The 57,259-nt window shown below is 63.4% G+C and carries 47 protein-coding genes and 1 pseudogene (1 of these 48 cut by a window edge); 29 read left to right on the forward strand and 19 right to left on the reverse strand.

The features are described 5' to 3' along the window. From AC3WUT_RS03070 to AC3WUT_RS03090, 5 genes and pseudogenes are all read left to right on the forward strand, one after another. A pseudogene (locus AC3WUT_RS03070) lies at window positions 1–191 on the forward strand (terminase); the annotation flags it as partial. Beyond that, on the forward strand, window positions 191–1,603 hold the full coding sequence (locus AC3WUT_RS03075; RefSeq protein ID WP_492345608.1) for a phage terminase large subunit family protein: 1,413 nt from the start codon (window positions 191–193) through the stop codon (window positions 1,601–1,603). The pseudogene AC3WUT_RS03070 and the gene AC3WUT_RS03075, both read left to right, overlap by 1 nt. Beyond that, window positions 1,596–3,131 (forward strand): DUF935 domain-containing protein, encoded by a 1,536-nt coding sequence (locus tag AC3WUT_RS03080; RefSeq protein ID WP_492345609.1) that lies wholly within the window; start codon window positions 1,596–1,598, stop codon window positions 3,129–3,131. The genes AC3WUT_RS03075 and AC3WUT_RS03080 overlap by 8 nt, the downstream gene beginning before the upstream one ends. Then, window positions 3,128–4,450, forward strand: a complete 1,323-nt coding sequence (locus AC3WUT_RS03085) for a phage head morphogenesis protein (protein ID WP_492345610.1) — start codon at window positions 3,128–3,130, stop codon at window positions 4,448–4,450. The genes AC3WUT_RS03080 and AC3WUT_RS03085 overlap by 4 nt, the downstream gene beginning before the upstream one ends. A gap of 96 nt (window positions 4,451–4,546) precedes the next feature. After that, the gene (locus tag AC3WUT_RS03090) at window positions 4,547–4,996 is read left to right on the forward strand and encodes a phage virion morphogenesis protein (RefSeq protein ID WP_492345611.1); all 450 of its coding nucleotides are present in this window, start codon (window positions 4,547–4,549) and stop codon (window positions 4,994–4,996) included. A 172-nt stretch (window positions 4,997–5,168) separates the two neighbouring features. On the opposite strand, the gene AC3WUT_RS03095 is transcribed toward AC3WUT_RS03090, so the two are convergent. Continuing rightward, entirely contained in the window at window positions 5,169–6,773 is a 1,605-nt protein-coding gene (locus AC3WUT_RS03095) for an AMP-binding protein (RefSeq protein ID WP_492345612.1), read from the reverse strand. Window positions 6,774–6,969: 196 nt separating this feature from the next. Beyond that, on the reverse strand, window positions 6,970–7,974 hold the full coding sequence (locus tag AC3WUT_RS03100; RefSeq protein WP_492345613.1) for a LysR family transcriptional regulator: 1,005 nt from the start codon (window positions 7,972–7,974) through the stop codon (window positions 6,970–6,972). 337 nt (window positions 7,975–8,311) lie between these two features. On the opposite strand from AC3WUT_RS03100, the gene AC3WUT_RS03105 reads away from it, so the two are divergent. From AC3WUT_RS03105 to AC3WUT_RS03115, 3 genes are all read left to right on the forward strand, one after another. Continuing rightward, a complete protein-coding gene (locus AC3WUT_RS03105) occupies window positions 8,312–8,725 on the forward strand; it encodes a hypothetical protein (RefSeq protein WP_492345614.1) in 414 nt (137 codons plus the stop codon). A 2-nt stretch (window positions 8,726–8,727) separates the two neighbouring features. Beyond that, on the forward strand, window positions 8,728–8,988 hold the full coding sequence (locus AC3WUT_RS03110; RefSeq protein ID WP_492345615.1) for a hypothetical protein: 261 nt from the start codon (window positions 8,728–8,730) through the stop codon (window positions 8,986–8,988). Between the two features lie 356 nt (window positions 8,989–9,344). Then, window positions 9,345–9,968, forward strand: a complete 624-nt coding sequence (locus tag AC3WUT_RS03115) for a tyrosine-type recombinase/integrase (protein WP_492345616.1) — start codon at window positions 9,345–9,347, stop codon at window positions 9,966–9,968. Between the two features lie 585 nt (window positions 9,969–10,553). On the opposite strand, the gene AC3WUT_RS03120 is transcribed toward AC3WUT_RS03115, so the two are convergent. The 3 genes from AC3WUT_RS03120 to AC3WUT_RS03130 form a co-directional block, all read right to left on the reverse strand. Next, entirely contained in the window at window positions 10,554–10,988 is a 435-nt protein-coding gene (locus AC3WUT_RS03120; RefSeq protein ID WP_492345617.1) for a nuclear transport factor 2 family protein, read from the reverse strand. A 132-nt stretch (window positions 10,989–11,120) separates the two neighbouring features. Next, entirely contained in the window at window positions 11,121–11,639 is a 519-nt protein-coding gene (locus tag AC3WUT_RS03125) for an NmrA family NAD(P)-binding protein (RefSeq protein ID WP_492345618.1), read from the reverse strand. 16 nt (window positions 11,640–11,655) lie between these two features. Continuing rightward, window positions 11,656–11,970: an NAD-dependent epimerase/dehydratase family protein gene (locus tag AC3WUT_RS03130; protein WP_492345619.1), complete on the reverse strand. Its 315-nt coding sequence runs from the start codon at window positions 11,968–11,970 to the stop codon at window positions 11,656–11,658. Window positions 11,971–12,071: 101 nt separating this feature from the next. Here AC3WUT_RS03130 and AC3WUT_RS03135 point away from each other — a divergent pair, with 101 nt between their 5' ends. Then, a complete protein-coding gene (locus AC3WUT_RS03135) occupies window positions 12,072–12,998 on the forward strand; it encodes an AraC family transcriptional regulator (protein ID WP_492345620.1) in 927 nt (308 codons plus the stop codon). A 272-nt stretch (window positions 12,999–13,270) separates the two neighbouring features. Here AC3WUT_RS03135 and AC3WUT_RS03140 read toward each other — a convergent pair whose 3' ends face one another. Next, entirely contained in the window at window positions 13,271–13,729 is a 459-nt protein-coding gene (locus AC3WUT_RS03140) for a hypothetical protein (RefSeq protein ID WP_492345621.1), read from the reverse strand. A 417-nt stretch (window positions 13,730–14,146) separates the two neighbouring features. Here AC3WUT_RS03140 and AC3WUT_RS03145 point away from each other — a divergent pair, with 417 nt between their 5' ends. The 4 genes from AC3WUT_RS03145 to AC3WUT_RS03160 all read left to right on the forward strand — a co-directional run bounded on the left by AC3WUT_RS03145 (window position 14,147) and on the right by AC3WUT_RS03160 (window position 18,337). After that, complete coding sequence (locus AC3WUT_RS03145; RefSeq protein WP_492345622.1) at window positions 14,147–15,148, forward strand: phosphotransferase enzyme family protein; 1,002 nt, start codon at window positions 14,147–14,149, stop codon at window positions 15,146–15,148. 712 nt (window positions 15,149–15,860) lie between these two features. Continuing rightward, window positions 15,861–16,283 (forward strand): toll/interleukin-1 receptor domain-containing protein, encoded by a 423-nt coding sequence (locus tag AC3WUT_RS03150; protein WP_492345623.1) that lies wholly within the window; start codon window positions 15,861–15,863, stop codon window positions 16,281–16,283. Window positions 16,284–16,370: 87 nt separating this feature from the next. Then, a complete protein-coding gene (locus AC3WUT_RS03155; RefSeq protein ID WP_492345624.1) occupies window positions 16,371–18,146 on the forward strand; it encodes an anti-phage dCTP deaminase in 1,776 nt (591 codons plus the stop codon). Then, complete coding sequence (locus tag AC3WUT_RS03160; RefSeq protein WP_492345625.1) at window positions 18,143–18,337, forward strand: hypothetical protein; 195 nt, start codon at window positions 18,143–18,145, stop codon at window positions 18,335–18,337. Before AC3WUT_RS03155 ends, AC3WUT_RS03160 begins: the two co-directional genes overlap by 4 nt. Window positions 18,338–18,398: 61 nt before the next feature. On the opposite strand, the gene AC3WUT_RS03165 is transcribed toward AC3WUT_RS03160, so the two are convergent. The 4 genes from AC3WUT_RS03165 to AC3WUT_RS03180 form a co-directional block, all read right to left on the reverse strand. After that, window positions 18,399–19,559, reverse strand: coding sequence for an IS30 family transposase (locus tag AC3WUT_RS03165; RefSeq protein WP_492345626.1), 1,161 nt, complete (start codon window positions 19,557–19,559; stop codon window positions 18,399–18,401). 81 nt (window positions 19,560–19,640) lie between these two features. After that, the gene (locus AC3WUT_RS03170; RefSeq protein ID WP_492345627.1) at window positions 19,641–19,928 is read right to left on the reverse strand and encodes a hypothetical protein; all 288 of its coding nucleotides are present in this window, start codon (window positions 19,926–19,928) and stop codon (window positions 19,641–19,643) included. Between the two features lie 401 nt (window positions 19,929–20,329). After that, complete coding sequence (locus tag AC3WUT_RS03175; protein WP_492345628.1) at window positions 20,330–21,019, reverse strand: Crp/Fnr family transcriptional regulator; 690 nt, start codon at window positions 21,017–21,019, stop codon at window positions 20,330–20,332. 230 nt (window positions 21,020–21,249) lie between these two features. Continuing rightward, the gene (locus AC3WUT_RS03180; RefSeq protein ID WP_492345629.1) at window positions 21,250–21,954 is read right to left on the reverse strand and encodes a response regulator transcription factor; all 705 of its coding nucleotides are present in this window, start codon (window positions 21,952–21,954) and stop codon (window positions 21,250–21,252) included. A 94-nt stretch (window positions 21,955–22,048) separates the two neighbouring features. Here AC3WUT_RS03180 and AC3WUT_RS03185 point away from each other — a divergent pair, with 94 nt between their 5' ends. Together AC3WUT_RS03185 and panD are read left to right on the forward strand one after the other, a co-directional pair. Beyond that, window positions 22,049–24,037: a sensor histidine kinase gene (locus tag AC3WUT_RS03185; RefSeq protein WP_492345630.1), complete on the forward strand. Its 1,989-nt coding sequence runs from the start codon at window positions 22,049–22,051 to the stop codon at window positions 24,035–24,037. A 249-nt stretch (window positions 24,038–24,286) separates the two neighbouring features. Next, window positions 24,287–24,667, forward strand: coding sequence for an aspartate 1-decarboxylase (panD, locus tag AC3WUT_RS03190; protein WP_492345631.1), 381 nt, complete (start codon window positions 24,287–24,289; stop codon window positions 24,665–24,667). A gap of 129 nt (window positions 24,668–24,796) precedes the next feature. On the opposite strand, the gene AC3WUT_RS03195 is transcribed toward panD, so the two are convergent. Both AC3WUT_RS03195 and AC3WUT_RS03200 read right to left on the reverse strand, forming a co-directional pair. Then, a complete protein-coding gene (locus AC3WUT_RS03195; protein ID WP_492346154.1) occupies window positions 24,797–26,248 on the reverse strand; it encodes a SulP family inorganic anion transporter in 1,452 nt (483 codons plus the stop codon). Between the two features lie 508 nt (window positions 26,249–26,756). After that, window positions 26,757–28,088 (reverse strand): lactonase family protein, encoded by a 1,332-nt coding sequence (locus tag AC3WUT_RS03200; RefSeq protein ID WP_492345632.1) that lies wholly within the window; start codon window positions 28,086–28,088, stop codon window positions 26,757–26,759. 492 nt (window positions 28,089–28,580) lie between these two features. Between AC3WUT_RS03200 and AC3WUT_RS03205 the strand changes: the two genes are divergently transcribed. From AC3WUT_RS03205 to AC3WUT_RS03215, 3 genes are all read left to right on the forward strand, one after another. Then, complete coding sequence (locus AC3WUT_RS03205) at window positions 28,581–30,716, forward strand: secretin GspD/PilQ domain-containing protein (protein WP_492345633.1); 2,136 nt, start codon at window positions 28,581–28,583, stop codon at window positions 30,714–30,716. Between the two features lie 210 nt (window positions 30,717–30,926). After that, entirely contained in the window at window positions 30,927–32,201 is a 1,275-nt protein-coding gene (locus tag AC3WUT_RS03210) for a DUF4397 domain-containing protein (protein WP_492345634.1), read from the forward strand. 122 nt (window positions 32,202–32,323) lie between these two features. Continuing rightward, complete coding sequence (locus AC3WUT_RS03215) at window positions 32,324–33,448, forward strand: Fic family protein (RefSeq protein ID WP_492345635.1); 1,125 nt, start codon at window positions 32,324–32,326, stop codon at window positions 33,446–33,448. A 102-nt stretch (window positions 33,449–33,550) separates the two neighbouring features. On the opposite strand, the gene AC3WUT_RS03220 is transcribed toward AC3WUT_RS03215, so the two are convergent. Continuing rightward, a complete protein-coding gene (locus AC3WUT_RS03220) occupies window positions 33,551–34,186 on the reverse strand; it encodes a YdeI/OmpD-associated family protein (RefSeq protein WP_492345636.1) in 636 nt (211 codons plus the stop codon). A gap of 235 nt (window positions 34,187–34,421) precedes the next feature. On the opposite strand from AC3WUT_RS03220, the gene sbcD reads away from it, so the two are divergent. Both sbcD and AC3WUT_RS03230 read left to right on the forward strand, forming a co-directional pair. After that, entirely contained in the window at window positions 34,422–35,675 is a 1,254-nt protein-coding gene (sbcD, locus tag AC3WUT_RS03225; protein ID WP_492345637.1) for an exonuclease subunit SbcD, read from the forward strand. Beyond that, window positions 35,672–39,127 carry an AAA family ATPase gene (locus AC3WUT_RS03230; RefSeq protein ID WP_492345638.1) on the forward strand — a complete coding sequence of 1,152 codons (3,456 nt, stop codon included), beginning with the start codon at window positions 35,672–35,674 and terminating at the stop codon, window positions 39,125–39,127. The genes sbcD and AC3WUT_RS03230 overlap by 4 nt, the downstream gene beginning before the upstream one ends. Here the strand turns inward: AC3WUT_RS03230 and AC3WUT_RS03235 are convergent, their stop codons facing one another. Together AC3WUT_RS03235 and AC3WUT_RS03240 are read right to left on the reverse strand one after the other, a co-directional pair. Beyond that, window positions 39,128–39,844 carry a Crp/Fnr family transcriptional regulator gene (locus AC3WUT_RS03235; RefSeq protein WP_492345639.1) on the reverse strand — a complete coding sequence of 239 codons (717 nt, stop codon included), beginning with the start codon at window positions 39,842–39,844 and terminating at the stop codon, window positions 39,128–39,130. Between the two features lie 768 nt (window positions 39,845–40,612). Then, complete coding sequence (locus tag AC3WUT_RS03240; RefSeq protein WP_492345640.1) at window positions 40,613–41,314, reverse strand: Crp/Fnr family transcriptional regulator; 702 nt, start codon at window positions 41,312–41,314, stop codon at window positions 40,613–40,615. Window positions 41,315–41,634: 320 nt separating this feature from the next. Here AC3WUT_RS03240 and AC3WUT_RS03245 point away from each other — a divergent pair, with 320 nt between their 5' ends. The 3 genes from AC3WUT_RS03245 (at window position 41,635) to AC3WUT_RS03255 (ending at window position 44,776) form a co-directional block, all read left to right on the forward strand. After that, entirely contained in the window at window positions 41,635–41,985 is a 351-nt protein-coding gene (locus AC3WUT_RS03245) for a DUF1304 domain-containing protein (protein ID WP_492345641.1), read from the forward strand. A 291-nt stretch (window positions 41,986–42,276) separates the two neighbouring features. Further along, window positions 42,277–43,287, forward strand: a complete 1,011-nt coding sequence (locus AC3WUT_RS03250; protein ID WP_492346155.1) for a Bug family tripartite tricarboxylate transporter substrate binding protein — start codon at window positions 42,277–42,279, stop codon at window positions 43,285–43,287. 148 nt (window positions 43,288–43,435) lie between these two features. Beyond that, window positions 43,436–44,776, forward strand: coding sequence for a diguanylate cyclase domain-containing protein (locus tag AC3WUT_RS03255; RefSeq protein WP_492345642.1), 1,341 nt, complete (start codon window positions 43,436–43,438; stop codon window positions 44,774–44,776). 28 nt (window positions 44,777–44,804) lie between these two features. Here the strand turns inward: AC3WUT_RS03255 and AC3WUT_RS03260 are convergent, their stop codons facing one another. Next, a complete protein-coding gene (locus AC3WUT_RS03260; RefSeq protein ID WP_492345643.1) occupies window positions 44,805–45,671 on the reverse strand; it encodes a LysR substrate-binding domain-containing protein in 867 nt (288 codons plus the stop codon). Window positions 45,672–45,784: 113 nt separating this feature from the next. Here AC3WUT_RS03260 and AC3WUT_RS03265 point away from each other — a divergent pair, with 113 nt between their 5' ends. The 5 genes from AC3WUT_RS03265 (at window position 45,785) to AC3WUT_RS03285 (ending at window position 51,570) form a co-directional block, all read left to right on the forward strand. After that, window positions 45,785–46,387 (forward strand): cysteine dioxygenase family protein, encoded by a 603-nt coding sequence (locus AC3WUT_RS03265; RefSeq protein WP_492345644.1) that lies wholly within the window; start codon window positions 45,785–45,787, stop codon window positions 46,385–46,387. A gap of 116 nt (window positions 46,388–46,503) precedes the next feature. Next, complete coding sequence (locus AC3WUT_RS03270) at window positions 46,504–48,093, forward strand: rhodanese-like domain-containing protein (protein WP_492345645.1); 1,590 nt, start codon at window positions 46,504–46,506, stop codon at window positions 48,091–48,093. Window positions 48,094–48,222: 129 nt separating this feature from the next. Further along, window positions 48,223–49,212, forward strand: coding sequence for a Bug family tripartite tricarboxylate transporter substrate binding protein (locus AC3WUT_RS03275; protein ID WP_492346156.1), 990 nt, complete (start codon window positions 48,223–48,225; stop codon window positions 49,210–49,212). 56 nt (window positions 49,213–49,268) lie between these two features. After that, on the forward strand, window positions 49,269–50,489 hold the full coding sequence (metC, locus tag AC3WUT_RS03280) for a cystathionine beta-lyase (protein WP_492345646.1): 1,221 nt from the start codon (window positions 49,269–49,271) through the stop codon (window positions 50,487–50,489). Between the two features lie 22 nt (window positions 50,490–50,511). Continuing rightward, the gene (locus tag AC3WUT_RS03285) at window positions 50,512–51,570 is read left to right on the forward strand and encodes a YeiH family protein (protein ID WP_492345647.1); all 1,059 of its coding nucleotides are present in this window, start codon (window positions 50,512–50,514) and stop codon (window positions 51,568–51,570) included. A gap of 93 nt (window positions 51,571–51,663) precedes the next feature. Here the strand turns inward: AC3WUT_RS03285 and AC3WUT_RS03290 are convergent, their stop codons facing one another. After that, a complete protein-coding gene (locus AC3WUT_RS03290) occupies window positions 51,664–54,153 on the reverse strand; it encodes a penicillin-binding protein 1A (RefSeq protein ID WP_492345648.1) in 2,490 nt (829 codons plus the stop codon). 155 nt (window positions 54,154–54,308) lie between these two features. Between AC3WUT_RS03290 and AC3WUT_RS03295 the strand changes: the two genes are divergently transcribed. Continuing rightward, on the forward strand, window positions 54,309–55,658 hold the full coding sequence (locus AC3WUT_RS03295) for a chloride channel protein (RefSeq protein ID WP_492345649.1): 1,350 nt from the start codon (window positions 54,309–54,311) through the stop codon (window positions 55,656–55,658). 171 nt (window positions 55,659–55,829) lie between these two features. Here AC3WUT_RS03295 and AC3WUT_RS03300 read toward each other — a convergent pair whose 3' ends face one another. Further along, window positions 55,830–56,693, reverse strand: coding sequence for a nucleotidyl transferase AbiEii/AbiGii toxin family protein (locus tag AC3WUT_RS03300; RefSeq protein ID WP_492345650.1), 864 nt, complete (start codon window positions 56,691–56,693; stop codon window positions 55,830–55,832). After that, window positions 56,690–57,259, reverse strand: partial view of a type IV toxin-antitoxin system AbiEi family antitoxin domain-containing protein gene (locus AC3WUT_RS03305; protein WP_492345651.1) — the 3' portion only. 36 nt of this gene lie beyond the right edge of the window; 570 of the gene's 606 nt are visible here — the last part of the coding sequence; its start codon lies beyond the right edge, outside the window — the gene reads right to left on this strand; its stop codon occupies window positions 56,690–56,692. Before AC3WUT_RS03305 ends, AC3WUT_RS03300 begins: the two co-directional genes overlap by 4 nt.

Consider the following 57,259-nt stretch of genomic DNA (forward strand, 5'->3'; position numbering starts at 1 on the left):
AATCGCTGGTTGGCGGCGCAGCACAAATCTGCCGCTTGAAGACCGGTTATGCACTCCGATTTTCAGGGGCAACCTCAGCTCGCCGCGAGCTGCTCGAAGAGCAGCGGGCCAAGCTGGCCTCGATGCCCAACAAGGGTGGCGTCACGCCTGAAACAAAGGCAGCGATCCGGGAAGCGCTGGGGATCGCGTAATGGCGAAATTCAAAGGCCGTGCCAAGTGCATTCCCAAGGATCGAGAAGCGATCTTTCTGCCGTTCCAGTCCGAGTGGATCAAGGACGACTCACGCATCAAATTGATGGAGAAGTCGCGCCAAATCGGCATCAGCTGGTCGACTGCATACGGGGCTGACGAACGCGCCGCAGCACAAGGGGCGCGCTTTGACGAGTGGGTAAGCAGCCGCGACGACATCCAGGCGCGGTTGTTCATCGAAGACTGCAAGCTCTGGGCGGGCATCATGGGCATGGCCGCAAGGGACCTGGGTGAGGTCGTGCTAGATGCGGAGAAGAGGATAAGTGCCTACGTGCTGCAGTTTGCGAGCGGTCGGCGCATCCACAGCATGTCCAGCAACCCAGACGCGCAGGCCGGCAAGCGGGGCTCGCGCATCTTGGACGAGTTTGCACTGCACGCGGACCAGCGAAAGATGTGGGCCATTGCCTATCCCGGCATCACTTGGGGCGGCAGCATGGAACTGGTGAGCACGCACCGGGGCTCGCATTCGTTCTTCAACGGCCTAGTGCGTGAGGCCCGACATGGTGGCAATCCGAAGCGCATCAGCCTGCACCGGGTGACGCTGCAGGACGCACTGGACCAGGGCTTTCTGTTCAAGCTGCAGCAGGCCCTGCCGGCCGATTCTGAGCAACAGGACATGGACGAGGCGGCCTACTTCGACTTCGTGAAGAACGGTGCTGCCGATGCCGAGTCGTTCGACCAAGAATACCAGTGCATCCCCGCCGACGATGATGCCAAGTTCCTGGAATACGGACTCATCACTGCCTGTGAGTACCCCGGCGGGGAGTCTTGGCAGCACACCCTGCAGGGCCCGTTCCAAGGTCGCCTGTTCGCCGGGATCGACATTGGCCGCAAGAAGGATTTGACCGTGCTATGGGTAGTCGAACAGCTGGGCGACGTGCTCTACACGCGCCACGTTGAAACGCTGGAGAAGATGCGAAAAAGCGATCAGGAAAAGATCCTGTGGCCGTGGATCGAGATCTGCGACAGAACCTGCATTGATGGTACGGGCCTGGGCATCGGCTGGGTCGATGACGCGCAGGACAAGTTCGGTGAGCAGCGCGTCGAAGGCGTGACGTTTACGGCCCAGGTCAAAGAAGCTATGGCCTATGCCATCAAAGGGGATATGGAAGACCGCAAGGTTCGAATCCCCGAGGACCCAAAGATCCGGTCCGACTTTCGCAAGCTGCAAAAGACGACAACCAGCGCCGGAAACATCCGCTTCGTGGCGGAGCGTGATACCGACGGCCACGCCGATCGGTTTTGGGCGCTTGCGCTCGCCCGACAGGCGGCGTCTGACCCTGCAGCTCCTATCGAATTCATGAGCGGCGGCCCGAGAGAGAGCCAGTCGCTGGGAGATTTCATCCATGGCTAAATCGCCGAGCCCGAGCAAGGGTCAACGCCCGACGGACGCTGTTCAGCCCGAGCTGAACACCGAGTTTGCAAACCGACTGCGCGACCCCTTCGAGGTCGCCTATATGGGTGTGCTGCGCACCAATGATCCACTGCTGCTGGAGCGTGGCCATGGCGGCGTTGAGCTCTACCGGGATCTGCGCCGCGACGGCAAGGTCTATGGTGGCCTGCAGAAACGCCAGCTCTCGCTGATTGGAAAGCCGTGGCAAGTCGAGCCGCAGCAGAAGAATAACGCCAAGGCCGCAGCCGACGCGCTCGTTGTGACCGAGATCCTGAAGGGATTCGCATTCGATCGCCTGTGCAGCGAGCTTCTGGAGGCGCTGCTGGCCGGCCACGCGATCGCCGAGATCGTCTGGACGATCCGCGAAGGCCGGGTGGTGCCAGCACGGGTGCCCAAGCGCGCTCAGCGGCGCTTCGTGTTCGTGCAGGACGACGAGAACAGTGCTCCACGCCTGCAGATGCTGGTCCGGGAGAACATGCTGACCGGCATTCCGGTACCGGAGCGCAAGTTCATCGTGCACAGAGTGAACCCCGAGGATGACAACCCCTACGGCACCGGCCTCGGTCTGCAGCTTTGGTGGCCGACCTTCTTCAAGCGCAAGGGCATCGTCGCATGGAACAAGCTGTGTGACCGGTTTGGCTCACCGACGCCCCACGGCAAGTACCCGCGCAACGCGAGCCCGAAGGAAAAGGCCACGCTGGTGGACGCGCTACGGGCTATGAACAGCGATGGCTACCTCGCCACGCCGGAAGGCATGCAGATCGATCTGCTGGAGAGCAAGCTCACAGGCAATGTCACCACCCAGCAGCAACTGTGTCAGTACATGGACGACTGGATCGCCGAGGTGCTGACCGGCCAGGAGCCGGCGCGCTCGGGGGGGGGAGCGCTCGCCGCGGCGAGCAAAGAGCGGCAGGACGTGCGCCAGGATCTGACCCAGGCCGACAGCGATCTGCTCTCCGAAACGCTCAGCGAAACGCTGATAGCCTGGATCTGCGAGTTCAACGGCCTAGAGCCCTGCATGGTGTACCGCCAGATCAAGCAGGAAGAGGACACGAAGGCCCAGGCTGAAACCGACAAGACGGTCGCCGAGATGGGCTTCGAGCTCGATGAAGCAACCGTTCGAGCCAAGTATGGCGAAGGCTGGCGGCGCAGCACTACACCAGCCACTTCGCCCGCGCCTGGTGCCACTGGCGGGCCGGTGGGCTTTGCTGAGCCGGTTGCGCGACCCTACCGCGACGAGATCGACAACTTGGTCGACGAGGCCCTGGCTGAATGGGAGCCCCTCATGTCGCCGATGGTCGAGCCCCTGCAGGCGTTGCTGACGCGAGCCGCCGCAGATGGCCTGACGGCGGAACAGTTGCTCGACCGTCTGCCCGCCGCCCTGGCCCGAATGGACGCTACAGCGCTGGAAGCCGGCCTGAGCAAGACCGCATTCGCAGCCCGGGCCGGTGGGGCCCTCGGACTGAATGTCGACGGGGCAAATCAATGACGCCAGCCCAGGAGTTTGCGCATCTGCAGCGGCTGCAGCCAGCGGACGCGATCGCGTTCCTGGCACGCAGAGCCGGCACGGCGCAGACCTACGGCTGGGCGGACATGTGGCAGGACGAGCACACACGGCAATTCACCGTGAGCCGCCTGGCTAGCGCCGACTTGCTGGAAACCCTGCGCAGCGCGATCGTGAAAAGCGTGGAGGGTGATCTCAGCCGCCGCGATTTCATGCGCGACGCGCGCGCTGCGCTCGCTCAGGCGGGCTGGTGGGGCGAGAAGGAGGTGACCGAACCGGCCACTGGCGAGATTCTCAAAACTCGCTTCGACCCAGCTCGCCTGAAACTGATTTTCGACACGAACACCCGGCAGGCCTATGCGGCCGGCCAATGGGAGCGCGTGCAGCGCAGCAAGGCCACGCATCCCTATCTGCGCTACATCACCAAGGGCGACGACCGCGTGCGACCTGCGCATGCCGCATGGAACAACGTGACGTTGCCGGTTGAAGACGCGTTTTGGGTGACCCACTACCCACCGAACGGATGGCGCTGTCGTTGCAGGGTCGTTGCTGTCAGCCAGCGGGAGTACGACGCAGGTTCGACCCCCACCGGCGTGGCAATGGACAAGGTTGCGCCAGATGTCGTGTGGCGGCAATGGCAAAACCAGCGCTCTGGCGTGATCGAGACTGTGCCCACAGGGGTTGATCCTGGGTTTGGATTCAATCCAGGCTTGGCGCGCTCGCGGGAACAGCAGGCTGTGGTGCGCGACAAGCTGCTCGCGATCGATGCGCGCACCGGGGCCGAGTTGTGGGCCGCATTGCCTGACTCGCTCAAAGTCGAGCAGCAGCGGGAGTGGCAAAGTCAACTCCAACGCCTCGCGGACATGCGCCAGGCCAGCAATAACGCACTGTTGGTCCACGTCGTGAGCGCCGAAGTGCAAGACGCGTTGCAGAAGCACGGAATTTACCTGGACAGCGCTGCGGTTCTCATGCGTGATTCGGAGCTGCAGCATGCGATGCGAGATACGAAAACAGCGCGTGGTGCTGCTGTTTCCGACTCCACCTGGGCTCAGCTGCCTGAGCTGCTGGATTCTGCTGCAGCATGGCTGGACTCGGCCAACACGGCACTGGTCTACTCGGTCGAGCAAGGCAACGGCCAGGTCGCAAAGATCGTGGTGCGGATGAACTACGGCCAGAAGGCCCGCTTCGACCGGGAGCGGGTCCGGGTCACAGCCAATTTCATACAGACGGGGGGGATGGTGAGCGCCAGCAACATGAGCGAGGGCACTCAGTACGTGCCGCTGAACGCGAAAGCGAAGGGCTGAGCGGCGCCGGACTCGAACCGGATAATAGGTGCCCTACGGCCTCTAACCGTTCCCATTGGAAACTACCGCTCAGCCATCCGAATTCTAGGGGGCATCTTGATCACTGTCGACATCAGCAACAGCGCCGTCACAGACGTGCTGACCCGGCTGAGCCAACATCTGGCCGATTTGAGCCCCGCGATGGCCGCGATTGGGCAGGAAATGGAAAGCCGCGTAAGCGGCCGGTTCGAAACTCAGACCGATCCGAATGGAATGGCCTGGGCGCCGTGGGCAGCGTCAACCGTCGCGACATATCCGGCCAATGGCAACCGGAGAATCCTGGATCGATACGGCGACATGCTGCACAGCCTCAACCATCAGGCGAACCAGACAAGCGTTAGGATCGGCTTTGGGCAAGACTACGCCACCTACCATGAGTGGGGCACCAAGCACATGCCGCGCCGCGGCCTGTTGATGGCTGATCCTGATGCCGGCGAACTGGGGCGAGGGGATGAGCAGGCGGTGCTGGACGTGTTGAGCGACTATCTCGACCAGGTCACCCGGTAGCGCGGCCAAAAAATCAGGGGAAAAGCGGCCGACCCCACTTGAGTTCGCCATTTTCCTCACAGGAAAGAAATTTTCCGGCGGCCCGACCCACTTCTACCCTGATGAACCCGTTTCTTCCCATTTATCTCGCCGCCCATTCTTTCTTTATCTCACTCCCACTCACGTGTCGGTTTCAGTTCACCATCCGGGCGCGGCCTTCCCAGTAGGGGGCCTGCACGGCACGGCGCATCACCTTGCCGTTGGGGTTCTTGGGCAGGCCGGCCACGAACTCGATGCGCCGTGGCCGCTTGAAGCCGCCCAGGTGCTGGGCGCAGAAGGCGTCGATGGCGGCGCCCAGCTCGGCGCCCGCGTCGCGGCCCGGCTTCAGCACCACATGGGCGGCCACCGCCTCGCCCCATTTGTCGTCCGGCACGGCAAACACGCAGGCATCGGCGATCGCATCGTGCTGGTACAGCACCGCCTCCACCTCGGAGGGGTACACATTGAAGCCGCCGCTGATGACCATGTCTTTCTTGCGGTCGACGATGTAGACATAGCCCTCTTCATCCATGCGGGCCAGATCGCCGGTGTGGTAGGCGCCGTCTTTGAGCACCTCGGCCGTCAGCTCGGGGGCGCGCCAGTAGCCGGCAAACACATCGTCGCCCCGCACCACGATCTCGCCGATCTCGCCCACGGCCAGGGGCTGGCCGTCGTCGCCCACGATCTGCACATCGCATTCCAGAAAAGGCCGCCCGCAAGAGGCCAGGCGATCAGGCCGGGCCGCACGTGCGAACAGGTGGTCTTCGACCGACAGCCCGCACACGCCCGAGGTGGTCTCGCCCGCGCCATAGCCCTGCTGCAGCACGGGCCCGAACACATCCATGGCCTTGAGGATGCGCGCCGGCGCCATGGGCGCGGCCCCATAGCCCAGGCGCAGCAGATCGGGCAGGGGGCGGTAGCGCCCCTCCAGCTCGGCCAGCAGCATGTTGATCATGGTGGGCACCATGAAGGTGTGTGTCACCCGGTCGGCCCGCATGTCGGCCAGAAAGCGCGCCGGCTCGAAGCCATTGAACAAGCGGATCGTCACGCCCTGGCACAGCGCCGGCACGATCTGCATGCCCGAGGCATGGGTGATCGGCCCCACCAGGCCCAGGATGTGCCCGGGCTGCTGGCCATCCGAGCGGGTCAGGAACTTGCGCAACTGGGCCAGCCGGTTGCCAAAGGTCTGCATGGCTGCCTTCAGCACGCCCGACGAGCCCGAGGTGTAGTGCAGCACCGCCACCTCGTCGGCCTGCACGGCCACCGGGGTGAATTGGTCGCTGGCACGGGCCAGCAGGGCCTCGTAGCCCGTGCTCACAGGCCCGTCGACCAGCAGCACGATGGGCGTCGCGCCCCCGGGCAGGGCCTGCAGCAGGTGCGGCTCGATGGCCTGGGCCCGCTCGGCGGTGGTGATGATCAGGCTGGCCTCGGCATTGGCCGCCACGGCACCCACCTCGGTCGGTGACAGGCGCGCATTGAAGGGCGCCTTGACCAGCCCGGCCTTGTAGCAGGCGATCTCGATCTCGACGATCTCGACACAGTTGGGCAGGTAGATGCCCACCCGGTCGCCGCGCTGCAGGCCCAGGCCCAGCAGCGCATTGGCCAGCCGGTTGGAGCGGTGCTCCAGCTCGGCATAGCTCACGCTGCGGCTGGGGGTTTTGACGGCGGTGCGTTGCGCATGGGCGCGGGCGCTGCGCGCCACCAGCGCGCCCACATTGAGAACCTGGCGCCCGGCCAGGGGGGGATGGCTTGTTGTCATGCGGTCTCCTGAAAATCCGCCCTGCGCTGCAAGGGGTGCAGGCCGGGGGTGCGGGTGCACTGTTCCAGAAGACCGGGGTATCAGGGAAATACCGATTGCTGATGGGGTGCCATCAAAATGTTTGATGGCCTGCGCCGAGGCCGGTGTAATGAGGGCGTGTGGGCGTGTGGGCGTGTGGGCGTGTGGGCCTGGGGGCTCAGGTCGGCAAGCGGGCCTCCCAGCGCCCTTCGTCCACCAGTTGTTGCACCAGTTGCAGCAGCGCGGCCATCACCACCTGCATCACCGCGTTGGGCTCGCGCTCGGCGCTGCAGGCCAGGCTGTAGTGGCGCAGCAGATCGGGCCCCGTCACCCTGGCCACTCGCCAGTCTGCGCTGGCCGCACTGCCAGCCGGCGCCTCGCCCAGTGCGCAGGCCGGCGTGAAGGTAAAGCCCGCGCCGCTGGCATACAGCGATCGGATCACGCGGGCCGAATCGTGCTCGTGCACGATGTTCAGGGCCACCCCGCGCGCCGCTGCCGCCTCTTCTACCCGCTGGCGGATCGAGTAGCGCCGCGACTGCAGCACCAGGGGCTGGGCCGCCGCATCGGCAAAGTCGATCTCGGGCCGGGGGTGGCCCGGGCCGCCAGGCGCCGACGCACCGTTCTCGGCCACGGCAGGTGCGCGCAACAAGGGCAACACCCGCCCCTCGGGGTCGTGCCCGCAAAAGTACATCGCCTCGGTCGCCAGGGGCTGGCAATGCAGGCCATCCACCTGCGGCGCGTCCACCAGAATGCCGATGTCGGCCCGGCGATCCAGCATGGCTTTCTTCACCATCAGGCTCAGGTCATCGAGCACAAACACCCGGATGCGCGGGTGCGAGGCCTTCAGCCGGGCCAGCAGTGGCCCCATCAGCAGCGACGACAGCAAAAACGGCACCGCCATCGTCACCGAGCCCTCGGGCTCTTGCGGCATCCGCTGGATGCGCTCACGCATCGCCGCCGCATCACTCAACAGCCGCCGCGCATCCTCATACAGCTGCAAGCCCGCCGGCGTGGGCGTGACCCCCACGTGCGAGCGCTCAAACAAGGCCGCCCCCAGCTCGGCCTCCAGCTTCTTGATCTGCGCCGTGAGTGCCGGCTGGGCGATGTAGAGCGACCCCGCGGCCCGCGACAGGCTGCCGGCTTCGAGCACGGTGATGAAGTAGCGGAGGGCGCGAAGGTCCATGGGGTGGATGAGGGCTCGGGACAGGTCAGGTGGGGGGAGTTTGCATCAAGTAGGGTGGTGGGGTGTTGAAGGGGCAGCCGCAGTGGCGCCAGCGCCTTGGGCTTTCAATCGGCCACCCTTGGCAGGCCCGGTCCATCGCCGTGCCATCGGCATCTGCCACCGGCGCTCGTTCAGTTAAAGTCTGCACCCGCTGGGCGGTTTTTGCCCGCGCGCTCAACCCGTACTGCCTGGGGCACCCGGCTCCCGGTTGAGGTCTTTTGAAAACAAAATCTGCTGTCTGCGATGTGCCGGCTGATGCGGTCACGCCAGCTGCAGCGCTCGGAGCTAAAAGAAAAACATGCTGTTAACCGATATAGCCGTCGAGCACACCTGGATGTCCAAAAAGGATGGCGTTCGTCAGACCTTCTTGCTGCATCCGTTCACCGATACCCAGCGCGATTCACTCGGAAAATTCGAACTCGTTCGCGACGTCAGTCAACCAGGGCGTAAAGACGTGAAACGCTCCACCTACGTGTCGTTTCAACAATTGGCAGAGTTGTATGCGAAAGGCGTGCTCGAAGAATTCGGGTTTTCCGTTCGCATGTGTCCGCGTCAAGGGACGTACCCAGGCAAGCTTCCGGCCAAAAAGATACTGCCCACCCACATCAAGCCAGCCTCTTCGTTCGACCTGGCGGTTCAAAAGGTGGATATTTCCAAAGAAGCCACGCGCGAATTGAGAACCGCCTTGCTTCGCGCCAACGTCAAAATTTAAGCATGACGACGTCGACTGATAAGGGAGTTGCTGTGAATCCATCCGATGCCCACGCTGAGCTCATCGCCACGTTCAAGCGGGCCGAGGCGGATGCCGCTCACAAGTTCGGGTTGATCCAGGCGGCTGCCCACAAAGGGCCCAAGGCCATACAAACCGCCACCGAGACCGCGATAAAGGCCGCCAAACGCAGGGACTCGTATGCCAAAAAGCTGGAAGTTCTGGGCGTGAACCTCAAGGATTTCGCCACCCAGCCTGCGGCGTAACCCCCGCGCTTGGTGGCAGCGCACAACGAAGACTGATCGCCCAAATGATTCCATCACCTGACAACAAAATCGGTTGTGGGATTTGTATTGATGGGCATGTGTTTGAAGTGCAATCGTTAAAGCGTCGTTGTTTTGCGGGCGCGAATGTGTAGGGGGGATGAATTGCCGTTTTAGGCTGGTTGCTGTCGGTCGAATTGCACGCCTCGAGTGCCTGCGGCGATCACAAGCGGACGATGACAAACATCGCCGCAAGCCCCTCCCTGGTGGCTAATCTGACACGGCCAGTGTGGGTGAGAGTGGACAACTGAATCTAGAAGGTGCACGTTGGGTGTACCTCAGCTCAATGGGAGATCGTCATGGAATCTCTTCCAAGCGTTGTTCATCGTGAGCCATGGAACAAGGGCAAGATCGTTGGGCAGAAAGCGCCATTCAAGCCCAGAGACATCTGGGCACTGCGTGTGCGTCTTCAGATGGAAAACCGGGTGCGCGAGCTCGCGCTATTTAACCTGGGAATTGACAGCAAGCTGCGTGGATGTGACCTGGTAGCTCTCAAGGTTCGAGATGTCTACCATGGTGATCAAGTCGCTTCACGAGCCCTCGTCATGCAACAAAAAACCCAGCGTCCCGTCCAATTCGAAATCACGGCAACCACACGGGAAGCGCTCCAAAAGTGGATCAAAGTCGCGGGTCTGAAGTCAGAGGACTTTTTGTTTCCCAGCCGACTTCACAATTCACCGCATCTCGGGACACGGCAGTACGCGCGTATTCTCGTGAGTTGGGTAAAGCAACTCGGCTTGGACCCAACAGAATGCGGCACACACTCGATGCGGCGCACCAAAGCCACCCTCATCTACCGCAGAACCAAGAATCTACGGGCGGTTCAGCTATTGCTTGGACATTCGAAGCTTGAGTCGACAGTCCGATACCTCGGAATCGAAGTTGATGATGCGCTTGAGCTTGCCGAACAGACCGAGATCTGAAAAGGCGGTAAAAGGCTGGCCTACCAACTTGAGGGAGTGCCGTGATCTTGCTCTCAATAGGACCCGATCCCAACCTGCCCTCCGTACCTGTTCTAACCAAGCCACAGTTTTGGACTCAAGCAGAAGCCTCCAACTGGTAGGTGCCTGATACGATGTTGAGAACGGCCAAGGGGGGCTACGGGAGCGGCTGCAAAATGAAAACTGGGATGCATATCGGTTTTTCCGTGGCATCGGGCTTGCCGGTGCTTTGCGCAGTCTTAACTGGGTTGTTCTACTACCTTTTCTTCTTCACAGATTGGGGCAACTTCTCCCATGGCGGCGGCCCAGTCGACCATGCGGTCCCGAGTGCCGTCACTGTTGTTGCTGCGTACCTGTGTCTCAAAGTTGCCCGGTCACGTCAGGCCATGTGGGAACGAGTGGTTGCAGTGGTCTTCGGAATTCCCCCTGCTTTAGCGACGATTACGCTTCTGTTTAGTGCCTGTCGAACAATCTTTGGGCGATGAACTACGGGGCTTCATTCGGCCAAGAGCGGTCTGTCGCGACGGGCACCTCACCTGCAGCTCATCCAAGGCATCGCACCTGCAGTTACAAGCCATGGACGGTCAGTGCATTCCAGGCTGCGAGGGAGTCCATGTAGTCCCGCCAGTGCACCATTCGACGGTTTGTCACGGTGATGATCGAGCAAAACCGGTTGTTGTAGCCTTTGTTGGTTGACAAAATTGTCCCGTGCACCTCGTACTCCAGCACCACGACCTTGCCGTCATCGGCAGCGTGCAGCTTCAGGTGATCGGCCGCATGAATAACGATGTGCTGACCGTATCCCCGGAAACCTTCCATGAGTTCATGTTTGCCACGAATGACACGTGGCCAACCGGGGAACTCGTAGAGCACTTCGTACGTCATGTCGTCAGACGCACAGTCGAAGAAGTGTTCGCCGTCGACGCGCTCGCCCAAGGCTGTGCGCACCAGATCGAAATAGGGTTTGACCGGCTTGAAAGCCGAGTAGAGTGAACCTGTCATAGGGGCTCTCCTTGATGGGAATCGTGAGTCTGCGCTGGTCTCTGCATTGACCATGGTCGGTGGGTTGTGCCCTTCACAATGGCGACAGCTCGTTCAAAGCTCACTTGTCAGCCTGGTGCAGGGCCGCGCGGGTTAGCGCCATGCGGCGGTGGTCGCTGCGGCGAACACAGTGAACGGCGATGCTGCCTTGCCCGTGACAGCCATCACGTCGCCATTGGGTTGCGAGCCGTGACCGCTGGCAATCGTCTCCGTCAACATGCGCAGCACGTCACCGTATTCTGCGGGCACCCCCGCCTGCGTCATCGCACGGATCCAGGCCTCGCGCTCAATGTCACGGTAGGTGATCCTGCGTCCAACCACCCTCGAAATGAGCGGTGCCGCCTGCTCGAATGTCAATGCCTCGGGGCCCGTGGGGGCGTAGGCGCGGCCCGCATGACACACAGGGTCAGTCAGCGTGACGGCCGCGACTTCGGCGATGTCCTCGGCACTCACAAAGGCCTCAGCCCCCATCCCGCAGGGCACGACGATCTCATCGTTCACCGGTTTCAGGAATGTCTCGCTGAAGTTCTGCATGAACCAGGCGGGCCTGAGGATCGAGTGCGTGAAGGATGGGCGCGAAGCCAGGTCAAGCTCGACTGCGCGCAGCGCCACTTGTGGCGGGGCCAGTTCAATGCCATGGGCACTGAGACAAGTGATGTGGCCTACACCCAGCGAGCTGCGCCTCGTCCAAAAACCGGCTAACAACCGGTGCGAAGTCGACCCGCAGGACGGGTGACACCAGGTAGATGGCCTGGACGCCTTGGACAGCGCGGGCGAAGCTGGACGGATCGTCCCAGTCGAAGCGAACGTCTGCACCTCGCCGGGCCGCCGTGCGGACGGTGGTGCCACGCTCGCGCAGCTTTTGTGCAACGCGCGCGCCGGTCTTGCCGGTGGCGCCGAGAACCAGGGTCGGTCTAGGGGTGCTGGGGGTGCAGGGGGTCATGGTGATCTCCGGGATGTAGGTCGGTGATGCAGACTTTAGGGGTGACCATTGAATGCATCAATAATCAAATAGCTCGTAAATTTGTGTGATACGCTCATTTCGTGGACATACTTCAAGAGCATCTGACACGCGCCCGAGCCTCCGGTGGAGTGTTCGCGCGGTCGATCGCTATCGCCCCCTGGGGGTTGCGTCTGCCTGGCACGATCCAACTCGCGGTGCACGCTGTACTTCAAGGGCAGGCATGGCTTTGGGTCGAGGGCCATGAGCAAGAGGCGCTTGAACTGCGGCAGGGCGACCTGGCCCTTGTACGGGGAGGCCCGGACCACTTCATTGCCCACGAGCCCGGCGCGGTCTGCGTCTTGCCAGAAGACTTTCGGGCTCAGCAACCCGTCAATGAGGCAGAGCGCGATCCGCGTGCGGCTGTTTTCCTCTGCGGTGCCTACCGCTTCTCCGGCGACATCGGAGCGGGACTGGTCAATTCATTGCCATCGATGTTGGCGATTCCCGCACGCATTGACGATCCAATTCACGGCGTCGTGGCGCTGTTATCGCGCGAGCTTTCTCATCTAGAGCCGGGTCGGCAGACGGTTCTGGATCGATTGCTGGACGTCCTGGTGGTGCTGGGCATTCGCACTGGGCTAGCGTCCAGCGCAACAGCGCCGGCCTGGTTTCGCGGCGCTTCGGACCCGCGCCTGTCCAAAGCCTTGCAGGCCATGCATGGCGACACCAGCAAGGCTTGGACCGTGGACGAGTTGGCTGGCTTGAGCAATATGTCGCGGGCAACATTTGCTCGCGTCTTTCAAGACGTGTTGGGCGATGCGCCCATGCGCTACCTCACGGCTTGGCGGATGGCCATCGCGCGTGATCTCCTGCGAACTCCGGACATGGCCCTTAGCGATATCGCAGAACGGGTTGGGTATACATCGATGTACGCGTTTTCGGCCGCCTTCCGCAGGCATAACGGTTTGCCGCCTGGACAGTGGCGACAAGGCAGTGCTGCGTCTGCGCAAGAAACGGTGGCTCACTGATGTCATTTGCAGCAGGCTTCGTGCGAAGTGCACAGTGGGTCGAATCCGGAGGGGCTGGTATCAACCACGCAAAATTTCAACTGGCGACAGGCTGCAACGGGCCCGCCAGCACCCTCCGATGTAGGGCAGAATCCGGCCAGGAGCTGCCTGAGGCAGCGAGAAGAGCAGACGCTCAATGGAAACCAGCGTTCCGAATCACGAGGCCAAGATCTTCGACGATTGACTGCATTGAATCGATGGCTCGGCGCATAGGTGTCAGTACATGAAAAGAGCTAGCCATCGATGCTCAGTTCCTTTAGTTGGCCGTTCTCAAACGTGCATGTGAAGAGGTGGCCGTCGCGATCCATTAAGCACTCGAATGACAAGTCCCAGGGGTTCCTTTCGTCGGCGGCAAGAGGTACAGACATGCCAGCGAATAGGAAGGCATCCATCCAATTGTTCGGGAATGGCGCTCTTGTCCACTTCAGGTACGCAGGAATAAGCAGCGAGAAGGCCCGTTTGAAGGCTAGGCCTGGATCGTTCGCAAAGCTTTGGAAGAACTCAACCTGATTTTGAGTCGGCTTCTGGTCTCCAACTGTCTCAATCAATACGGTAAAGGGCTTGCCTGCTACTTCAGTCTCAATCTCCCAATAGGAGCCATTCTTGGTAGACATCAGCAATGCGTCGCCCAAGACCGGATGTTCTATCCGAGGCGGTGACTTTCCAAACAGAAACCGAGTTAGCAGGCTCATGTGGTCTGACGCCTAACGTAATGTGGACCGTACCAAGCCGAGGGCTATGTCTGAAGCTTGCGGTCTATATTGATGCGAAGAAAACGCGGCGCGAGGCATGTAGCCGAAGTTTTTGGCATGGCGATCACATGAAGAAGTAGTACTAAATTCAATCATAAAAGCTGCCACACTCCTTTGCCGCGCACCTCGCTAGTCCTGAAACAAACGCGCAAGCGCATTCGTTTCAAACACTATAGCTTGCATACGGAGTGGGCCTAGTTCGTACGGCTTCAGTTGACGGGTTTGTGGGTCTTATGTTTAAGACAGCAATGGGCCCACCTGCGCCCGCCGATGTAGGGCAGAATCCGGCCAGATGCGGCCGTTCGAGTCTGCGCGCCGCCGCGCCATAATCGCGTCCTTTTTTCTTGCGGAACAGGAATGCAACTGGAAATCACGCAATCGACGCCAACGGCAAGCAGCATCGCCGCCCTTGTGCAGGCCCGCTACGGACTCGGCGATGTCGTCGAGAGTGAGTTCCTGCGGCGAAGTTTCAATCAGGTCTATCGACTGGGCTTTGCCGGCGGGAGGCGCGTTGTGGCGCGACTCAGTGCTGAGCGACCGCGAGGTGGTCCCAATGCGTCGTTTGAAGCTGCAGCACTGGAGCACTGGGCCCACGTCGGTTGCCAAGTCTCTCGCTGTGTGAAAACGGCGACCGGCGAGATTGCCATACAGGTGCCGCTGCCGGAAGGCGCCCGCGTGTTGATGCTCTTCGAATATCTGGACGGGGAGTTTACTAGTGAAGCAGCCACTGACATCCAGGCCTTTGCGCACGGATTGGCCGCCTTGCATCAAGGGGGCGAAAGCTACCGCGGGCCGGCGAGCGCCTATGTGCTTGACCTGGACTATCTCCTGCTGAGGCCGCTGGAGGGCCTACTTCGCGCGCCCACCATGACTGGCGAGTTGCGGGCGCAATTCGAGATGCTGGGCCTGCGGCTACACGACGAAATCTTGGCCTTAGGCGAACTAAGCCGCGTGCTATGCCACGGCGACGCACACGGTCAGAACAACTTCGTCGTGACCGACGCCGAAGGGCAACGCCGAGCAATATTCTTCGATTTCGACGAGGCGGGTCCAGGTTACCTGGCGTATGAGCTCGCGGTCTACCCATGGAGCCTATATCCGCGCGTGCCGGACGGTAAGGCGACAGATACGGTGGAAATGCAATGGAAAAATTACATCTCCGCCTACCGAGATAGACGCCCGGTCACAGATGCCGACCTTGCCGCCATCGCTCGGTTCATGGCAGTGCGGCAATTCTGGTTGCTGGGAGAGTATGCCGGTCGAGTTCCGGTTTGGGGTTCCCAAACAATGCCGACTGACCAACTCCGCCGCCAAGTCGAATTGCTACGCCAATGGGAGACGTTGCAATTGCCAACTTAACGGTACATCCCAACAGCCACTATGGACCCAGTACAGCAGCAGTTACCATGACGCACATCGGCCAGGAGCCGACATTGGGGACTGACCGCTCCCAAACGGTGTACTTAGCCTGAGATGCGCCGAGCTAGCTGATTCAATTAGATGCGAGCGTCAGGAGCAAAATCAATCTGTTTGGCTATCTTACGGGGAGCCCACGATTCCGTGATCACCCCTGAATTACACGGCCTTTAACTCGCTAGGAGGATTCGTGAAACGGTTGATCACCCCATTGATCCCGCTAGAACCGCAGTAGCGTGTGTGATGGGCGACTGCGCGGATAAGTTGCTTGTGCACAGAAACTTCACAGGCTTTCAACCGCCATATTCAATGATTGCATAGGTTACTGCGCTTACGATCAGCACTGTCACACAAATGGGGAAGCACAGAAATGGCAAGATGCACAGCACCAGTACGCGGACACAACTCTTCGGCCGCGGCGGCGGCCTGCCCTGCATGCAGTTCACGCTATGGCGGTTACCGCAGCAGCTACGGCAGCGGGTACAGCTCTTCTTACTCATCGGGCGGCGGGAACGGCTACAGCGGCGGTGGTAGGTCCAGCGGAGGCGCCAGTTCAAGACCGCACTGGTCGCGTGCCGGCTCGTCCGTTTCGTACACGCCTGCCCAGGTGGCGTCCCTCCTGCCAGTCCGCGAGGCTATTGAGAAAGAAGCAGCGGTGAAGCCAGACCTTCGTGATTGCTTCCTCTGTCACGCTTGGGATGACCGGCGGGAAGCCGCCAAGGAACTGCACGATTTACTCGAGGCGGCTGGTGTCAAGGTTTGGTTCAGCGAGAAAGACCTTGGCCTTGGCGTGCCGATGATGCGCGCTATCGACAAGGGTTTGGCGGCATCGAAAATCGGGCTCGTCTTGGTGACCCCGGCATTGCTAGCACGCCTCCCGAAAGAGGGCGTCGCTGACAAAGAGCTTTCGACCCTCCTGCAGGGTAGCCGTCTCGTGCCCATCGTGCACGGCACGACTTACACGGCCCTCCGCGATGTCAGCCCCATGCTCGCGTCACGAGGCGGCCTTGACACGTCGGAAGACTCGATGGCAGTAGTCGCAACAAAGATTGCCGAGCTGGTCGCCATCTGGAGCTGACAAGGCCAATTGACATTGCCAAAGTACGCCTTACTGAACTCATCACAGCCGCCTTCACCAGTCAGACCGAATTGAAAGAAATACCCAATGAGTCTCAAGTTCACCGGCACGTTTGATTCGCTGAAAAGCAAGCTCTCATCGCTAAACGGTCAATGGAATGAAGATCATCCTAACAAAAAGGTGCTACGACTAGATGGTGGCGTTCTCAATTGGTTCAGTAGCACCGGTACGTTGAATTTTCAAGGTAAAGACCCGGGGCTTGGTCGCTTGGAGGCATCAGTCCCCCACCTGCTCTATCCCGCGGAATATACCGCACCCAAGGAAGAAATCCCGCTCACTTTGCCCCAAGCGTCAGATGAAAAGTCGAACGACGCTAACATGGTATCGCCGGAAAATCTCTATCTACAAGGCCACTTCAAAGACACTGAACTGGTTATCGGAATAGTGAATGCCGTTGGCACCGAATACAGGCGTGTTCTCGATCCGCTGCAGGACCGACTTAGAGGCTTTGGTTATGCCGTTGAGGAAATTCGCGTCTCGAGTCTACTATCTCAGTCAATCAAAAATCCCAGTGAATATGATCGCATAAAGCACTATATGAATCAGGGGGACGAGCTTCGACAGACAACTGGGAACAATGCCATCCTTGCCGCTGGCGCAGCTCACAAAATTAAAGAGTCGCGCAGTGGCGATCCAAAGAGGACCGCATACATTGTCAATTCACTCAAACATCCGGATGAAGTCGAATTCCTTCGCAAGGTTTATGGTGATGGCTTCTACTTGTTTGGAATCCATGCCGATGAAAAGCGAAGGCACGCCTATCTTGTCGAAGACAAGTCGCTAAATCAGGGCCAAGCCGACGAATTGATCCGCATCGACGAAGATGAGAAGGTTGATCATGGACAAAGGACCAGAGACACATTCCACTTGTCGGATTTCTTTGTCAGTCTTGGAAAAAATGATGACCAGGTAAAAAACACAATTCAGCGGTTCCTGGAACTGCTTTTTTCCAACCCGTTCAGGAGTCCAACTTTCGACGAATTTGCCATGTTCATGGCCTTCAATTCGTCGATTAGATCGAGCGACCTTTCCAGGCAAGTTGGTGCGATCATCGCTCGTGACCAACAGATCGTTGCAACTGGTGCCAACGACACTCCTAGATTCGGCGGTGGTCAGTATTGGGCGGAAGTCGACCCTGCAACCGGTGTGGTCAATGACGCCGAAGATGGGAAGGACTACACGAGGGAAAAGGATTCAAACAAGGCGGCTCAGAATGAAATCATCAAGGAGATTGTCAGCGCATTGATTGAGCATTCGCTTTCAAGTGAGGACAAGAAACAAGAGCTGGAAGCGGTTCTTGGGCAGAGCAAGATATCCGACCTGACAGAGTTCGGTCGCGTCGTTCATGCCGAGATGGAGGCAATTCTCTCCTGTGCGCGCATTGGTGTCTCGACAGTAAAAGCTTCGTTGTATTGCACAACGTTTCCTTGTCACAATTGCGCCAAGCACATTATTGATGCGGGGATAGAACGAGTTGTCTATGTCGAGCCTTACCCAAAAAGTAGGGCACTCGATCTGCATTCTGAGGCGATTTCGCTCAAAACCAGTCTTGACAATCAGTCTGAAGGAAATCGAGTCACATTTGAGCCTTTCACTGGAGTTGGAGCCAGAAGATTTCTAGACCTCTTTTCTTTGTCGCTGGGTGGCGGCTCAAAGCTGAAGCGGAAAGATAAGCAGGGGCATACTGCAGAATGGTCGAAGGATAGCGCAGTCGCACGCACGCCTTTGCTGCCGAAGTCGTACTTGGAGGTAGAAGCCGCAGCTTCGAGCATATGGCAAGGGGCGCGGATATTTCCGGCATGAAATCGACGTATGGGGGGGGAACTGAGGGCGAGTCCTTCCTCACCATGCTGGTCAATGAAAGGCAAGTTTCACCTGCCATCGATCACTTGGCGCTGATGGTGCAAAAAGCCCCATTGTGCATTCACTGGACTGATGAGTTGAACAATCACCTTTGCATTTCAGTCATCTTAGGCGTTGATTTGACTTCTTGACTGAATGGCCGCTACCAAGCGACCAATCTAAGCGAGCAGATTTCCGCTTTGGGCGGCGGATTCAACCGGTCGATGCAACACATTCTTGAAACATCTCGGCCGGTGTCCGGTACCCCAGTGTCTTTCTCGGCCTTTCATTCAATTGTCGGGCAATTGCGTCGAGTTCGGCCTGCGAATAGATGGAGATGTTCAGGCCCTTTGGTAGATATTGACGGATAAGACCATTGGCGTTCTCGTTACTGCCGCGCTGCCATGGACTTTGGGGGTCGCAAAAATAAACCTGTATATCGGTCGCAACCGTAAACCGCTTATGAGCGTGCATTTCGGTTCCGCGGTCCCAGGTGAGTGATCGATACAATTCTGCGGGCAGTTGGCTTGCGTGTCTGATCAACGCATCAGTCACTGTCTGGGTGTCTTTGGCTTTTACTTTGACCAGCATCAGGTATCGCGTGCTGCGCTCTACCAGCGTTGCGATTTGGCTGTTCCCACTGCCAAACACCAGGTCACCTTCCCAGTGCCCAGGCACAGCCCGGTCGTCGACTTGCGGGGGGCGCTCACTGATCGAGACGGTGTCTTTGATCTGGCCGTGGCCAGCCGTCTTCTGGGTGTAATGGCGAGAGCGTCGCATGCCTCGCGTACGTCGCAGATGCTCGAGCAACTCTTTCTTCAAGGCGCCTCGCGTCTGGATGAAAAGCGTTCGGTAGATGGCTTCGTGGGACACGTGGAGACTGGGGTCGCTCGGGTAAGTATGCTTGAGCCAGCCAGCGATCTGCTCTGGCGACCACTGATTCTGCAGCTTGGTTGCCACGATTTGGGCCAAGCAAGGGTTAGTCGCCAATTTGCAGCGTTTGGGCCGGCGGGCGCGTTCCCAGGCTGACTCGTCAGCCGAGGTAGCTCGGTAACGAAGAAGGCCGCCATTTCGATGAAGCTCCCGGCTGACCGTGGACGGTGCTCGGCCCAATCGCTTAGCAATAGTTCGAATCGAATCGCCGATTGCCAGGGCTCTGGATATTTCTTCGCGCTCGGCCATTGTCAAAGCCTTGCAGGACCGTCGTCGCTCTGGTGGACGGATTCCACCTGTCTGCGAAAGAATGTTATGGATAGAGGTGTGAGGTCGATCGAAGAGCAGTCCGATCTGATGGAGCGTCTTGCCCTTCTTCCACTCCTCCCACATCACCGTTTTTTGGGCGGCGGTGTAGTAAATCCTTGGTCTTTGCTTCACACGAATCTCCTTGCACAACGTGCACTGCTAGTGTGTTGCATCGACCGGTTGAACCCGCCCTGCAAAGCCGCCACCCACCCCTCACCCCAAAACCGCCCTCAACACCCCAATAGCGGCCTCCACAGCCCCCGTCCGTCTCTCCACCGCCGCCTGCGTCACCCGCAACAAAGCCCGCAGGTCTTCAGGCGTGACGCTGAACTCTTCGGGCTGTTCGAGTGTGGGCAGTTGATCCGGTGACAGCAGGCTGTTGATGCAGGCCTGGGCCTGGTGGGCTTCCTTGAGGCGGCTGAACTCGCCTTGCAGCGCCAGGGCCAGGATGGTGGCCTGACCGCCGGTGGCGTGGACTGCTTGTCTGGTTTTGTGGGCCATAGTCCACCCCCTTCAGCGCTGGATCGGGATGGGGTTGGCCGCTGGGGCCAAGGGGCGCCTAGTGGGCGTGGCACCCTCAGGAGGGGGGCCGGGGATGTGGGTGGGTCATGGGTTCGTGCTGCTCTGTGAGACTCGAAGCCATCGGGCGCCTCAAGGCTGCGCGGGTGGGCCTCGACAAAGGCGCCGAAGAGTTGGTGGCCTTGCTCAAGAAGGCCGTCTCATGGGGTGCTACCTGTTGCATTCATGGCCCGGTGCTTGGGCTCGTGCCCATTGGCGGGCCATGGTCCTGTTTTCTGGCACGGCGGCATGCGCCACGGTTTTCTGCCAATGTCGAACCCATCAGGGTCGCCCAGCGGCATGGGGGCGTCGGGCAGGCCTGGCGGGTCGATGGGCGCTTGATCTCATGGCTGTGACGCCAGATGGCGCAGCAAGGGTTCTCTGAGTGTCATTCGGCAGGGCGAGTCCGTTTGGATGTAGCCCTGTGCCTCCAGGTCTTTCATCACCCGGCTCACCATTTCTCGCGAGGCACCGACCATCTTGGCGATGTCCTGGCGGGATATCTTTTCATGGATCACCATCAAGCCATCGTCGGTGGGCTCGGCCTGCTCCAGCAGGGCGCGCTCGACGCGGCCGTGAACGTCCATGAGTGCCAGCGATTCAATCTTGCCATTGGCCTGACGCAGGCGCTGTACCAGGTGATTCATGATGGCATAAGCGACATGTCTGTTTTCTTGCAGGCAGCGTTGGAAATCAGACCGGCTCACGGTCAGCACGTCGGTGGGGATCTCGGCCTGGGCAGTGGCTGCGTGCGGTTGATCGTCGATGAGGCTCATCTCGTCCAGGATCTCGCCTTTGCGCAGTTTGTTCAGAACGAGTTGGCGCCCTTTGCTGTCACTGGAAAACACGCGCACCCGGCCCGCCAGCAAGACAAACAGCTCATGGGCCTGGTGGTGTTGCCGAACCAGAACCTCGCCCCGCTTGTAGTGGCGTTTGTTCACAGTCAAGGCAATGGCCTCAGCTTGCGCCGCGGTCAGCAAGGAAAACAGAGGAATGCGTTTCAGCAGATCCAAGTTTGAGACGATGGTGCTCATCTTGTTAGTTGGTTCTTTTCAGCTGGCTGCGGGCCGCGAAATTCGTGGCCCCACACGATCATTCCTTGTCTTGCTGGCCGGCAAGCCAGCCCACGCCCCGTGGAAGCCCATCGACATGGGGCCAATGCCCAGCGGCCATCCGCGAACATGCGCAGCCCCCTCGGCATCCCGTGAGCTGCCTGCGTGACAAGCCACCACAGAAATCGTCTGCATCTGAATCTGCATCGGCGTCATGGCACAAAGACCAGGCCTCTGCCAAAGACGGCTCGCACGGGCAAGGGCAGGCCCGTCTCGGTCAGGGTTTTGCGGCGCAGGCGATTGAGTTGAGATTCAATGCGGTGAAAAGCCTCCTCGGAATCGCCACCCCCCATCGACTCAATCAAGTCAGTCTTGCTGACGACGGTACCCGGTGTTTTCGCCAGGCAGCCCAACAGTTGCAGTTCTCGGGTTGTCAGTGGAACCGACTTGTTGTCGGGTGACATCAGCACGGCTTCGTTGGCTTGCAGGCGCCAAGCCGTCACGGTGGTCTGGCCCGCCGAGGGCTGGCCCGTGCGCCGCAGCAAGGATCGGATGCCGGCCACCAACTCATTGAGGTCGGTGGGTTTCACGAAGTATTGCAGCGCCCCGGACTCCAGGCCCGCGATGCGGCTGCTGAGTTCGCCCCGTGCCGTCAAAATCACCACGGGGATGCCTTGTACGGCCAATCGCTTGACCAGCGACAGGCCATCTTCACCGGGCAGACCAAGGTCCACCAGCACCAGGTGGGCATGCTCTCTGAGCAAGGCCACATAGAAGTCTTCGGCCGATTCAACCCCCCAAGCCCTGAAGCCTGACTTGACGAGGAAGCGACAGACATTGTTGCGAATGTCTTCGTTGTCCTCCACGACAGCAATGCTGGGAGCGGTGGTAGAAGAGGCGGCTTGTTGAGGCATCATGAAAGGTTTTGATCTTGGATTCTCCAGGCCCCGCACGGAACGCGCCATGTACAAATACTCACAAAAACTCACAGTCAGGTGGTTGGTATGTCTGATGCTGTTATTGGGGAGCTACGGGTTGCATGCGGGGGAATGGCGCCATCGGCTGGAGGCCGGAAATCCTATCCTTCTGGGCAGTCAATGGCCGTGGCAGCAATGGATTGATGTCACTGGCCAAGCCACGGTCGATACCGTGGCGGCCAAGCCCGACACTGAGTTTCAATGGCTTCAGGGCCCCGTCAGCGAAGGCTACACCCGAAACGTGGTCTGGCTGCGCCTGACGGTACCGCCCGAGTTGCAGCACGAGCCCGATCTGCTGCTGCAGATCAGCCCGCCCTACCTCGACTGGATCTCGCTCTATCAACGCCGTCAAGGGCAGTGGACGCAGCAAGATGCGGGGGACCTGCGGCCCTCGGCTGAGCGCCTGTCGACACGCAAGTTTCTTTTTCGATTGAACCCTGCTGAGCCCGTCCTGATCCGGGTGCAGAGCAGCAGCGTGATGCGGGTCTATGCCAGTCTGTGGCGCCCGGACGATCTGCTGGGCCAGACCGAGCGCGAGGGATGGGGCCTGGGGCTGTATTTCGGCCTGGGCTTCTCATTGCTCTTGCTGGTGGGCGGTGGTGCCGTGATCTTCAAGGAACGGCGCCTGGCCGCCACAGGTGTCTTGGGGGTCTTGACCCTGATTCACGCCTTCAATCTTCATGGGTACACCAACATCTGGTTGCTGGAGCAGCACCCGGCCTGGGCCAGCGCGATGGTGGGCTTGGGCTCGTTCTCGGTCGCGGCCGGCGTGGCCTGGCTGACGACCGAGTTGGTGACCCGCGGGCAGGCCCGATGGCGCGCCGTGCAGGTGTTTTTGCGCCTGCTGTGCCTGGCGAACGTCGCCGCGATGCTCAGCATCCCCCTCGGCTGCTACGGGCGCTTTGCCCTGCTGGGCATCGTCTGCCCGATGCTGAGCGTCTTTGCAGGCAGCTGGATCTGTGGTGCAGACATCCGGCAACGTGGCTGGAGTGTTGAACGGGGCCTGCTGTTGGTGACCTTTGTATTCCAATCGGGCAACATCGTGCTCACCCTGGCCGAGTTCACCGGGACGCGGGTGGTGAAACATGACACTGCGCTGGTCTGGCAATTCCAGTTGCTGCTGCTGCTGACCATGGCCGCCGCAGCGATCGGGGCAGGGTTGTACCAGCGCTTCAAACGGGCCCACGAAGCCAGAACCCAGGCCCATCGGGCATTGGCTGCGTCGGAGCGCATGTTGGAGACGCGGGTGAGTGAACGCACGGCCGAGCTGGGCAAGGCCCAGCAATCCTTGCAACTGGCGCTGGATCAAGAACGCCGCATGTTGCTGGAGCAACGGCAGTTCTTCAGCATGATCAGCCACGAGTTCAGAACGCCCTTGACGATCATCGACAGCGCGGCCACCGAGCAGATGAGTTTTCCTGACCAGGACGTTGGACGTCAGCTTGAGCAGGCCGCGCAAATCCGGCGCGCCTGCCGACGCCTGAGTGCCCTGGTCGACAACAGCCTGTGCAGTGAGCGCTTTCGCGCCGGCGGCTTGCAGCTCGTCAGCGCCGAGTTCAATCTGGCCGACCTGGTGAACGAAGCCACCCAACTGGTGCACTGGTCGCCCAGGCACTGGCTGCAACTGTCTCTGGCCCCGGATCCAGCGGTCTGGATCGGTGACCCGACCCTGCTCAGGATGGCTTTGTCCAACCTCATCGACAATGCCGTCAAGTACGCACGGCAGGGCCAGGTCAGCGTCAGCACCACGCTGGACACCCGGGGCTGGCTTCTGTTGTCGGTCAGCGATCAAGGCGAGGGCCTGGATCAGCAGACGCAGGCCCGCATTTTTTACAAGTTTGAACGCGGCCAGTACGACGACAAGGCTCAGGGTTTCGGCCTGGGCCTGTGGATCACCCGTCACGTGGCCAGGCTGCACGGCGGGGATGTTCTTCTGTACTCAGAGCCTGGGCAGGGGTGTCGATTCGTGATTGAACTGCCTCCCACGCTGGCGGATGCGCTTCATACGCTGCAACCGAGCTGAGCGGGGACTGCACGAGGCCCCGGGCCTGGGCTGTCCCGTGTCAGCCCCGTGAGCCCTGGTACGGGGATCATCCCAAGTGCGTCGCCAGGCTCCCGAGGTCCGGCTGGGGTTCAAGGTCTGCACCGCAGTGGGCGCGCTCATGACAAGGTAGCGCTATCCGTCGCGGTTTGTTGGCGCGCGAGGGCGTTTTGGGTCGGATCGGGCATTTCGCAAGGTATGCTCCGGCCGTTTTAAAACGGCGACTCCCTCATGCAACGCACCCTGCTGAAATCGAAGATCCACCGAGCCACGGTCACCCATTGCGAGCTGCATTACGAAGGCTCCTGTGCGATCGACGAAGACCTCTTGGAGGCCGCCAACCTGATTGAAAACGAGCAGGTCCACATCTGGAACATCAACAATGGCGAGCGATTCATCACCTACGCGATCAAAGGCCAACGGGGCAGCGGCATGATCTCGGTGAACGGATCGGCGGCCCGCCGTGCAGCCGTGGGCGATCTGTTGATCATCGCTGCCTTTGCTCAGGTGGACGAGGACGAGGTTCGCGCCCATCAACCCCAGCTGGTGTTTGTGGATGGGCTCAACAAGCAAACCGAGTTGCGGCACGGGGTGCCCACCCAGGCTGTCTGAGGCCTGAAAGCTTGAGCAAGCACAGCCGTCGGATGTGCCCGCCATCGTGACTGTCTTGCTCGACTCCAATGTCTGTCGCCAGCCGATGTGTCCGGTGGCCAAAGCATGCACCAGAGGGGCTCGCGGGGCCTATTCGATGCCAAGGTCCAACTTCGAGACCAGGGCGCGGCTGTGGTCGTTCAGGCCGCGCACCTCGACCTCGCTGCCGTGTTTGCGCAGCCTTTGACAGATCTTGTCCAAGGCCGTGACGGAGGTGATGTCCCAAAAGTGGGCCTGGCTCAAGTCGATGGTGACCGCCCTGCCTTCGACCTCTCGCACGTCGAAGGCGTCAACCAGCAAGTCGGCGGACGCAAAAAAGACCTGGCCTGAAACCCTGTAGGTGAGTGTGTCATCCCCTGTCCGGGTCACGACCAAAAGGCGCGACACCTTGAATGTGAAGAACACGCCGCTCAGCAGAACGCCGATGGCCACACCGGCCGCCAGGTTGCCTGTTGCGACGGTCACCGCGACGGTCGCCAGCATGACCAGGCTTGATAGTTTGGGATGTCGCAGCAAAGCGCGCGCGGAACCCCAGTCCAGGGTTGAAGCCGACACCATGACCATGATGGCGACCAGCGCGGCCACCGGCACTTGTGCCACCCAGGGCTTCAGCAGCAACATGAGAATCAGCAGGAAGGCACCCGCAAAGAGTGTCGAAAGTCGACCCCGCCCACCGTAACGCACGTTGCTAACCGTCTGTCCAATCATGCCGCATCCGGCGATGCCACCGAAGAGGCTGGCCGCCATGTTGGCCATGCCCAGGCCGCTGCATTCCCTGTTTTTGGCACTCGGTGTGTCGGTGAGTTCGTCCACCACGCTGGCGGTCATCAGTGACTCCAGCAGTCCGACCATGGCGATCGCGAAAGCTGGGAGTGCGATGAGGCGGAGTGTCTCCATCGTGAAGGGCACAGTCGGCAGCGCGAAGACCGGCAAGGTATCTGGTAGCAAACCCAGGTCGGCCACTGTCTTCAGCGGCAAATGCAACCATTGCCCAATGAGTGTCAGCACCACGATGCAGACCAAGGGCGAAGGCACCGCTGTGGTGATCCGAGGCAGGCCATAGATCACCACCAGTCCCAGGGCAACCATGGCCCAGGTGGCGCTGTTGGCACCGATGAGGTGCGGCATCTGCGCCGAAAAAATCAGAATGGCCAAGGCATTGACGAACCCGGTGCGCACCGAACCGGAGACAAAGCGCAGCAGCACGCCGAGTCGGAGCCAGCCAAACAGGACTTGTACCGCGCCGGCCAACAGGCCGGCGGCGAAAAGATAGGGGACACCGTGTGAATGAACCAAAGGGGCCGCCACCAGGGCGACCGAGCCCGCTGCAGCGGAAACCATCGCGGGCCGACCTCCGGCAAAGGCAATCACGATGCTGATGATGAATGACGCGAACAGCCCCACCGCCGGGTCCACGCCGGCAGCAAAAGAAAAGGCGATGACTTCTGGAATCAGGGCAAAGGTGGCCACGGCACCGGCCATGAGCTCGCGCGGAATGCTCGGAGCCCACTGGGCCCGAAAGAAATGAGAATGTTGGGACATGACGAGGGCGCTCCCTGGTGGGAGGCCGAGAAAGCGTGATCGATGCAGGCATGGAACGTCCATGCCCATGAGGTCGACGTTCGCTTTGTTCTAAGGGGGCGTCAGGCGCGAGCAGCCTGACTGCCGACGGCAGGCGTTCCGTGAGATGCGGGCCAACGTGAAACTTTGAAAGCGGGCGGCCATGTGTTCGGTGGTGCCCGAGGCACGGTCCGAAGAGGCAAGGCGATGCACAGTCATCGCGCGAATTGTAGCCAGGTCAGATGAACCTTCGGTGCGGCCGGCCAATCTGGTGCCCGCCCTGAAGCGGGTTGCGGCAGGTCCGCGTCCCCTCAGCGTCCGCGGCGGTTTGGCAACAGTTCATGTCGGTGGCCCAGACCGATGGCACCATCCAGCCCAAGGTGCCGCTTCAGGCGACCACAACGGCGGGTGGTGACGCCTGGCTTGTTGAGGGTGTAGAGACCAGACCGTCAGACGATCCCGTCTGAAACGGCCTGGCGTGTCTCAGGCTTCAGCGCACCACGATGCCGGTGGGCGTGCTGCCGCCGCTGGACACGTTGGTGATCAGGCTCAGGTCGCAGCTGGTGCCCACGCTGTACACCGACACGGTCGAGGCGCCGCTGTTGGCCACGTAGGCAAAGCGGTCGTCGGGCGACAGGGCAATGGCCACGGGGCTGCTGCCGGTGGCCAAGGTGGCGGTGGCCAGGGCAGTGGGCACGCCCGTGCTGATGATGTATTGCGACACGGTGCTGTCGCTGCGGTTGACCACGTAGGCACAGCGGCCGTCCGAGCGCAGGGCCACCGCGTAGGGCGTGCTGCCAGTGCTGACCGAAGCCGGCGACAGGGCGGTCAGCTTGCCGGTGCTCGAATCGATGCTGTAGGCCAGCAGCTTGGCGCTGCCGGCTTGGGTGGCGTACAGGTACTGGCTGTTGGCGATGGCCAGGCCACGTGGGGCGCTGCCGCTGCTCAGGCTGTAGCTGGCGGTGCTGAGCGCGCTCAGATTGCCGCTTGAGCCCACGCTGTAGCCCGTCAGGGTGGCGTCGCCCGAGTTGGCGGCGTAAACATACCTGCCGTCGGCGGTGGCGGCCACCGACATGGGCGTGCTGCCGGCGGCCACCGAGGTGGGGTAAAGCGTGCTGAGCACGCCGGTGCTGGCCACGCTGAATTGCCCCAGCGACTTGTCGGTGTAGTTGGTGCTGTACAGGTACTTGCCGTCGGCCGACAGCGTCATGCCGCGGGTTTCGCTGACGGCCGCGGTGTTGGCCAGCAGGGTCAGGGCGCCGCTGCTGGACACGCTGTAGTCGGCGATCACGGGGCTGTCCTGAAAACTCACATAGGCCTTTGTGCCATCGCTGCTCATCACGATGTGGGTGGGCGGGTAGGCGGTGGCGGCCATGCCGGTGCTGCCCAGGGCGGTCAATGTGCCGGCCGAGGTGCTCACGCTGAAGCCGTTGACGGTTTCGCTGCTGCCATGGGTGACGTAGGCCAGGTAGGCACGGCAAGTGACCACCACACTGCTCACGTTGCTGCTGGCGGTACCGCTGGCCCCCGAGGTGACGGCACAGGTCTGCCCTGTGGGTTGCGATTTGACGGTGACGGCATAGCTGCCCACGCTGCTCGGAAAAGTGAAGCTGGTGGCGCCCGAGGCCACGCTCACAGTCTGGCTGCCGGTGGCCAGCACCAGGCCACTGGTACTCAGGCCAGTGATGGTGCCGCTCAAGGTGTAGTCAGCGCTGCTGCCACCGCCCCCGCAGGCGCTGAGCACGGCCGCGGCCAGCAAGGGGGTGAGGGCGAACAGCGTGGTGCGGGCCGAGCGGGCCGGGATGAACGTTTGAGCGGGCATGGTCTGGGGGAGATGGAGGGGCAAGTGGTCGGTTCTGTTCGGCAGGGCGTTCGAGTCAGTGGCCTTCAGCGCCCGTACAGGCTGGCGACCGAGGGACAGAGACAAGAAAGCGGATCGGCGAACCCTGAGCAAGAGAAAGAGGGAAGAGCGGAAATAAAGAGAAGAGGCGAGGCCCGGGCAGCACCGACGTGTGGCCTCGCCTCATCAAGGTCTGCATTGTGCGGAGCAGGGCACGGCCCTGCCAAGCGCGCTGCAGGGTGGGTGTTGCATGTACCCGACTTGTTGCGGAGACTTCACGCGTTGGTACATCGACGTGTTGGCTGGGGCCTGCCGGGTGCGGCTGTGCTGCTTCACGAATCTATACATCCCGCACACATGCGCGCCAAGGGGCGCTTTCAGAATCGACGCGCGGCCCCGAACGTGGGCTGTCGCCTCTTCATCCCGCTGCCCAAGAGTGCCTCGACGGCGCTGCTGGCGGCTCATTGTTGCCTCATGACCCAACGCCTTTCAATGCTGGCCACTGCGGCCGTGCTGGCCCTGCTTCAGGGCAACATGCCCGTCTTGGCCGGGACGACCGTGCCCGCCAAATCGCAGCCTGCAGCCAACCGGGCCGGTGCCGAGCGCACCCTGACCCTGAACTTCAGCAATGCCGATCTTGAATCGGTGGCGCGTGCCATGGCGGTCATCACCGGGCGTCAGATCCTGCTGGACGCCCGGGTCAAGGGCAACCTGTCGCTCACCAGCGAAGACCCCATGACCCCCTCGCAGGCCTGGAGCCTGTGGGCCAGTGCGCTGCGCCTGCAAGGCTATGTGGTGGTTGAGAGCGGCGGCGTGTACCGCGTGTTGCCCGAAGCCGATGGCAAGCTGCAGTCGGCCTCGGTGGTGGCGGGGCCCGAAGGGCCGCGTGACGACCGCATCGTGACCCGGGTGTTCAAGCTCAGCCACGAAAGTGCCAGCAACCTGGTGCCGGTCCTGCGCCCGCTGATCAGCCCCAACAACGTGATCAACCTGAACCCGGGCAACAACGCGCTGGTCATCACCGACTATGCGAGCAACCTGGCCCGCCTGGCCACGCTGATCGAATCGCTCGATACCCCGAGCGGTACCGATGTCGAGATCATTGCGCTGGAGCACGCGGTGGCCTCCGACCTGGTCAGCACACTGCAACGCCTGGGTGATTCGCAACTGCGCACGGCCAGTGCCGGGGCGGCGGCGCAGACCGGCACGGTGGCGGCGGGGGGCTCAGCCAATGGGGGCACGGGCAGCGCCACGGCGGGGCTGTCGATCATGGTCGATCAGCAGAGCAACAGCCTGCTGGTGCGCGCCGCCAACCCTGAGCAGATGGCTTTTGTGCGCTCGCTGGTCGCCCGGCTGGACCGCCCCAACACTGGGGTGGGTGTGCACGTGGTGCACCTGCAGAACGCCGACGCCGCCAAGCTGGCCACGGTGCTGCGGGCGGCGTTCCCCTCGGCCGACAGTTCGCGCAGCACCAGCAGCGGCTATGGCGGTGGCAGCAGCAGTGGCAGCACGGGGGCGGACAGTTCGGGTGGCTTCTCGTCGAGCATGACGGCGGGCAGCAGCACAAGCACCGGCAGCAGTGGCAGCAAGGGCAGCAGCAGCCCTTCGGTCAGCGCCTCGGCCCAACCCAGCACGGGCGGCGGCATCCAGGCCGACCCCAGCACCAATTCGCTGATCCTCACCGCCTCGGAGCCGCGCTTTCGGGAGATGCGCAAGGTGATCGACCAGCTCGACGCACCGCGCGCGCAGCTGTATGTGGAGTCGCTGGTGGTCGAGGTCGATGCCAGCAAGAGCCTGGACCTGGGCGTGCAGTGGTCGCAGCTGTTCAGCATCAGCAGCAGCACCACGCTCACGCTGGGCACGATTGCCTCGGCACTTGAGACCATGTCGGGCACCAACATCCTGTCGACGGCCAATGTGATCACGCTCGACAACGAAGAGGCCAAGATCGTGGTGGGTCAGAACGTGCCCTTTGTGACGGGTTCATACACGACCACCAGCAGCACCACCTCCAGCCCGTTTCAGACCATCGAGCGCAAGGACGTGGGCATCACCCTGAAGATCAAACCCCAGATCGGCGAGAACGGCAACGTGCGCCTGACCATCTACCAGGAGTCCTCCTCGGTGGCGGCCACCACTGCGGCCGGCACCACGAACGCGGGGCCCACCACCAACAAGCGATCCATCGAGTCGACGGTCACGGTCAAGAACGGCAAGATCATTGTGCTGGGCGGCTTGATCGAAGACAGCGCCACCAACGATGCCGGCCAGGTGCCGGTGGTGGCCGACATCCCCGTGCTCGGCGCCATGTTTCGCAGCTTGAGCAAGACCCGCAAGAAAACCAACCTGATGGTGTTCCTGCGCCCCCGTGTGGTCGCCGACGACGAGGGCAGCGAGGCCCTGGCCAACGAGCGCCGTCAGGCCTTGCAGGCGCGCCAGCGCGAGTTGCCCCCGGCCATCCGTGACGTGCTGGTGCCCGAAACGCAGCCCGCCTGGCCCCAGGGCTGGGAGCCGTCCAGTCCAATCCCATCCACCACCCAGCCTGCCAGCTCACCCGTGAGCCTGCCGACCAGCCCGGCGGCTTCGCCGCTGCAACCCGCTGGGGGTTGATGGATGAGGGCTGACATGTGGATTATGTCTGTCCTGTAAATATCAAAGAATTAATGCTTCGGTGTCTGTAAAGAAAACAGAACACCAGGTGAATTAATGTGCAGAAAAATATGCGTTGAATAAAACAGAAGGTATTTTCAAATGGGTTTGAAAGCCTTCTGAGATACTCCGCGCGCCCTCCCATTTTCAGTCTGAACGCAGGAACATCCCATGGACATCAGCCGTCGAACTTTTACCCTGGCCGGCCTGGCCGCCACTGCCTTGGCAGGCTGCGGCGGGGGCAGCAGCTCCAACACCAATCTGCGCCTGCTCAATACCAATGTCAGCTCGCCCAATGCACTGTCGCTGGAGGTGAATGGCACGGTGATCAGCTCGGGCGTGGCATTTGGCAATGCGGGCAGTTATGTGTCGGTCGGCACTGACACCAATACCGTGCGGGTGCTGGATCAAAATGGCACGGCCATTTATAGCTCGTCTTTCAGCCTGTCGGGTTCAAGCGGCCCCTATACCTTGGTGGTGGCGGGCTTCTCGGGCTCCACCCACACCACCACCCTGACCGAAAACCAATCGTCGGCCGCCAGCAGTCGTGCTTACCTGCGCATTCTCGACCAGTGCCCCGACGCGGGCGACGTCGACATCTACATGTTGGGCGACGGCGAAACCCTGGCCAGCGCCACCCCGCTGGTGTCGCTGAGCAGCATCACCCTGGCGGGCTACTACACCCTCAATTCGGGCACCTACACCCTGGTGGTCACCGGTGCCGGCACCCGCGATGACGTGCGCCTCTCGCAAAGCGGCATCACGCTGGCTTCCACCTCGGTTCAGACCCTGGTGCTCAGTTCGGCCGCAGGCGGTGTGCTGGTCGATGCCACGCTGGTGCTGCAGCAAAGCACCGCGACCACTTATCGCAACACCCAGTCTCGCCTGCGGGTGGTGTCGGCCCTGCCGTCGCAGGCCGTGGCCAGTGCCACGGTCACCTCCAGCGGCAGTGCTGTCACCTTGCTGTCTTCGCTGGTGTCGCCGGCCATCGGCACCTACAGCCTGGTGGCCTCGGGCAGCCTGCCGCTGAGCCTCACGATCAATGGCACCACCACCAGCCAGACCGTGGCGCTGACGGCCGGCAACGACTACACCGTGCTGGTGTATGGCGACCCCGCTTCGCCGCAGACCACGCTGCTGAGCGACTCGAACCGCCTGCCCACCGCCAGCACCACTGCCAACGTGCGCCTGTACCACGCCTGCGGCACCAGCACCGCAGCCACCGCACTCAGCATTGGCTATGTGCCGATTGTCAGCGGCGTCACCCTGGGCAGCTCGGCCCTGGGCGTGCTCAGCAACACGCCCTACAGCAGCACCCAACTCACGGTCAGTGGTGGCGTGGCCTACAGCGCGAGCGACATCGCGGTGGCCTCCAATGGCCTGTACTCGATGTTCATCATGGGCAGCACCGCCAGCCCGGTGGGGCAGTTGTATCGGGAGCGTTAAGGACGCCAGGCCAGCTTGTGAAATCACGCTGGCCTGGACGCGCGGTGATTGGCTGCTCCAATCGCCGCACCAAATGCGGAGAAAAATTTGCAGTCGCGGTGAAAGAGGGCTCTAATCTCCGCATGAATAGCGGAGAAACCCCGTACATCTGGCAGTCCCCGGAATGGCCTCATTGGCGCTACGAACTGTCTGCATTGGCCCAGTCCCTGACAAAAGTCAGCCGAGCCCAGGGCTTGTTGCTGGGGCGACTGGCCGATCTGGGGCTTGCTTTGCGCGACGAGGCCAGTCTTGCCACCTTGACCGAGGACGTGCTTAAGACCAGCGAGATCGAGGGTGAGGTGCTGAACGCGGCATCGGTGCGCTCGTCCCTGGCCCGCCGTCTGGGAGTGGACATTGGTGCGGCGGCCCCGGTCGATCGGCAGGTCGAGGGGGTGGTCGAGATGGTGGTCGATGCCACCGCTCGTTGCCAAGAGCCCTTGACCGCCCAGCGTCTGTTCGGCTGGCACGCCACGCTCTTCCCGACGGGCTATTCAGGCATGAGTCGGATTGCCGTCGGCCAATGGCGTCAGGACAGCGACGGGCCGATGCAGGTGGGCTCGGGCCCGATAGGGCGTCGAAAAGTGCATTTTCAGGCCCCGCCCGCCAGCCGTTTGCTTTCCGACATGAGTCAATTCCTGGCCTGGGCCCATCAGCAGACCGAGGTGCCTGACCTCATCAAGGCCGGCCTGGCGCACCTTTGGTTCGTCACGATCCACCCCTTTGACGACGGTAACGGCCGCATCGCCAGGGCTGTGGGTGATTTATTTCTAGCGCGTGCCGATGGCAGTCCACAGCGCTTCTACAGTTTGTCGGCGCAGATTCAGCGCGATCGCAAGGCTTACTACGAGGTGTTGGAGCGCACGCAGAAAGGCTCGTTGAACGTGACCGAGTGGCTGTCCTGGTTTCTGGCTACCCTGGGTCGGGCCCTGGAAAATGCCCAGTCCACTTTGGACACGGTGCTGAACAAGGCACGTTGCTGGCAACGTTGGACCCCTCTGTCCTTGAACGGACGTCAGATCAAGGTACTGAACCGACTGCTCGATGGGTTCGAGGGCAAGCTCACCAGCAGCAAGTGGGCGGCCATTGCCAAATGCTCACCCGACACGGCCTTGCGCGACATCACCCAGATGCTGGCGCTGGGTGTTCTGCAGAAAGCCCCGGGCGGCGGACGCAGCACAGCCTACGAGTTGGCCGCATGGCCTGGGTAAATGGCCTGGGGCAATGGCCGGTGCCTACCCGTTCATCGCTTCGTGTGTTCTTGGCCGCCTCTGCAGACGATGCGGGCCCATGGGGCCTCAGGCTGAGTGCCTTCAGCTTCCAGACCCGGAATCAGCGGCGGCCTGCACCGGGCTTTTGGGCTTGAAGATGTGCACCAACTCGCCCCGGGCCAACTTTTCAACCAATTCGGTCACTCGCCTGGCCCGCGTCTCGGGCCGGACCGCGGTCTGCACCCGCCAAATCACCGCGTACCGTTGGCTGGCGTTGAGGGTCGAGAAAAAGGCCTGCGCGGGTGGGCACCGTGTGAGTGCGGCCTGCAGCTCGTCTGGCACGGTGGCCGTGCGAGCGCCGTCGTAGGCCCGGGCCCATCGGCCGTCGGCCTGGGCTGCATCGACCTGGGCCTGCCCCGGCGCCTGCATCCGCCCGGCCTCGATGAGCGCTGCCACCTTGGCCGTGTTGGTCTTGGACCAGACGCTGCGCGGTCGGCGTGGCGTGAAGCGCTGCAGGAAGTACGCGTCATCGAAACTCTTCTTCTGGCCATCGATCCAGCCCCAGCACAGGGCGATGTCGACGGCCTCGGGGTAGCTGACGCTGGCCATCCCGCTCCCCTTTTTAGCGATTTTCAGCCAGAGGCCCTCGGATTGGGCGTGTTCCCGGCGCAACCAGGCCTCAAAGGCCCGGGCGGACTTGAACGGTTTCACATCAGCTTGAGCTTGCGGGGCGGCCATGGCGCACAGTCTGCCGCAAAAAGGCGGTGGTCGGTGGTGGCATGGGGCCCAATTTGGGGCGCGCTGTGTGCCGACGGGCGCGCCTGGTCTGCCATCCAGATCGCTGCAAGGGTGCAGGCCTGCTTTGGCGCCGCTGGCGCCGCCCGGACTGCCCGCACAATCGAGCCCTCGACACCCGGCGTTCACCGATTCGTTTCTCCTGCACGCGGCCTTTACCGCACTCTTCACATTTGCCATGCGCCTCCTCCACACCTCCGACTGGCACCTGGGCCAGCATTTCATGGGCAAAAGCCGCCAGGCCGAGCACCAGGCCCTGATTGACTGGCTGTTGCAGCAGGTGCAGGTCCAGGCCGTGGATGCGGTGCTGCTGGCGGGCGATATCTTTGACACGGGCACGCCGCCCAGCCATGCACGTGAGCTTTACAGCCAACTGGTGGTGCGCCTGCGCGAGGCGGGCGTGGGCCTGCTGTTGCTGGGGGGCAACCACGATTCGGTGGCGATGCTGGGCGAGAACCAGGCCTTGTTGGCCTGCCTGGGCACGCACCTGGTGGCCCAGCCTGCGGCGCAGCCGGCCGATCAGGTGCTGGTGCTGCCGCAGCGCGATGGCACGCCGGGGTGCATCGTCTGTGCCGTGCCCTTTATTCGTCCGCGCGATGTGTTGCAGAGCCAGGCCGGGCAGAGCGCGCAGGACAAGCAGCAGGCCCTGCAACAGGCCATCCAGGCTCACTATGCGGCGGTGTATCAGGTGGCGCTGACGCGCCAGGCCGAACTGCGGGCCACCCTGGGCCAGCACCTGCCGCTGGTCGCCACCGGGCACCTCACCACCTTGGGCAGCAGCCTCAGCGAATCGGTGCGCGAGATCTATGTGGGAAGCCTGGAGGCCTACCCCTGCGACGCCTTTCCGCCGGTCGATTACGTCGCGCTGGGCCACATCCACCGGCCGCAGCGTGTGGGCGGGCACGAGCACATCCGCTACTGCGGCTCGCCCCTTCCTTTGAGTTTTGATGAAGCCGCGCAGGACAAAGAGGTGCTGTTGATCGACCTGGGCGATGCCGGCCTGCAGCAGGTCAGTCCACTGTCCGTGCCCCGCTTTCAGGGCCTGCAGGCCGTGCGCGGCACGCTCGATGAACTTGCACAGGCCATGCCGGCACTGGCGGCCCAGGCCACTGCGGCCTGCCCGCTGTGGCTGGAGGTCACGGTCAGCCAGGACGACTACCTGCCCGATCTGCCGGCCCGGGTGCAGCAGATGACCGAGGGTCTGCCCCTGGAGGTATTGCGCGTGCGCCGCGACCGCGGCACGGCCACGGCCCAACTGGCCGCCCTGGCCCGCGAAACGCTGGATGAACTCAGCCCGCAGGAGGTGTTTGAACGCCGCCTGCAGCAAGAGGCGCTGGCTCCCGAACTGGCCTTGGCCCTGACCGAGCGCTATCGGGGCGTGCTGGAGGCCTTGCAGCAGGGCGAGGGCGAAGCCGAAGGAGCCGCCACATGAGGATCCTGCGCCTGCGCCTGAAGAACCTCAACTCGCTCAAGGGGGAGTGGCAGGTCGATTTCACCCGCCCCCCCTTTGCCGACAACGGCCTGTTCGCCATCACCGGCCCCACCGGGGCGGGCAAATCCACCTTGCTGGATGCCATCTGCCTGGCGCTGTACCACGAGACGCCACGCCTCAAGACCATCAGCGCCAGTGCCAACGACATCATGACCCGGCACACGGCCGATTGCCTGGCCGAGGTTGAATTCGAGGTTCAAGGGCAGGTCTACCGTGCCTTCTGGAGCCAGCACCGTGCCCGCGACAAGGTGGACGGCGCGCTGCAGCCCCCCAAGGTGGAGCTGGCCCGGGGCGATGGCGTGATCCTGTGCAGCCAGAGCAAGGACAAGTTGCAGCGCATCGAGGCCATCACCGGCCTCGACTTTGCCCGCTTCACCAAGTCGATGCTGCTGGCCCAGGGTGGTTTTGCGGCCTTCCTCAACGCCAGCGCCAACGAAAGGGCTGAACTGCTCGAAGAGCTGACCGGTACCGACATCTACGGCCTGATCTCGCAAAAAGTGTACGAACAGGCCAGCCAGACCAAGGCCCGACTCAAAGAAATGCAGGCCCGTGCCGAGGGCATGGCGCTGCTGGCCCCCGAGGCCCGCGCCGCCATGGCCGCAGAAGCCGACAGGCTCCAGGCGCAGGCCCAGGCGCTGCAACTGCAACAACAGATCCACCAGGCGCAGCGTCAGTGGCGGCTGCAAATGGCCCAGGCCGAACAGGGCGCCACCGAGGCGGGCCAGAGGCTGGCTTTGGCCCGGCAGGCCCAGGACGAGGCCGCGCCCGCCTTGCGCCGCCTCGCCGCCAGTGAGCCCGCCCAGGCCCTGCAGCCGCTGCAGCAGCAGGTTGCGCAGGCCCAGTCTCAGGTGCAGGCCAGTGTGCAGGCACTGAGCGAGTTGCAGGCCCAGCATCAGCAAACCAGTACCCAGGAGCTGCAGGCCCATGGTCTGGCGCTGGCCGTGGCCGAACGCCATGCCCGGCAGGCGCAACAGCAGCTGCAGGCCTTGCGGGCTGAGCAGCAGCAAAGCGATCAGTTCTGCAGCACCCATGCCCGCCATGCGCGTTGGGGCGAGGCCCTGGGCGTGTGGCGCCAGGGCTTGGCTGAACTGGCCCGGCGCCGGGCCGAGCTGGTGGCTCAGCAGCAACGGGCCCACCAGCAGGCCGACGAACTGGCGGCACTTCAGCAGCAGGCCCCGGCCTTGCAGCAGGCGCTGGCCCAGGCTCAGCAGTCCCAGGCCGCGGCCGACGCGACGGTGCAGACGGCCCAGGCCGGGCTGCAGCAAAGCCTGGCCGGGCGTCCTCTGGCCCAGTGGCGCGAGCACTGGCAGGCCAGCCAGGGCCGTCAGGCCCGATGGCATGGGCTGCAGGCCCTGGCACTGCGCCTGCGCGAGCTGACGGCGCTCGCGCTGCGGCAGGCCAGCCGCCAGCAACAAGGCCTGCAGCAGCAGACCCAGCAGGCCAGCGCGCGAGAAGCCTTGCTGGCGCGCTACAAGGCCTTGAAGTCCACGGTGGCCGACAAGCAGCAATTGCTGGCCCAGGAGCAGCGCATCCAAAGCCTGGAGTCGCACCGGCAGCACCTGCAGCCGGGGCAGCCTTGCCCGCTGTGCGGCTCGCCCGATCACCCGGCCGTGGCGGCCTACCAGGCGCTGGACGTGTCGGCGACCCAGGCCGCTCTGCAGACGGCGCAACAGGCCCTTGACGAGGTTCGGGCCGAGGGCGAGGCCGCCGCCGCCGCCCTGGCCCGCACCCAGGCCAGCCTGAGCGCCTGGGCGCAAGAGCAGCAAACCACCCAGGCCGAGGCCGAACAGGCGCAGGCCGATTGGCAACAGGCCTGCACGGCCTTGGGCCTGGCGCCACCGGCCTGCCCCGAGTGGGCCGATGCCGAGGCCCTGGCCCAGGCCGTTGAACAGGCCGGGCAGGAGGTCACCGCTGCCCTGCACGCCGTGCAACAGGTCGAGGCGGCCGAAACCGTGCTGCAAGCCGCTCACCAGCGGGCCCATGCCCAGGCCCAGGCCCGGCAGGCCGCCCAGGCACAGCTGGACTTGCTGAACCAGGCCCTGCAGGGGGCGGCACAAAGCCAGCTCACCATCGCAGCCACGGTGCAGCAGCACACGGAGGCCCTGGCCGCCCACCACCAGGCGCTGGCGACCACCTTGGCCGACGACGGCTTTGAGCTGCCCGAAGCCACCCAGGCCGAAGCCTGGCTTCAGTTGCGCCATGCCGAATGGCAGCAGTGGCAGCTGACCCAGGCTCGCCTTCAAGCCCTGGCCACCGAACTGAGCCGCCAGCAGGCCCTGTGCGAGGCCGCCCAGGCCGAGCAGGCCCGCTGGACCGAGCGCTGGCAGTCCCTGCAACCCCCGGCGCCCGGGCCGCAGGGCGGCCTGTTCGATGCACCGGCCATCACCGTGCCCGAACCGCCCCCGTCGCTGGCCACCCTGAGTGCCGAGGTTGATCGACTGAGCCGCGAGCGCGCAGCCCTGCAGGGGCGACTGGCCCAGTTGCAACAGGCCCTGGCCGAGCAGCGGGCGACCCAGGCCCAGGCCGAGGCGGCCTGGCAGGCTGCGCTGCAGGCCAGCCCCTTTGCTGACGCCCAGGCCTATGCCGACGCCCTGCTACCCGGGGCCGAGCGCGAACGCCTGCAGGCCCTGCAAGCCCGTCTGGCCCAGGCCCTGCACCAGGCCCAGGCCGTGCACGAGGCTGCGTTGCAGCAGCGCGACACCTTGCAGTTGCAAGCGCTGACCGAGGCCCCGCTGGCAGAGCTGGAGGCCTTGCTGGCCGATCAGTCACAAGCCTTGGACGATCTGCGCCAACAACTGGGCGCCCAGCAGGCCTTGCTGCGCGACGACGAGCAGCGGCGCATCAGCCAGCAGGCCCTGCTGCAGCAACTGAGTACCCAGGCCGCCGAGTCTGAGCTGTGGCAGCGCCTGGACGGGCTGATCGGCTCGTCCAAGGGCGACAAGTTCCGCCGCTTTGCCCAGGGCCTCACGCTGGATCACCTGCTGCACCTGGCCAACCGGCAGTTGCAGCGCCTGCATGGGCGCTACCAACTGCGCCGCAAAGGCACGGGTGAGCTGGAGCTGGATGTGGTGGACACCTGGCAGGGCGACACGGCGCGCGACACGCGCACCCTGTCAGGCGGAGAGAGCTTTCTGGTCAGCCTGGCCCTGGCCCTGGCCTTGTCGGATCTGGTCAGCCACAAGACCTCGATCGATTCGCTGTTCCTGGACGAAGGCTTTGGCACGCTCGATGCCGACACCCTGGAGGTGGCCCTGAGTGCCCTCGATACCCTGAACGCCAGCGGCAAGATGATCGGTGTGATCAGCCACGTCGAGGGCCTCAAAGACCGCATCTCGGCCCAGATCCGGGTGGAGAAGGGCGGGGGCCTGGGGCATTCGCGTTTGAGGGTCTGATCACGCTGTGGTTTGCGTGGGGTTCGTGGTCGGTGGGCTTTCCCGGGCGGCTTGCAATAGTTGCTCGCACGACGTGATCTGGATCGACCCATAGCTGATCCGTATCAGCCCGTCGCGCTCCCAGTTTTTGAGGATCTTGCTCACGGTGGGGCGTGACACCGCCAGGCAGGTGGCCAGGTTGTCTTGTGAGCCCCAGTAGACGAACCCTCCGTTGGCGCGAGGCGTGCAATGGCGGACCAGCTTGGTGGCCATCCTTTCCGGGATGGGGAGCGACATCGCTTCTTCCACCCAGCACAACACCCGCCGGTACCGCGATGCGACCAGCCGGGCCACATCGCAGGCCAGGGCTGCGTCCTGCACCATCAAACGCTGGAAGGCCTCTCGTTGGATGATCCGCAGGAATGAGGTCTCGATGGCCTCGACGGTGAAGACGTTGTCGCCTGGCAAGAGCAAAAATGCCTCCCCAAGCCAGCTGCCTGGTCCCCAATCGGTGAATCCAAATTGAGGCTCGGTGCTTGAAAAGAGGTAGCTCCGGATCTGCCCTGATTCCACATGGACCATGGCTTCTTGGTCATCGCTCCGGTCCCAGATGATGTCGCCCGCCTCCACGCGTTTCAGCTCCGAAACGGAAAGCAGCTTTTGTCGGCTTTCTGGTGACAGGGTGCCGACCATATCGGTTGCAAAAGCCTTGGGCTGGGTATTGTTAATTTTTGACATTCTTTTTCATCTGAAGATCGCGCTCGTTGCGGTGTGACTCGGCCGCAACGGATTGTCAAATATTGACAATAAATGAGACGATAAAAATGGATGGAGCCGGAGTGGGTTGCGAGGCCGAATGGTCAAAATTATCAATTAATTATGAAAACATAACAGATGCAACGAAAACTCAAAGACTGAGGGCGGATGCCTGACGCTGGCCCGCCGCACTTTCTTGGCATCGCATGTCGTCCGCACAAAATTGTAGGGTCTTCTTCAGGGCATGTGGGGTGATCGGACGGAGGCGCGGAGTTGATCGATCGTGGCTTGGGTTGCCGTGATGTTGAATTCGAATCGACTGAGAATATTCCGAGACGCCCGCCTGGCTTTGTTATCGCTGGATGATGGCCCCGGCCATTTTGATCGAAATGAATGTGGAAATATTCTTGGCTCCGATACCTCAGACAGCCTGTCATTCATTGACGGCGGCATTATGGTGGGTGCCGGATAAATCAGGTCGATGCAGACATTCAAGTTGAAGCAAAGGGCTGATTTTTTGCAGGTGAGGGTGCCGCTTTCGAGGCCGATTAAGTCGTTCAGGGCCGCGATTGATTCACTCCAAAATATTGAATGCTTGCGATGGGATGGATGGGCCCATTCAACGTCATCGACGCACCAAGGCCCGCGCCTTGGCATTGACAAGCCCGCAGGCGCCCAGCGGGCTGTGTCTGAAATTGGCGCCGTCGCCGGGTGCCGCCCGATGGATTCGGCCCCTGGCCGGGTCAGGCTTCACCCCATCAGATCGGGCACCGCGTGGCGTGGCTCGTGGCTGTCAGGCGGCTGGCACGCGGCGGCCATCAGGCTGTTCTCATCCTTGATCACGATCGACCCGTAAAAGATCTCGATCAGGCCCAGCTTCTCCCAGCTCTTGAGGCACTTGTTGATGCTTTGCCGGGACACGCCAAGGCAGTCGGCCATGCTGTCCTGAGAGGCCCTGACCAGCCGTTGCTGGTTGTGTCGTCGTTCGGAGGAGGCGCACAGCAGCAGGGCAATGCGCTCGGGGATGGGGCGCAGCACCGAGTGCTCGACCCAGGACAGCAGGCGCATGTAGCGGCTGGCGGCCAGCGTGGCCAAGTGAAGCAGCACCTCAGGGTCGGTTGTGATGAGCTGTCTGAACGTGGGCTCGTCCATCACGGCCACCTCACTGATTTCAACCGCCTCGGCAAAAAAGGGTTGCGAGCCTTTGCTCAGCAGGTTGGCCTCACCAAACCAATGGCCTTCGGTCCAGATCGTGTTGCCGAACCGTTTGCCCGATTCGGCATACAGCGCCGTGCTGACTGCGCCGGTGATCACGCCGAACAGCAGGCCGCAGGGGGAGTCGGGCGAAAGCAGCACCTCGCCTCGGGCCAGGGTCCGGCGTTGTGACACGGCGCGAAGTCGCGCATCGACATGAGGGGGTGGGCGATGGATGAAATCCGTTTTGTATCTCATGGGCAACGAATAGTCTGAAGTGGACATTTTGTTGTCGGACAACAAGTGAGAATCGGGCCCGATTCTCAGGGGCGCTCGTCGAAAAGAGTTGTCGTACCACTTGGGCCCGCGATGATCACCGATGGCGGTCCATTGATCAATTCTTTTCGCTGGACAGGGCCTGGTGGGGCAGAACTTTGCCGTGGCCTGAGGCTGCGCCGCTGGGTGTCATTCAACGTCGTTCGAAATTGGGCGATTGACGATTCACGGGTGGCTTGACCACGCATTCCGCCTGTCCGCCGCCCCGGCTCGGGGCTTGGGTTTTCAAAAAGGAGCACTGAATGTTGGCAAAAGGTCTGATCGGGCTGGTGTGTCTGATCCACGCCCTGATTTTTCTGGCTGAGACGGTTTTCTACCGAAGCTGGGGAGTCAAGGTTTTCAGAATCAAACCGGAGGACGTGGACGCCAGGGCCGCGGCCATGTCCAACCAGGGTTGCTACAACGGCTTTCTGGTGGTGGCCCTGTTGCTGGGCTTGGTGTACCCCGAACCTGGGGTGGCCAAGGCCTTTGCCACCTACGGGTTGCTGTGCGTGGCGGTGGCGGGGGTCTGGGGGGCGGTGACCGTGGCCCGCAAGGTGTTGTTTGTGCAGACCGTTCCAGCAGTTCTGGGACTGGTGTTTTTATTCTGGTGACCTGGCAGGCCGATAGGCCGTTTGCAGAAGGCGCTGTCGACGCCGACGGGCTGGCCTGATCCTGCGCCGGCCCGCGCCAACCCTGCGGGCCCGGTGCTGAGCCCGACCCTGGGTGCAGGCCCCGATCGGCAAGGTTCGTCGGGGCAAGCCCCGGCCCCGGGCGGGCCCTCTCACGCGGTTTCATGCGTCAGACGGGTATCCGGGCAAAAATGCCCACCGCCGCCCATGAACGATGACCACAGCGCGTCATGCCATGGGCCTATCAGACCGACAGGAGACCGATCGATGCCAATGTCTTTTCACCCCTTGCCGCTGCAAACCCCCCAACGCCGCCGCGCCCTTTTGGGCGCCGCCAGTGCGGCGGTGTTGGGCCTCTTGGGCAGTGCTCCGTTGAGGGCACAAGAGGCCTTTCCGGCCCGACCCATCCGATTCATCGTGCCGTATGCCGCGGGGGGCACCACCGATCTGGTGGCGCGCACGGTGGGCGCGCGCATGGCGCAGACCCTGGGGCAGCCGGTGATCATCGACAACCGCGGGGGGGCCGGCGGCAACATCGGCATGGATGCGGTGGCCAAGTCGGCCCCTGATGGCTACACCGTGGGCATGGGCGCCATTTCGACCAATGCGCTGAATCCCCACATCTACAAGAAGATGGCGTTTGACCCGCGCAAGGACTTCACGGCGGTGGGCTTGCTGGGCAACTCGACCATCGTGCTCGAGGTGGGCTCGGCACTGCCGGTGAAGAACGTGGCTGAGTTGCTGGCGCATGCGCGCAAGAACCCGGGCCTGGCGTATGCCACGGCGGGCACCGGCACTTCGATGCACCTGGCCGGCGTGTTGTTTGCCCAGCTCAGCAAGACCGATTGGGTGCACGTGCCCTACAAGGGCAGTGCGCCGCTGGTGACGGACCTGATCGGCGGGCAGGTGCCTGTGGCGTTTGACAATCTGCCCGCCTCATTGCCCCACATCCAGGCCGGCAAGCTGCGGGCGCTGGCCGTGGCGGGGGCGCAGCGCTCACCGGCCCTGCCCGATGTGCCGACCCTGGCTGAAGCGGGGCTGAGCGATTACGCGGTCGAACCCTGGTTTGGTGTGTATGGCCCAGCGGGCCTGCCGGCTCCGGTGGTTCAGCGGCTGGAGCAGGCCCTGGCGCAGGCGTTGGCAGATCCTGCCGTGAAGGACAAGCTGGTGGCTGCGGGCTTCACGCCGCGCAGCGGCAGCGCGGCCGAACTGCAAGCCCTGACACTGCGTGAGTACGAGCGCCTGGGCAAAGTGGCCCGGCAGGCCCAGATGGGCGCAGATTGAGTGAGGGGCGGGGGTGTTGTTTGAGTGGACACGTTCTTGGCCTGACCGAGCTGGCCGCTGGGCGAACATGTTGAAATCAGCTACCCTCTCAAGTAACACTTTTGCGGCTTGACGATTTTCGTCCCCCCGCTCAGATCACAGAGCTTTCATGGACCGAATTGCCGACCTGCTGCTGGACGCCATCTGTGTGGTTGATGCCCACGGTATCTTCCAATACATCAGCCCCGCCGGTGAAGATATCTTTGGTTATGCCCCCGGGGAGATGATCGGCCGTCGCATGACCGATTTCATTGCCCCTTTTGATCAGGAGCGCACGCTGCAGGCGGCCCGGCACGTGATGGCAGGCCAGCCGCATCTGCATTTCGAGAACTGTTATGTGCGCAAGGACGGCTCTCTGGTGCACCTGATGTGGTCGGCCCGCTGGTCAGAGGAAGATCAACGGCGTTACGCCGTGGCGCGCAACGTCAGCGCGCTCAAGCAGGCCGAGGCCACGCAGGCCGCTCTGTTCGCCATCTCTGAGGCTGCGCATGCGAACGGCGACGTGCGCGAACTGATCGCCAACATCCATGCCATCGTCGGGGGCTTGATGCCGGCGCCGCACTTCAAGGTGCTGGTGCGGGATCCACAAGACGGGCGTTTCCGGATGGCCTACGACGCCCACGTCGGCCAGCCTGCGCCGTCTGACACCGATCACGAGGCGCCAGCCGATCGTCTCCTCAGTGAGGCTGCGATGGCTGGCGGGGGGCTGTTGCTGCTCACGCCGGATGACCTGCACGACAAACCCGACACTTGGCGTTCGGCCTTTGGGGCGGGCTGGGCGGCCAGGCTGGGCGTGCCCCTGAGCACGCCCGGCGGCACCCTGGGGGCCCTGATCCTGAAGCGTGACGCGGGCCACAGCCCGTGGCACGACAAAGAGCAGGCCCTGCTGCAATACGCAGCCACCCAGATCGCCACCGCCATCGAACGCAAGCAGATGCAGGCGCGTCTGCAGCACATGGCCCAGTTTGATGCGCTGACCGGGCTGCCCAACCGATACCTGTTGCACGACCGCATGGTGGGTGCGCTGGCGCGCGCCGAACGCACGGCGGGACGTCTGTCGGTGCTGTTTCTGGATCTGGACCGCTTCAAGCAGGTCAACGACACGCTGGGCCACAAGGTGGGCGACGGCCTGCTGCAAGAGGTGGCTCGCCGGATGCGGGATTGCGTGCGCGAAACCGACACGGTGGCCCGCATTGGCGGTGACGAGTTCGTGGTGCTGCTCGAATCCATCCAGGAGCCGTCACATGCCCTGCAAGTCGCCGACAAGATCCGGGCCACGCTGCAGCAGGCGCTCCGCATCGGGCGTCATACCCTGCAGATCACGCCCAGCATTGGTGTCGCCCATTACCCTGAGCATGGGGTGAGCACTGATCAACTGATGGCTCAGGCCGATGAGGCCATGTACGCGGCCAAGCGTGCGGGGCGACAGGCGTCGGTGCCCACGCACTGAGGCTGTGTTGCGGCTTTGGCGCCGGGGTTCACGCAGGGCTGGTGGCCAGTCGCAGGCGGTTCTTGAGGTTCTCGAACACCTGGCGGGTGAGTGGGTTCACAACGTGGCTGCGGATGTACAGGCGATAGATCAGGTCGGGCATGGCGGGCATGCCGTCGGCGGCCCCCAGCACCCTCAGGCCCGCGTCGAGTTGTTCCACCCCCCGCGCCGTGACGCCCAGGCCCGCGTGCAAGGCGGCCCGGATGCCGATCAGGCTCGGTGCCGAGCAGCGCGCGGTCCAGTTCATGCCCGCCGACTCCAACGCCTCGTGGCCCAGGCGCCGGTAGATGCTGGGGCCATCGGCGGTGATCAGTGGTACCGGTTTGCGGGGGTCGTGCACATAGCCCGCACCGCAAAGCCAGACCGTGGGGGAGGAGCGCAGCACCACCCCTTCCAGCGTGCTGTCGACCCGGTTGGACAGCGCCATGTCCAGTTCGCCCCGCTTGAGCGCCTCCATCAGGAAGGGGCTTCGACCCACATGGATCTCAAGCTGCAGCAGCGGTGAATGCCGGGCGATCTCGGCCAGCAACGGTGGCAGCATGGTCTGCGCCGTGTCGTGAGGCGATCCGATGCGCAGCAGGCCCTGCAACTGCCCCTGCTGCAGGGTGCGCAGCGCTTCGTCATTGATGTTCAACAGATGGCGTGCGTAGGTCAGCAGTCGTTTGCCGTGCTCAGTCAGGCCTTTGTTGCGTCCTTGCTTTTCGAACAGGGCTTGGCCGATCTGTTCTTCCAGGCGTTGCATCTGCTGGGTGATGGCGGACTGCGTGCGCCCCAACTGGACGGCGGCGGCGGCAAAGCTGCCGAGGTTGTCGATGGCGGCGAGCGTGCGAAGGAGTTCAAGGTCCAGGGTGTCCATGTATTAATTTTATTGAAGTGTTCTATGGCTGTGCCGGATTGTTTGTGTCGCTGCGTCTCACTAAAGTGAAGCGTGTCACGAACCTTTCACGAACCCTTCAGGATCTCCTCTCCATGAACACGACATCCCCTTCCATCGCCGTGCAACGTCAACAGGCCGTGCAGGCCGGCATCGCGCAGATGAAGCAGGCCTTGCAGGGCCAGGAGCCCACCCGGGCGCGTCTCGATCAGGTGTTGGCAGAGTTGCTCAAGCTGGCGGCCGCCAAGGCTTTCTGGCAAGCCGATACCTATGCCGCACCGGAAGCCGGCGAGCATCAGGCACGCTATCTGATTGCCGAAGATCCAGACCAGAGCTTTGCGCTCTACCTCAATGTGATGCGTCCCGGCAAACGCATCGTGCCGCACAACCACACCACCTGGGCCTGTGTGGCGGCGGTGGAGGGCACGGAGCACAACCGCGTGTACCAGCGCCTGGACGATGGATCGGTGCCCGGCGTGGGCCGCCTGCGCGAGACCGATTGCGTGCTGGTCGCACCCGGCTCAGGCATTGCCCTGATGCCTGAAGACATTCACTCGGTGGAAATCCATGGCGATCAGGTGATCCGCCACCTGCACATGTATGGCCGTGCGCTCGAAACCCTGAACACCCGTACCAGCTATGACCTCGACGCTGGCACCTGCCAGGTGATGGGCATCGGCGTCCAGACCCGCCGCTGACCGGTGCGGCTGCGGCCACCGCGGTCTGCTTTCTGGTTCTTGTCCCGCAACGTGCGGCGAGCCCGATGGGCTTGCTGCAGGCCTCGTTGCGCCCCAATTTTGTGTATCAGGCTCCCATGACGTCATACCTCTCACCCGCCCAATTGAAATCCTGGCTGCACGATGGCTCTGAACTGGCTGTGCTCGATGTGCGCGAACACGGTCAGTACGGCGAGGCCCATCTCTTTCATGCCGTGCCGCTGCCCTTGAGCCGACTGGAGATCGATGCGCCCCGATTGCTGCCCCGCCGCGGGGTGCGAGTGGTGGTGTACGACGCGGGCGATGACAGCCCGTGGCAGGTGGCCGAGCGCGCCGCCACGCGGCTGCAGGCCCTGGGTTACGGGCAGGTCAGCGTGCTGGCGGGAGGCACCCGCGCCTGGGCCGCAGCGGGGCATGTGTTGTTTGCCGGGGTCAACCTGCCCTCGAAGACCTTTGGCGAACTGGCCGAGCAGGTCTACCACACCCCGCGCATCAGTGCCGATCAACTGGCCCAGTGGCTGGCCCAGGGCCAACCCGTCACCGTGCTGGACGGGCGACCGGTGAGCGAATTCCGCAAGATGAACATCCCGGGGGCCCTGTGTTGCCCGAACGGAGAGCTGGCCTACCGTGTGAAGACCCTGGTGCCCGACCCGTTGCGGCCCATCGTGATCAACTGTGCCGGGCGCACGCGCAGCATCATCGGCGCACAGACCCTCATCAACCTGGGCCTTCCCAATCCGGTCTACGCGCTGGAGAACGGCACGCAAGGGTGGTACCTGGCCGATCATGTGCTGGAGCACGGCGGCGGTCGACGCTACCCCGACGATTCGGGCAGTGCAGCCCTGAAGCCTGAGGCCGAGCGCCTGGCGCGTCGTTTTGAGGTGCCCTTTGTGGATGCCCGCACCGTGCGCGAATGGGCGGTCGATCCCCAGCGCAGCCTGTTTCTGTGCGATGTGCGCACGCCCGAAGAATTTGCGGCAGGCAGCCTGCCTCAGGCCCAACACACCCCTGGTGGCCAATTGATGCAGGCGGCCGACCAGTACATCGGCGTGCGGGGCGCGCGCCTGGTGTTGTTCGACAGTGACGGCGTGCGGGCACCGACCGTGGCCAGCTGGCTGCGCCAGATGGGGCACGACGCCTGCGTATTGACCGGTGGTCTGGCCAGCGGCCTGGATCTGCCCGCGGCGAAGCTGCCCAAGCCGCCCCCGCTGCAAAGCATCCAACCCGCCGAACTGGCCGCGCGCCTGCGGGCCGGTGAATTGGCCCTGATCGACCTGAGGCCTGGCATGCAGTATCGCCAGGCCCACATCGCGTCGGCCGTGTGGTCCATCCGGCCGGCGCTGCCAGGGCTTCTGAAGCGCGAAAGCCGGCAGCCTGTGCTGGTGGCAGAGCATCCCGACGTGGCGGCGTGGGCCAGCACGGAGTGGCCCGAGAACCTGCCCATGCCTTTGCTGCTGGCGGGTGGGCTGGACGATTGGCGGTCGGCGGGCTTGCCCGTGGTGGCCAGCCCGGAGTCACCCAGCGATGCGCAATGCATCGACTACCTGTTTTTTGTGCACGACCGGCACGACGGCAACAAAGAGGCCGCCCGTCGCTACCTCGCCTGGGAGACCGGCCTGGTGGCCCAGCTGGACCCCGCTGAACGCGCTGGCTTTCGCTTGCCTGCCGCGTTGCCGCACCGCAGCTGAAGGGCGCAAGCGCCGGTACAAGGCGCTGCCCCAGGCTTTCAGAACGCCATGCCTCATGGCTTGCCTTATCGATTGCCCCCTCGCTCTGACCCACACAGGAGTTGACCCATGTCCCACCCCCTTCGCCCGATGTCGATCCCCTTCTGGCTGGCAGCCGTTGCCGTTCTGGCCGGCTGGCTGCAAGCCCCGGTGCATGCCCAGCCCTTGCCGCCGCGCAATGGCTTTCCGGTCCAGCCGATCCGCTTCATCTCGCCGTTTCCACCTGGCGGCGGCAACGATGGCACCACGCGACTGGTGACGGCGCGCCTGCAGGAGGTGACGGGCCAGGCCGCCGTGGTCGAAAACCGGGGCGGCGCCGGCGGCAACATCGGTGCCAAGGCCGTGCTCGAGTCCAAGGCGGACGGTTACACCGTGTTGTCCGGTCAGGTGTCGCTGATGGCGGTGAACCCCTCGCTGTATGCCTCGGCGGGCTTTGATCCGCAAAAGAACTTCATCCCCGTCACCCAGATCAATGCGGCGCCTCTGGCGCTGGTGGTGGCGGCGGATTCTCCGTACAAGACTTTCGCCGACCTGGCCGGTCGCACCCGCAGCCACCCGGGCACGGTGACCTACGGCTCTCCTGGCAACGGCACGCTGTCGCACTTGGCAGGGGTGATGCTGGCCAAAGACCACGGTGTGGAAATGACCCATGTGCCCTACAAGGGCGCGGGCCCGGCCATCACCGATCTGCTGGGCCGGCAGGTTGATGTGCTGCTCACCTCGACCGCATCGGTGGCAGGCATGGTGCAAAACGGCAAGATGCGCGCCCTGGCGGTGACCAGCCCGCGTCGGGTCGGCGTGTTTGCCAAGGTCCCCACGCTGGAGGAACTGGGCTATGCGAATGCGCGGTTTGAAGACTGGTATGGCTTCTTTGTGCCCGCCGGTACCCCGGCCGAGCGGGTGGCCTACCTTCATGAGGCCTTGGTGCGGGTCCTGCGTTCGCCGGAGGTGAGCCGTCAGATCACCGAGGGCGGCAGCGAGGTGGTGGCCAACACACCGGAGGCCTTTGCAGCGCAAGTGCGGCAAGACATCGAGCGCTGGTCGCGGGTGGTCAAGCTGTCGGGCGCACGGGTTGATTGAGGCCCAGCGCCTCAGCCCCACACCTGCATCCCAACCGCCAGCCCAAACCACCGCACATGACCACGAACCACACCCCATCCCATCCGGCTGGTGTCAGTCTCCAGACCCGCCTGTTGCATGCCGGGCAGACCCCCGAGCAGGCCGGAGGCCGTCCCGTCAACCCACCCCTGGTGCGGGCCAGTACCGTGCTGTTCGACAGCGTGGCGGCCCAACGCGAGATGCGCGGTCGGCGTGCCAGCGAGCGCCTGTTCACCTATGGTGCCCGTGGCACGCCCACCACCTTCGCGCTGGAAGACGCGGTCAGCGAGCTGGAAGGAGGCTATCGAACGCGCCTGTTCCCCACCGGGCTGGCGGCCGTGGGCATGACGCTGCTGGCCTACCTGAGGCCCGGCGACCATGTGCTGATGTCTGATGCGGTCTACGAGCCGGTGCGTCACCTGGCCGCCAGCTTTCTGGCCCCCTACGGCATCGACTGCAGTTTCTTCCGGGCCGACGGCCAGGATGTGGCCCGCCTGGTCCGGCCCGCGACCCGCATGGTGTATGCCGAATGCCCGGGATCGCTGGTGTATGAGATGTGCGACCTGCCTGAGTTGGCGGCCCTGGCCCATGCCCAGGGGGCCTGGCTGGTGGCGGACAACACCTGGGGCTCGGGGTGCCAGTATCGGCCGTTGGCCCTGGGGGCGGACATCTCCATCATGGCGGCCACCAAGTACCTGTCGGGCCATTCGGATGTGATGATGGGCACGGTCTGCACCACCCGGGAGGCCTGGCAAACCCTGGCCGATCGCAGCGATGCCTTCGGCATGACCGTGAGCCCCGACGACGCCTGGCTGGTGCTGCGTGGCATGCGCACGCTGTCGGCCCGCCTGCAGATGCACGAGCGCCATGCCCTGCACCTGGCGCACTGGCTGCAGGGCCGGCCCGAGGTGGCCACCGTGTTCTGCCCGGCGTTGCCCTCGCACCCTGGGCACGCGCTGTGGCGGCGGGACTGCAAGGGCACCAACGGGCTGCTGTCCTTTGAGATGCAGCCCTCAATGGCGCCGCAGGCGGCTGAGCAACTGATCGATCGTCTCGCCCTGTTCGGCATCGGGGCCTCGTGGGGCGGCTATGAAAGCCTGGCCACGCTGGCCGACATGAACAAGGCCCGGAGCCTGGAGGACTGGCGGGGACGGGGTGCCGTGGTGCGCCTGCACGTGGGCCTGGAGGACCCGGTCGACCTGCAGAACGATCTGGCGCAGGCGTTTGCCTCCTTGGCGCCTTTCGGCACTGCCTTTTGAGCGGCCCTTGGATTGGCTTGCCATGAGGACCTTCTCGGATTGGCCGGCATTGCATGCCGGAGTGGGGCGCTTGCGCGTGCTGTGGCCTGGTGCCGCGATGGCCGCCTTGGTCATGGTGTCGGCCACCTTCATGGCCGAGCATTACGGGGGGCCCTTGCTGCTTTACGCGCTCTTGCTGGGCTTGGCGCTGAACTTTCTTCACGAGGATGCGCGCTGCCGTCCCGGCATCGATTTCTGCACCCGCACGGTGTTGCGCGCTGGCGTGGCCCTGCTGGGAGCGCGCATCACCCTGGGGCAGGTCAGCAGCCTGGGTGCGGGGCCGTTCTGCGTGGCCGTGGCCGGCGTGGTCAGCACGATCTGCCTGGGGGCGTGGCTGGCTGGGCGCATGCAACTGACACGCGACATGGGGCTGCTGTCGGGGGCGGCCGTCTCGATCTGCGGTGCCTCAGCGGCCTTGGCCGTGTCGGCGGTGATGCCCAGGTCCGAGGAGAACGAGCGCTGCGTGCTGCTGACGGTGGTGGGGGTGACCGGTTTTTCCACCCTGGCCATGGTCTTCTACCCGCCGCTGGCCTTGCTGCTGCAACTGCCCGATGTGGCGGCAGGCATTTTGCTGGGCGGCACCATCCACGATGTCGCGCAGGTGGTCGGGGCGGGTTCGATGATCTCGCCGCACGCGGCGGATGTGGCCATCATCGTCAAATTGTTGCGTGTGCTGTTGCTGGTGCCGGTGGTGGCCTTGCTGGCCCTCTACTGGCGTGGCCGGCACAGGGCCCGGGTATCACCCGCAGCGCCCGCGGATGCGGTCGGCCGGGCCCCTCTGGTGCCCTTGTTCCTGCTGGCATTCATGGGGCTGGTGTTGCTGAACAGCGTCGGTGGCGTGCCGGTCACGGCGGGGCGGCTGTTGGGTGACCTGTCGCGTGTCTGTCTGGTGGTGGCCATGGCGGCCCTGGGCATGAAGACCTCACTGGCCAGGCTGGTGGCGCTGGGTTGGCGGCCCGTGCTTTTGATGCTGGCCGAAACCCTGTGGCTGCTGGCCTTGTTTGTGGGCTACCTGTGGCTGGACCGGGCGGGCCACTCTTGAGTCCAGCGGGTTCCCGGCGGGGAAGCACGCGAGCGGCGCACGGTGCGCTCACTCATCGTGCCCCCATCTCGCGTCCATGGCTTACCGCCGGCTTCAACGCTGTTCGTAAGGCAAGGGTTGCGGCGATGAAGCCTGAGGCGAGCTGGGCTGGGGCAGCACCTGGGGCGCCGGGCTTTCTTCGCGCGGCTCGGTGATGATGTCGTCGATCTTTTTCTGCAACGGGTCGGGTGCTGTCTCAGGTACAGGCGGCGGTGGGGCGGGCGGATTGGCCGGCATCGGCGGGGTCGGCGGGCGGGCAGGGGCCTTGGCGGGCTGTGACCAAAGGCCATGCGGCAGGTGTTGCAGCAGTCGCTGCGCCAGGCCTTGCCACAGGTCGTGAAGTTGTTGCCTGAGGCTTTCGCGGGCGCGTTGAAGCAGTCGTTGCAGCCAGTTGCTGTCGTCCGGGGGCTCGAAGCGGGCCTTGCCGTCGATCAAGCGGGCGCGCAAGGCCTTGGACACCACGTCGCCCACGATGGGCAGGGCACTGTGTGCACCCTGGCCCCAGTAGTCGCTGCGCAGGGTGATGCGGCTGTCGTTGAAGCCCACCCAGGCGCCGGCCACCAACTGGGGCTGCATCAGGATGAACCAGCCGTCGGTGTTGTCCTGGGTCGTGCCGGTCTTGCCGGCCACGTCGGCCCGGATGCCCCAGCGGTTGCGGATGTCGGTGCCGGTGCCGCGGTCCACCACGCCGCGCAGGGTGTCGATCAGGGTGTAGGCCACGCGCTCGGGCAAGGCTGCCTCGGCGCGGGCCGGGGCCAGGTCTTCGATCACGTGGCCCTGGCGATCTTCGATTCGGGTGACCAGCGTGGGCTCCAGATAGCGCCCCTGGTGGACGATGCTGGCATAGGCGTTGACCATCTCCTTCAAGCTGACCAGGCTGGTGCCCAGGGCGATCGAGGGCACCTCCTCGAGCTTGCTCTGGCGCACGCCCAGGGCGCGCGCCAGCCGGGCCACCTTGTCGGGGCCCACCTTTTGCACCAGTTGGGCGGTGATGGTGTTCTTGGAATAGGCCAGCCCATCGCGCAGGCTCATGGGGCGCCCGCTGGGCGGACTTTCGTCACTGGGGCGCCAGACCTCATTGCGGCCCACCGCGATCTCGATGCTCTGGTCGACCAGCGTGTCGTCAGGGCTCATGCCCTGGCGGAAGGCCTCGCCATACACAAAAGGCTTGAAGGTGGAGCCGGGCTGGCGGCGTGCCTGCTGCACGTGGTCGTAGGCGTCCTGCTCGAAGTCGCGGCTGCCCACCCAGGCCCGCACCTGGGCGTTGCGTGGGTCCAGGGCCAGAAATCCGGCTTGCAGCAAGGTCTTCTGTTGCAGCAGGCTGCGCATGAAGGGCGTGTCGGCCTGCAGCTTCTTCAGGGCCTGGGCATCGTTCAGGCCGCCGGCCAAGGCGCTGCGGTAGGCCGGGGTGTCGCGCATGAAGCCCTGCACCAACGGGTTCTTGGCGTTCCAGGTGCTGGCGCCGGCCCAGGCGGCATTGGCCACTCGTTGCAGCTGGGCGGTCTGGCGCTGCACCGCCTGGTTGGCCAGGGCCTGCAGACGCGAGTCGAGCGTGGTGCGCACCACCAGGCCATCGGTGTAGATGTTGTAGTCGTTGCGGTCGGCCCAGGCCACCAGCCATTTGCGCACTTGCTGGGCAAAGTGGGCGGCCGGTCCCGGGGGCTCGGTCTGGCGCTCGAAGTCGATGCGCAGGGGGCGGCTCTTGAGGGCCTCGAAGGCCGTGGCCGAGAGCTTGTCGCGCTTGACCATCTGGGACAGCACGATGTTGCGCCGTTGCTGCGCGCGCTCCGGGTTGAGCACCGGGTTGTAATAGCTGTTGCCCTTGAGCATGCCCACCAGGGTGGCGCTTTGCAGCACATCCAGGGCATCGGCCGAGCTGTCGAAGTAGGTGCGAGCCGCCATTTCGATGCCGAAGGCGTTGTACAGAAACGGCACGGTGTTGAGGTAGGTCTCCAGGATCTCGGGCTTGCTGTAGACGATCTCGATCTTGACCGCGGTGATGGCCTCCTTGAGCTTGCGCGTCAGCGTGGGGGCCCGGCCCACTTCGTCGGGGTACAGATTGCGCGCCAGTTGCTGCGTCAGGGTCGAGCCGCCCTGGCGGCTGCCGCCGAAGGTGCTGAGCGCCGCCGAGCCCAGGCGGCGCCAGTCCAGCCCATGGTGCTGGTAGAAGCGGTGGTCTTCGGTGGCAATCAGGGCGTCCACCACATGGGGTGAGATGCGCTTGAGGGGCACCCACTCGCGGTTGGCGCGCTTGAATTCGGTGATCAGCTTGCCGTCGGCCGACAGGATCTGCGCCGGCTGCTCCTGGTTGGCCTTGCGGATGTCCTGGATGCTGGGCGTGAACGGGATCAGCAACACGGTGTAGAGCACCAGCCCCAGGGGCACCGCAGCCACGGCCCAGGCCACGCGGCGTCGGTTCAGTCGGGCCGCCACGGCCGCGCCCAGGGCCTTGGCCAGCGCCGGGCTGCTCTGCAGCGCGGCTCCCAGGCGGGGGAGAACACGGTTGGGCGGGGAAGGGGTGGGCTCTGGGGTCTCGGGTGTCATGGCGGGCGCGGATCAGCGCGCAGTGCTGGCGCGGCGAAGGGGGGAGTGTAGGGCCTGTCAGCACAGGGCCCCCACGCATTTGGATTTGTACAAATACAATCGAGCCCACGCTGGCACAGACCTCGCGCCGGGCCATTCCATCTCACGCTCACACCATGAAACAGCATCCCCAGGTCATGCAGGCCATTCGCAGAGAGCTTTCCGACTGGCGCCTGTGGTCGGTGCGGGCGGTCGTCATGGGCTTCGCCGTGTTGTCGGGCCTCACGGTGGTGCTTTTCACCTGGCTGACCGAACAGGCTTTGCTGGCCTTTCACGCCCTGCAAGGCCTGGCCTGGTGGGCCCCTCTGTTGTGGACGCCGCTGGGCACGGCCGCCGTGGTGTGGCTGACGCGGCGTTTTGCTGCGGGCGCTGCGGGCTCGGGCATTCCGCAGGTCATGGCCGCCCTGACACCGGGCCTGCCGGCACCGGCCAGCGCCTGGTTTGTGTCACTGCGGCTGACCCTGGCCAAGATGCTGCTCACCGCCAGTGGCCTGCTGTGCGGCCTGTCTTTGGGGCGCGAAGGCCCCTCGGTGCAGATCGCGGCTGGCGTGATGCACTCGGCGCGGCGCTTTTTGAAGCCGGGTGGGCCGGTGTCGGAGCAGGGCCTGTTGATCGCGGGGGGGGCCGCCGGCATTGCCGCGGCCTTCAACACGCCGCTGGGCGGCATCATGTTTGCCATCGAAGAGTTGTCCCGCAAGCCCGAGCAGCGCAGCAACGGCCTGATCATGGCGGCCATCGTGCTGTCGGGGCTGATGGCGGTGTCGGTGTACGGCAACGCCACGTATTTCGGGGTGATCCGGCCCGGGGTGGTCGACCTCGGCCTGTTGGTGCCGGCATTGGCCGTGGCCGTGGTGTCCGGTCTGGCTGGCGGCTTGTTCTCGCGCCTGATGGTGGCTTCGCTCAGCATGGCCTCGGGCGATGTGTTCACGCGCTGGCGCCGGGCCTTCCCGGTGCGCTTTGCCGCCGGCTGCGGCCTGGCGGTGGCCGTGATGGGGCTGGCCAGCGATGGGGCCACCTTCGGCAGTGGCTACCAGCACACCCGCAGCCTGCTGGAGGGGCCGCAGCAAGCCAATCCGCTGTATGTGCTGCTGAAGTTCGCGGCCACCTGGATCACCAGCTGGTCAGGCGTGCCCGGGGGCATTTTTGCGCCTTCTCTGGCGATCGGCGCCGGCATCGGCAATGACCTGGCCCAGTGGCTCAACCCGGCGCAGGCCAGCACCCTGATCGCCCTGGGCATGGCGGGCTTTCTGGCCGCGGCCACCCAGGCACCGCTCACCGCCTTCATCATCGTGATGGAAATGGTCGATGGTCACGGCCTGGTGCTGAGCCTGATGGCCAGTGCCCTGGTGGCCAGCGGCGTGTCGCGCCTGATCAGCCTGCCGCTGTATGCCTCGCTGGCGCACCTGCAGTGGTTGCGTCTGCCGGAGGGGCTGAGGGGGCGGAGCGAGGCCGGGCCGTCGTCGTGAATCCAAGACCCGGTGCAGTCGATACCGGTGGATTGGCCCAGGATGATGGCTTGTTCGATTTGCTCGTTGGGGGGGGGTGTCCGTGACAAGGGGGCAGAGAAAGCGCCGTCGCCCCGATCAGTTTGGCCTTGAGCTAGCAGCCAGGTGGGTGGCTAACCCATGAGATGGTCTTCAACGAGCGACGGCGTTCAACGCTGGGGCCAATGCCACGCCCAAACGACCCACGATGGCGGGCAAGGGTTCTGGCTGAAGCTCGTTCTTCCTGAGAAAAGCCAGCCACAGCGCCTGGCGCGAAGCGTCGTGTGCAAACTCGTCTGTCAGGCCGACGGGGAGTGCTTCAGGCGCTGCCATGCCCCGTCTTTGAAATGTGGCGTTGATGGCATGGGCCAGCAGATCGGTGTCTAGAGTTTCTCGTTCAAACAGCACCGACAGATCGAAATAGTCCTTCAAGCGGCTGTTGGTCATGCCAAGCAAAGCGATGGCGTGGAGCTTTTCTGCGATGACGGTGTACGCAGGGTAAGCCCGCAGCCGCGGCGCGGGCATCTCCTCCAGCAGCACCGGATACACCGAATCAACAGGCGCTGGGGTGACCGCGTCGCCGAAGCCGACGTCGATCTGGGTTTTGCAACGTGCCCTGGCCAGATCGGCCGCAATGACGACACGGACGCCGCCGTAGCCCGCTTCCTTTCGGATTTCCTCCACCACGACGGAGGCCGGGTTGAACACGATACCGTCGCCGACCGGGACGGCTGCGATGTCCCGGAATACTTGGGCCACGGACTCCAGATCGCTGGCACCGAATCCCAAGAGGTCTGCATCGCGTGTGGCCCGGTGTGGCATGTCGTACCAAAGCGTGAATAGCAGCGCACCTTTGAGAAGAAAGCGATCTGCGTGCGGCGACTGGGTCAGCCGATAGAGGATGCGCTCCAATGCAAAGCGCACCAGCACCTGATTGAAGTCGACACCTTGCGCCTTGGCGACATTAAGCAGGCGCGCTCTGATGGATGACGCGACATTGTGGGCGGCCGCACTCATCCGACGCTTTCCAGGTAGGGGCGCATTACGTTGGCTACGCGGCAAATCTTGGCGAAGCGCCAGAGGTCGTTGACGGATGCCTTGCTGCGCGAGCGGGCATCTTTCAGCGCCTCCAACGCCACATCGAGCCCGATCTTGTGACGGTACTTGAAACAGTCGGCCACGGTCTTGGCCACGCCGTACACCCGTAGCTTGACGCCGTCGCGGTCGACTTCCTCAACCCCTGCTGAGTAGGCATCGCCTGTGAATTGCACCATCTTGACGGGCGGATAGTCGGCACGAGGCGGGTGGCTGCCCCTTGGCATGGCGATCCAGATCTGACGAGGCAACTGCGTTGTCAGTTCATGAAACTGCAGCGCAGTGAGCAGGCAGAACACCGCTTGGGGTGCCTTGGTGGCGACGGTGCCCAGGCTCTCGAATTCGGAAACCTGTGTATCCGGCAGACGGTACAGGCCGCGCCCCACCTTCTCCAGCAGGCCCGCAGCGGTCAGGCGTGTCAGTACAACCCGAGGCGCATTGATGGCGTTCAAATCGCTGGTGCGCAGTAGCCCCTTCTGGCTGGCCAG

It is taken from the genome of Curvibacter sp. EU05-FHT14A10 (assembly GCF_058791075.1).

Coding starts and splice junctions, on each gene's coding strand:
- AC3WUT_RS03075 (WP_492345608.1), top strand. CDS start 191: ATGGCGAAATTCAAAGGCCGTGCCAAGTGCATTCCCAAGGATCGAGAA.
- AC3WUT_RS03080 (WP_492345609.1), top strand. CDS start 1,596: ATGGCTAAATCGCCGAGCCCGAGCAAGGGTCAACGCCCGACGGACGCT.
- AC3WUT_RS03085 (WP_492345610.1), top strand. CDS start 3,128: ATGACGCCAGCCCAGGAGTTTGCGCATCTGCAGCGGCTGCAGCCAGCG.
- AC3WUT_RS03095 (WP_492345612.1), bottom strand. CDS start 6,773: ATGACAACAAGCCATCCCCCCCTGGCCGGGCGCCAGGTTCTCAATGTG.
- AC3WUT_RS03100 (WP_492345613.1), bottom strand. CDS start 7,974: ATGGACCTTCGCGCCCTCCGCTACTTCATCACCGTGCTCGAAGCCGGC.
- AC3WUT_RS03105 (WP_492345614.1), top strand. CDS start 8,312: ATGCTGTTAACCGATATAGCCGTCGAGCACACCTGGATGTCCAAAAAG.
- AC3WUT_RS03110 (WP_492345615.1), top strand. CDS start 8,728: ATGACGACGTCGACTGATAAGGGAGTTGCTGTGAATCCATCCGATGCC.
- AC3WUT_RS03115 (WP_492345616.1), top strand. CDS start 9,345: ATGGAATCTCTTCCAAGCGTTGTTCATCGTGAGCCATGGAACAAGGGC.
- AC3WUT_RS03120 (WP_492345617.1), bottom strand. CDS start 10,988: ATGACAGGTTCACTCTACTCGGCTTTCAAGCCGGTCAAACCCTATTTC.
- AC3WUT_RS03130 (WP_492345619.1), bottom strand. CDS start 11,970: ATGACCCCCTGCACCCCCAGCACCCCTAGACCGACCCTGGTTCTCGGC.
- AC3WUT_RS03140 (WP_492345621.1), bottom strand. CDS start 13,729: ATGAGCCTGCTAACTCGGTTTCTGTTTGGAAAGTCACCGCCTCGGATA.
- AC3WUT_RS03145 (WP_492345622.1), top strand. CDS start 14,147: ATGCAACTGGAAATCACGCAATCGACGCCAACGGCAAGCAGCATCGCC.
- AC3WUT_RS03155 (WP_492345624.1), top strand. CDS start 16,371: ATGAGTCTCAAGTTCACCGGCACGTTTGATTCGCTGAAAAGCAAGCTC.
- AC3WUT_RS03160 (WP_492345625.1), top strand. CDS start 18,143: ATGAAATCGACGTATGGGGGGGGAACTGAGGGCGAGTCCTTCCTCACC.
- AC3WUT_RS03170 (WP_492345627.1), bottom strand. CDS start 19,928: ATGGCCCACAAAACCAGACAAGCAGTCCACGCCACCGGCGGTCAGGCC.
- AC3WUT_RS03175 (WP_492345628.1), bottom strand. CDS start 21,019: ATGAGCACCATCGTCTCAAACTTGGATCTGCTGAAACGCATTCCTCTG.
- AC3WUT_RS03180 (WP_492345629.1), bottom strand. CDS start 21,954: ATGATGCCTCAACAAGCCGCCTCTTCTACCACCGCTCCCAGCATTGCT.
- AC3WUT_RS03185 (WP_492345630.1), top strand. CDS start 22,049: ATGCTGTTATTGGGGAGCTACGGGTTGCATGCGGGGGAATGGCGCCAT.
- panD (WP_492345631.1), top strand. CDS start 24,287: ATGCAACGCACCCTGCTGAAATCGAAGATCCACCGAGCCACGGTCACC.
- AC3WUT_RS03195 (WP_492346154.1), bottom strand. CDS start 26,248: ATGTCCCAACATTCTCATTTCTTTCGGGCCCAGTGGGCTCCGAGCATT.
- AC3WUT_RS03200 (WP_492345632.1), bottom strand. CDS start 28,088: ATGCCCGCTCAAACGTTCATCCCGGCCCGCTCGGCCCGCACCACGCTG.
- AC3WUT_RS03205 (WP_492345633.1), top strand. CDS start 28,581: ATGACCCAACGCCTTTCAATGCTGGCCACTGCGGCCGTGCTGGCCCTG.
- AC3WUT_RS03210 (WP_492345634.1), top strand. CDS start 30,927: ATGGACATCAGCCGTCGAACTTTTACCCTGGCCGGCCTGGCCGCCACT.
- AC3WUT_RS03215 (WP_492345635.1), top strand. CDS start 32,324: ATGAATAGCGGAGAAACCCCGTACATCTGGCAGTCCCCGGAATGGCCT.
- AC3WUT_RS03220 (WP_492345636.1), bottom strand. CDS start 34,186: ATGGCCGCCCCGCAAGCTCAAGCTGATGTGAAACCGTTCAAGTCCGCC.
- sbcD (WP_492345637.1), top strand. CDS start 34,422: ATGCGCCTCCTCCACACCTCCGACTGGCACCTGGGCCAGCATTTCATG.
- AC3WUT_RS03230 (WP_492345638.1), top strand. CDS start 35,672: ATGAGGATCCTGCGCCTGCGCCTGAAGAACCTCAACTCGCTCAAGGGG.
- AC3WUT_RS03235 (WP_492345639.1), bottom strand. CDS start 39,844: ATGTCAAAAATTAACAATACCCAGCCCAAGGCTTTTGCAACCGATATG.
- AC3WUT_RS03240 (WP_492345640.1), bottom strand. CDS start 41,314: ATGAGATACAAAACGGATTTCATCCATCGCCCACCCCCTCATGTCGAT.
- AC3WUT_RS03245 (WP_492345641.1), top strand. CDS start 41,635: ATGTTGGCAAAAGGTCTGATCGGGCTGGTGTGTCTGATCCACGCCCTG.
- AC3WUT_RS03250 (WP_492346155.1), top strand. CDS start 42,277: ATGTCTTTTCACCCCTTGCCGCTGCAAACCCCCCAACGCCGCCGCGCC.
- AC3WUT_RS03255 (WP_492345642.1), top strand. CDS start 43,436: ATGGACCGAATTGCCGACCTGCTGCTGGACGCCATCTGTGTGGTTGAT.
- AC3WUT_RS03260 (WP_492345643.1), bottom strand. CDS start 45,671: ATGGACACCCTGGACCTTGAACTCCTTCGCACGCTCGCCGCCATCGAC.
- AC3WUT_RS03265 (WP_492345644.1), top strand. CDS start 45,785: ATGAACACGACATCCCCTTCCATCGCCGTGCAACGTCAACAGGCCGTG.
- AC3WUT_RS03270 (WP_492345645.1), top strand. CDS start 46,504: ATGACGTCATACCTCTCACCCGCCCAATTGAAATCCTGGCTGCACGAT.
- AC3WUT_RS03275 (WP_492346156.1), top strand. CDS start 48,223: ATGTCGATCCCCTTCTGGCTGGCAGCCGTTGCCGTTCTGGCCGGCTGG.
- metC (WP_492345646.1), top strand. CDS start 49,269: ATGACCACGAACCACACCCCATCCCATCCGGCTGGTGTCAGTCTCCAG.
- AC3WUT_RS03285 (WP_492345647.1), top strand. CDS start 50,512: ATGAGGACCTTCTCGGATTGGCCGGCATTGCATGCCGGAGTGGGGCGC.
- AC3WUT_RS03290 (WP_492345648.1), bottom strand. CDS start 54,153: ATGACACCCGAGACCCCAGAGCCCACCCCTTCCCCGCCCAACCGTGTT.
- AC3WUT_RS03295 (WP_492345649.1), top strand. CDS start 54,309: ATGAAACAGCATCCCCAGGTCATGCAGGCCATTCGCAGAGAGCTTTCC.
- AC3WUT_RS03300 (WP_492345650.1), bottom strand. CDS start 56,693: ATGAGTGCGGCCGCCCACAATGTCGCGTCATCCATCAGAGCGCGCCTG.